This is a genomic window from Paenibacillus sp., from assembly GCF_035645195.1.
GTDB lineage: Bacteria > Bacillota > Bacilli > Paenibacillales > YIM-B00363 > Paenibacillus_AE.
The window spans coordinates 1-55,287 of sequence record NZ_DASQNA010000031.1 but is presented as its reverse complement, the minus strand read 5'-3'; the positions used below and the strand labels follow the sequence as shown (position 1 = coordinate 55,287).

Annotated in this window: 56 protein-coding genes, 1 tRNA gene, 2 rRNA genes, 1 pseudogene and 2 riboswitches (1 of these 62 only partly in view); of the genes and pseudogenes, 19 read left to right on the top strand and 41 right to left on the bottom strand. The window is 60.3% G+C overall.

Annotation, left to right across the window (positions count from 1 at the left end; all coding sequences use genetic code 11):
• Positions 1 to 1,318 carry the 5' portion of a response regulator gene (locus VE009_RS16950; protein WP_325009660.1) on the bottom strand. The gene continues 140 nt to the left of window position 1, outside the view, so the window shows 1,318 of its 1,458 coding nt (coding positions 1-1,318); its start codon is at positions 1,316 to 1,318; its stop codon lies off the left edge, out of view.
• Entirely contained in the window at positions 1,311 to 3,083 is a 1,773-nt protein-coding gene (locus VE009_RS16945) for a sensor histidine kinase (protein WP_325009658.1), read from the bottom strand. Before VE009_RS16945 ends, VE009_RS16950 begins: the two co-directional genes overlap by 8 nt.
• A 183-nt stretch (positions 3,084 to 3,266) precedes the next feature.
• Between VE009_RS16945 and VE009_RS16940 the strand changes: the two genes are divergently transcribed.
• Positions 3,267 to 4,358, top strand: a complete 1,092-nt coding sequence (locus VE009_RS16940; protein WP_325009656.1) for a YheC/YheD family protein — start codon at positions 3,267 to 3,269, stop codon at positions 4,356 to 4,358.
• Between the two features lie 58 nt (positions 4,359 to 4,416).
• Here the strand turns inward: VE009_RS16940 and VE009_RS16935 are convergent, their stop codons facing one another.
• Positions 4,417 to 5,325, bottom strand: a complete 909-nt coding sequence (locus VE009_RS16935) for an ArsR/SmtB family transcription factor (RefSeq protein WP_325009654.1) — start codon at positions 5,323 to 5,325, stop codon at positions 4,417 to 4,419.
• A gap of 171 nt (positions 5,326 to 5,496) precedes the next feature.
• On the opposite strand from VE009_RS16935, the gene VE009_RS16930 reads away from it, so the two are divergent.
• Together VE009_RS16930 and VE009_RS16925 are read left to right on the top strand one after the other, a co-directional pair.
• Complete coding sequence (locus VE009_RS16930; protein ID WP_325009653.1) at positions 5,497 to 7,008, top strand: alpha-N-arabinofuranosidase; 1,512 nt, start codon at positions 5,497 to 5,499, stop codon at positions 7,006 to 7,008.
• Positions 7,009 to 7,230: 222 nt separating this feature from the next.
• The gene (locus tag VE009_RS16925; RefSeq protein WP_325009651.1) at positions 7,231 to 7,602 is read left to right on the top strand and encodes a hypothetical protein; all 372 of its coding nucleotides are present in this window, start codon (positions 7,231 to 7,233) and stop codon (positions 7,600 to 7,602) included.
• 44 nt (positions 7,603 to 7,646) lie between these two features.
• On the opposite strand, the gene VE009_RS16920 is transcribed toward VE009_RS16925, so the two are convergent.
• On the bottom strand, positions 7,647 to 8,426 hold the full coding sequence (locus VE009_RS16920; RefSeq protein ID WP_325009649.1) for an SDR family oxidoreductase: 780 nt from the start codon (positions 8,424 to 8,426) through the stop codon (positions 7,647 to 7,649).
• 104 nt (positions 8,427 to 8,530) lie between these two features.
• Between VE009_RS16920 and VE009_RS16915 the strand changes: the two genes are divergently transcribed.
• On the top strand, positions 8,531 to 9,433 hold the full coding sequence (locus tag VE009_RS16915; protein WP_325009813.1) for an aldo/keto reductase: 903 nt from the start codon (positions 8,531 to 8,533) through the stop codon (positions 9,431 to 9,433).
• A gap of 2 nt (positions 9,434 to 9,435) precedes the next feature.
• On the opposite strand, the gene VE009_RS16910 is transcribed toward VE009_RS16915, so the two are convergent.
• The 4 genes from VE009_RS16910 to wrbA all read right to left on the bottom strand — a co-directional run bounded on the left by VE009_RS16910 (position 9,436) and on the right by wrbA (position 12,556).
• Positions 9,436 to 10,077 (bottom strand): class I SAM-dependent methyltransferase, encoded by a 642-nt coding sequence (locus VE009_RS16910; RefSeq protein ID WP_325009647.1) that lies wholly within the window; start codon positions 10,075 to 10,077, stop codon positions 9,436 to 9,438.
• 64 nt (positions 10,078 to 10,141) lie between these two features.
• On the bottom strand, positions 10,142 to 10,879 hold the full coding sequence (locus VE009_RS16905; protein ID WP_325009645.1) for a CPBP family intramembrane glutamic endopeptidase: 738 nt from the start codon (positions 10,877 to 10,879) through the stop codon (positions 10,142 to 10,144).
• Positions 10,880 to 10,881: 2 nt separating this feature from the next.
• Positions 10,882 to 11,805, bottom strand: a complete 924-nt coding sequence (gene rbsK, locus VE009_RS16900; RefSeq protein ID WP_325009642.1) for a ribokinase — start codon at positions 11,803 to 11,805, stop codon at positions 10,882 to 10,884.
• A 151-nt stretch (positions 11,806 to 11,956) separates the two neighbouring features.
• A complete protein-coding gene (gene wrbA, locus VE009_RS16895) occupies positions 11,957 to 12,556 on the bottom strand; it encodes an NAD(P)H:quinone oxidoreductase (protein ID WP_325009640.1) in 600 nt (199 codons plus the stop codon).
• A gap of 124 nt (positions 12,557 to 12,680) precedes the next feature.
• On the opposite strand from wrbA, the gene VE009_RS16890 reads away from it, so the two are divergent.
• Positions 12,681 to 13,565, top strand: coding sequence for a GNAT family N-acetyltransferase (locus VE009_RS16890; protein WP_325009638.1), 885 nt, complete (start codon positions 12,681 to 12,683; stop codon positions 13,563 to 13,565).
• Positions 13,566 to 13,569: 4 nt separating this feature from the next.
• Here the strand turns inward: VE009_RS16890 and VE009_RS16885 are convergent, their stop codons facing one another.
• Positions 13,570 to 14,022, bottom strand: coding sequence for a GNAT family N-acetyltransferase (locus tag VE009_RS16885; RefSeq protein WP_325009636.1), 453 nt, complete (start codon positions 14,020 to 14,022; stop codon positions 13,570 to 13,572).
• 169 nt (positions 14,023 to 14,191) lie between these two features.
• A riboswitch (TPP riboswitch) is annotated at positions 14,192 to 14,301 on the top strand.
• A 104-nt stretch (positions 14,302 to 14,405) separates the two neighbouring features.
• Between VE009_RS16885 and VE009_RS16880 the strand changes: the two genes are divergently transcribed.
• Genes VE009_RS16880 through VE009_RS16870 form a run of 3 tightly spaced genes read left to right on the top strand, consistent with a single transcriptional unit; the run spans position 14,406 to position 17,228 of the window.
• A complete protein-coding gene (locus VE009_RS16880; RefSeq protein WP_325009634.1) occupies positions 14,406 to 15,002 on the top strand; it encodes an ECF transporter S component in 597 nt (198 codons plus the stop codon).
• Between the two features lie 17 nt (positions 15,003 to 15,019).
• Complete coding sequence (locus VE009_RS16875) at positions 15,020 to 16,459, top strand: ABC transporter ATP-binding protein (RefSeq protein WP_414694887.1); 1,440 nt, start codon at positions 15,020 to 15,022, stop codon at positions 16,457 to 16,459.
• Positions 16,434 to 17,228 (top strand): energy-coupling factor transporter transmembrane component T, encoded by a 795-nt coding sequence (locus VE009_RS16870; protein WP_325009630.1) that lies wholly within the window; start codon positions 16,434 to 16,436, stop codon positions 17,226 to 17,228. The genes VE009_RS16875 and VE009_RS16870 overlap by 26 nt, the downstream gene beginning before the upstream one ends.
• A gap of 54 nt (positions 17,229 to 17,282) precedes the next feature.
• Here VE009_RS16870 and thiE read toward each other — a convergent pair whose 3' ends face one another.
• From thiE to VE009_RS16820, 10 genes are all read right to left on the bottom strand, one after another.
• On the bottom strand, positions 17,283 to 17,966 hold the full coding sequence (thiE, locus tag VE009_RS16865) for a thiamine phosphate synthase (protein ID WP_325009628.1): 684 nt from the start codon (positions 17,964 to 17,966) through the stop codon (positions 17,283 to 17,285).
• On the bottom strand, positions 17,963 to 18,793 hold the full coding sequence (thiD, locus tag VE009_RS16860; RefSeq protein WP_325009627.1) for a bifunctional hydroxymethylpyrimidine kinase/phosphomethylpyrimidine kinase: 831 nt from the start codon (positions 18,791 to 18,793) through the stop codon (positions 17,963 to 17,965). Before thiD ends, thiE begins: the two co-directional genes overlap by 4 nt.
• Positions 18,790 to 19,605: a hydroxyethylthiazole kinase gene (thiM, locus tag VE009_RS16855; protein ID WP_325009811.1), complete on the bottom strand. Its 816-nt coding sequence runs from the start codon at positions 19,603 to 19,605 to the stop codon at positions 18,790 to 18,792. The genes thiD and thiM overlap by 4 nt, the downstream gene beginning before the upstream one ends.
• Positions 19,606 to 19,702: 97 nt before the next feature.
• Positions 19,703 to 19,803, bottom strand: a riboswitch (TPP riboswitch).
• 96 nt (positions 19,804 to 19,899) lie between these two features.
• Positions 19,900 to 20,739: a PRD domain-containing protein gene (locus tag VE009_RS16850; RefSeq protein WP_325009625.1), complete on the bottom strand. Its 840-nt coding sequence runs from the start codon at positions 20,737 to 20,739 to the stop codon at positions 19,900 to 19,902.
• 27 nt (positions 20,740 to 20,766) lie between these two features.
• The gene (locus tag VE009_RS16845; RefSeq protein WP_325009623.1) at positions 20,767 to 21,267 is read right to left on the bottom strand and encodes a PTS glucose transporter subunit IIA; all 501 of its coding nucleotides are present in this window, start codon (positions 21,265 to 21,267) and stop codon (positions 20,767 to 20,769) included.
• Positions 21,268 to 21,299: 32 nt separating this feature from the next.
• Positions 21,300 to 22,691, bottom strand: a complete 1,392-nt coding sequence (locus tag VE009_RS16840) for a PTS transporter subunit EIIC (protein WP_325009809.1) — start codon at positions 22,689 to 22,691, stop codon at positions 21,300 to 21,302.
• An 87-nt stretch (positions 22,692 to 22,778) separates the two neighbouring features.
• Entirely contained in the window at positions 22,779 to 24,098 is a 1,320-nt protein-coding gene (locus VE009_RS16835) for a glycoside hydrolase family 68 protein (RefSeq protein WP_325009621.1), read from the bottom strand.
• A 21-nt stretch (positions 24,099 to 24,119) separates the two neighbouring features.
• A complete protein-coding gene (locus tag VE009_RS16830; protein WP_325009619.1) occupies positions 24,120 to 25,466 on the bottom strand; it encodes a glycoside hydrolase family 68 protein in 1,347 nt (448 codons plus the stop codon).
• 409 nt (positions 25,467 to 25,875) lie between these two features.
• On the bottom strand, positions 25,876 to 26,043 hold the full coding sequence (locus VE009_RS16825; protein WP_325009617.1) for a hypothetical protein: 168 nt from the start codon (positions 26,041 to 26,043) through the stop codon (positions 25,876 to 25,878).
• Between the two features lie 35 nt (positions 26,044 to 26,078).
• On the bottom strand, positions 26,079 to 26,327 hold the full coding sequence (locus VE009_RS16820) for a YozQ family protein (protein ID WP_325009615.1): 249 nt from the start codon (positions 26,325 to 26,327) through the stop codon (positions 26,079 to 26,081).
• A gap of 139 nt (positions 26,328 to 26,466) precedes the next feature.
• On the opposite strand from VE009_RS16820, the gene VE009_RS16815 reads away from it, so the two are divergent.
• Positions 26,467 to 26,688 (top strand): spore coat protein, encoded by a 222-nt coding sequence (locus VE009_RS16815; protein ID WP_325009613.1) that lies wholly within the window; start codon positions 26,467 to 26,469, stop codon positions 26,686 to 26,688.
• Positions 26,689 to 26,715: 27 nt separating this feature from the next.
• Positions 26,716 to 27,012, top strand: coding sequence for a spore coat protein (locus tag VE009_RS16810; RefSeq protein ID WP_325009611.1), 297 nt, complete (start codon positions 26,716 to 26,718; stop codon positions 27,010 to 27,012).
• Between the two features lie 51 nt (positions 27,013 to 27,063).
• Here VE009_RS16810 and VE009_RS16805 read toward each other — a convergent pair whose 3' ends face one another.
• Together VE009_RS16805 and VE009_RS16800 are read right to left on the bottom strand one after the other, a co-directional pair.
• Entirely contained in the window at positions 27,064 to 28,881 is a 1,818-nt protein-coding gene (locus VE009_RS16805; protein ID WP_325009609.1) for a LysM peptidoglycan-binding domain-containing protein, read from the bottom strand.
• A gap of 147 nt (positions 28,882 to 29,028) precedes the next feature.
• Entirely contained in the window at positions 29,029 to 29,223 is a 195-nt protein-coding gene (locus VE009_RS16800) for a hypothetical protein (protein ID WP_325009607.1), read from the bottom strand.
• 220 nt (positions 29,224 to 29,443) lie between these two features.
• On the opposite strand from VE009_RS16800, the gene VE009_RS16795 reads away from it, so the two are divergent.
• The gene (locus VE009_RS16795; RefSeq protein ID WP_325009605.1) at positions 29,444 to 30,568 is read left to right on the top strand and encodes a rhamnogalacturonan acetylesterase; all 1,125 of its coding nucleotides are present in this window, start codon (positions 29,444 to 29,446) and stop codon (positions 30,566 to 30,568) included.
• A 1-nt stretch (position 30,569) separates the two neighbouring features.
• Here the strand turns inward: VE009_RS16795 and VE009_RS16790 are convergent, their stop codons facing one another.
• Both VE009_RS16790 and VE009_RS16785 read right to left on the bottom strand, forming a co-directional pair.
• The gene (locus tag VE009_RS16790) at positions 30,570 to 31,532 is read right to left on the bottom strand and encodes a D-2-hydroxyacid dehydrogenase family protein (protein WP_325009603.1); all 963 of its coding nucleotides are present in this window, start codon (positions 31,530 to 31,532) and stop codon (positions 30,570 to 30,572) included.
• Between the two features lie 254 nt (positions 31,533 to 31,786).
• A complete protein-coding gene (locus VE009_RS16785) occupies positions 31,787 to 32,062 on the bottom strand; it encodes a hypothetical protein (RefSeq protein WP_325009601.1) in 276 nt (91 codons plus the stop codon).
• Positions 32,063 to 32,163: 101 nt separating this feature from the next.
• Between VE009_RS16785 and VE009_RS16780 the strand changes: the two genes are divergently transcribed.
• A complete protein-coding gene (locus tag VE009_RS16780) occupies positions 32,164 to 32,355 on the top strand; it encodes a hypothetical protein (RefSeq protein ID WP_325009599.1) in 192 nt (63 codons plus the stop codon).
• Positions 32,356 to 32,372: 17 nt separating this feature from the next.
• Here the strand turns inward: VE009_RS16780 and VE009_RS16775 are convergent, their stop codons facing one another.
• The 4 genes from VE009_RS16775 to VE009_RS16760 all read right to left on the bottom strand — a co-directional run bounded on the left by VE009_RS16775 (position 32,373) and on the right by VE009_RS16760 (position 35,581).
• Complete coding sequence (locus VE009_RS16775; RefSeq protein WP_325009597.1) at positions 32,373 to 33,446, bottom strand: alpha/beta hydrolase; 1,074 nt, start codon at positions 33,444 to 33,446, stop codon at positions 32,373 to 32,375.
• 15 nt (positions 33,447 to 33,461) lie between these two features.
• On the bottom strand, positions 33,462 to 34,136 hold the full coding sequence (locus tag VE009_RS16770) for a helix-turn-helix domain-containing protein (protein WP_325009595.1): 675 nt from the start codon (positions 34,134 to 34,136) through the stop codon (positions 33,462 to 33,464).
• A 231-nt stretch (positions 34,137 to 34,367) separates the two neighbouring features.
• Positions 34,368 to 34,892, bottom strand: coding sequence for a DUF3231 family protein (locus VE009_RS16765; RefSeq protein WP_325009806.1), 525 nt, complete (start codon positions 34,890 to 34,892; stop codon positions 34,368 to 34,370).
• Positions 34,893 to 35,002: 110 nt separating this feature from the next.
• The gene (locus VE009_RS16760) at positions 35,003 to 35,581 is read right to left on the bottom strand and encodes a TetR/AcrR family transcriptional regulator (protein WP_325009593.1); all 579 of its coding nucleotides are present in this window, start codon (positions 35,579 to 35,581) and stop codon (positions 35,003 to 35,005) included.
• A 148-nt stretch (positions 35,582 to 35,729) separates the two neighbouring features.
• Between VE009_RS16760 and VE009_RS16755 the strand changes: the two genes are divergently transcribed.
• Positions 35,730 to 36,617 (top strand): alpha/beta hydrolase, encoded by an 888-nt coding sequence (locus VE009_RS16755; protein ID WP_325009592.1) that lies wholly within the window; start codon positions 35,730 to 35,732, stop codon positions 36,615 to 36,617.
• A 98-nt stretch (positions 36,618 to 36,715) separates the two neighbouring features.
• Here VE009_RS16755 and VE009_RS16750 read toward each other — a convergent pair whose 3' ends face one another.
• The 7 genes and pseudogenes from VE009_RS16750 to VE009_RS16720 all read right to left on the bottom strand — a co-directional run bounded on the left by VE009_RS16750 (position 36,716) and on the right by VE009_RS16720 (position 44,842).
• A complete protein-coding gene (locus VE009_RS16750; RefSeq protein WP_414694885.1) occupies positions 36,716 to 37,789 on the bottom strand; it encodes a pectate lyase family protein in 1,074 nt (357 codons plus the stop codon).
• A 168-nt stretch (positions 37,790 to 37,957) separates the two neighbouring features.
• A pseudogene (locus VE009_RS16745) lies at positions 37,958 to 38,470 on the bottom strand (LamG domain-containing protein); the annotation flags it as partial.
• Positions 38,471 to 38,742: 272 nt separating this feature from the next.
• Positions 38,743 to 39,543, bottom strand: coding sequence for a response regulator transcription factor (locus VE009_RS16740; RefSeq protein ID WP_325009590.1), 801 nt, complete (start codon positions 39,541 to 39,543; stop codon positions 38,743 to 38,745).
• Positions 39,544 to 39,609: 66 nt separating this feature from the next.
• Entirely contained in the window at positions 39,610 to 40,485 is an 876-nt protein-coding gene (locus VE009_RS16735) for a carbohydrate ABC transporter permease (protein WP_325009588.1), read from the bottom strand.
• Positions 40,486 to 40,512: 27 nt separating this feature from the next.
• Positions 40,513 to 41,463, bottom strand: coding sequence for a sugar ABC transporter permease (locus VE009_RS16730; RefSeq protein ID WP_325009586.1), 951 nt, complete (start codon positions 41,461 to 41,463; stop codon positions 40,513 to 40,515).
• Between the two features lie 81 nt (positions 41,464 to 41,544).
• Positions 41,545 to 43,116, bottom strand: a complete 1,572-nt coding sequence (locus VE009_RS16725) for an extracellular solute-binding protein (protein WP_325009585.1) — start codon at positions 43,114 to 43,116, stop codon at positions 41,545 to 41,547.
• Positions 43,117 to 43,306: 190 nt separating this feature from the next.
• Complete coding sequence (locus VE009_RS16720; RefSeq protein WP_325009583.1) at positions 43,307 to 44,842, bottom strand: extracellular solute-binding protein; 1,536 nt, start codon at positions 44,840 to 44,842, stop codon at positions 43,307 to 43,309.
• Between the two features lie 130 nt (positions 44,843 to 44,972).
• Here VE009_RS16720 and VE009_RS16715 point away from each other — a divergent pair, with 130 nt between their 5' ends.
• The gene (locus VE009_RS16715; protein WP_325009581.1) at positions 44,973 to 47,300 is read left to right on the top strand and encodes a helix-turn-helix domain-containing protein; all 2,328 of its coding nucleotides are present in this window, start codon (positions 44,973 to 44,975) and stop codon (positions 47,298 to 47,300) included.
• 4 nt (positions 47,301 to 47,304) lie between these two features.
• Here VE009_RS16715 and VE009_RS16710 read toward each other — a convergent pair whose 3' ends face one another.
• Entirely contained in the window at positions 47,305 to 47,886 is a 582-nt protein-coding gene (locus VE009_RS16710; protein WP_325009579.1) for a TetR/AcrR family transcriptional regulator, read from the bottom strand.
• Positions 47,887 to 48,044: 158 nt separating this feature from the next.
• On the opposite strand from VE009_RS16710, the gene VE009_RS16705 reads away from it, so the two are divergent.
• The 3 genes from VE009_RS16705 (at position 48,045) to VE009_RS16695 (ending at position 50,365) form a co-directional block, all read left to right on the top strand.
• Positions 48,045 to 48,731 carry an antibiotic biosynthesis monooxygenase gene (locus tag VE009_RS16705; protein WP_325009577.1) on the top strand — a complete coding sequence of 229 codons (687 nt, stop codon included), beginning with the start codon at positions 48,045 to 48,047 and terminating at the stop codon, positions 48,729 to 48,731.
• A 286-nt stretch (positions 48,732 to 49,017) separates the two neighbouring features.
• Positions 49,018 to 49,467: a VOC family protein gene (locus VE009_RS16700; protein ID WP_325009575.1), complete on the top strand. Its 450-nt coding sequence runs from the start codon at positions 49,018 to 49,020 to the stop codon at positions 49,465 to 49,467.
• Between the two features lie 10 nt (positions 49,468 to 49,477).
• Positions 49,478 to 50,365 (top strand): pyridoxamine 5'-phosphate oxidase family protein, encoded by an 888-nt coding sequence (locus tag VE009_RS16695; RefSeq protein ID WP_325009573.1) that lies wholly within the window; start codon positions 49,478 to 49,480, stop codon positions 50,363 to 50,365.
• Between the two features lie 69 nt (positions 50,366 to 50,434).
• Here the strand turns inward: VE009_RS16695 and VE009_RS16690 are convergent, their stop codons facing one another.
• Complete coding sequence (locus VE009_RS16690) at positions 50,435 to 50,797, bottom strand: hypothetical protein (RefSeq protein WP_325009571.1); 363 nt, start codon at positions 50,795 to 50,797, stop codon at positions 50,435 to 50,437.
• A 364-nt stretch (positions 50,798 to 51,161) separates the two neighbouring features.
• On the opposite strand from VE009_RS16690, the gene VE009_RS16685 reads away from it, so the two are divergent.
• Positions 51,162 to 52,133: a GntR family transcriptional regulator gene (locus VE009_RS16685; protein WP_325009569.1), complete on the top strand. Its 972-nt coding sequence runs from the start codon at positions 51,162 to 51,164 to the stop codon at positions 52,131 to 52,133.
• Positions 52,134 to 52,158: 25 nt separating this feature from the next.
• On the opposite strand, the gene VE009_RS16680 is transcribed toward VE009_RS16685, so the two are convergent.
• Both VE009_RS16680 and VE009_RS16675 read right to left on the bottom strand, forming a co-directional pair.
• Entirely contained in the window at positions 52,159 to 52,701 is a 543-nt protein-coding gene (locus VE009_RS16680; RefSeq protein ID WP_414694877.1) for an HPP family protein, read from the bottom strand.
• A gap of 84 nt (positions 52,702 to 52,785) precedes the next feature.
• Positions 52,786 to 53,553 carry a methyltransferase domain-containing protein gene (locus tag VE009_RS16675; RefSeq protein ID WP_325009567.1) on the bottom strand — a complete coding sequence of 256 codons (768 nt, stop codon included), beginning with the start codon at positions 53,551 to 53,553 and terminating at the stop codon, positions 52,786 to 52,788.
• A gap of 391 nt (positions 53,554 to 53,944) precedes the next feature.
• On the opposite strand from VE009_RS16675, the gene VE009_RS16670 reads away from it, so the two are divergent.
• Positions 53,945 to 54,307, top strand: coding sequence for a group 1 truncated hemoglobin (locus tag VE009_RS16670; RefSeq protein WP_325009565.1), 363 nt, complete (start codon positions 53,945 to 53,947; stop codon positions 54,305 to 54,307).
• A gap of 583 nt (positions 54,308 to 54,890) precedes the next feature.
• Here the strand turns inward: VE009_RS16670 and rrf are convergent.
• The 3 genes from rrf to VE009_RS16655 form a co-directional block, all read right to left on the bottom strand.
• Positions 54,891 to 55,007 (bottom strand): 5S ribosomal RNA (gene rrf / locus VE009_RS16665).
• A 7-nt stretch (positions 55,008 to 55,014) separates the two neighbouring features.
• Positions 55,015 to 55,087, bottom strand: a tRNA-Thr gene (locus VE009_RS16660).
• A gap of 60 nt (positions 55,088 to 55,147) precedes the next feature.
• Positions 55,148 to 55,287, bottom strand: a 23S ribosomal RNA gene (locus tag VE009_RS16655); the annotation flags it as partial.

The following is a 55,287-nucleotide window of genomic DNA, read 5'->3' as shown; positions in this document are numbered from 1 at the left end:
TCGTCTTCGCCAGCTCCATCCGGTAGCGCGTCAAGTATTTGATATAGGATTCCCCCATCACTTCCTTGAACAACACGCTCAAATAACTGGAGTTCATGCCGACGTGATCGGCCACTTCCTGCAGCGATACGTCTTTGCCGCAATGCTGCTCCATGTAACGCCGCGCCCGCTCGACGACGGCTTCCTTCGTATGCTCGCGGTGGCGGAACGCGCCCTCGGCGACGCGGTCGACCTGTTTGCGGAACCAGGAGATCAACTCGTCTTTGTTCGCCGTCTCGCGAATTTCCACATGAGCGAGATCCGACTCTCCGGCCGGTTCGTGCCCGTCCTCGCTCGCGGCCCGCTGCATCATATACACGCACCGCAGCATCTCGCGCTCCATCACGTGCGGATCGAGCTTCTCGGCGCGGAGCCACTCGACGAACCGCTCGACCTGCGCGTAGAACGCTTCCCGATTGCCCGAGCGCAGCCCGAGCACGATCGCCTCCTCCCGCTCCGGGAGCCCCTGCGGCGCCGTCATGAGCGCGCCGAGCTCCTCGAAGCGCATCAAGCCGCGATGCTCGAGGAAGCGGGCCGCCCGCAGCGCGCGCTGCGCTTCGCGGTAGCTCGCCGCCGCCGCAGCCGGCGACGCGTGCGTGCCGCCGGCGCCGATCGGCGCCGCCGCCTGCTCCGCCGCGTTCTCGACATGCCCCCAGAACTCGTGCGTCGGCGGCTCGTAATGGAACACGGCGCACAGCCGCTCCTCGCCGCTGCGCAGCGGCACGGCCGCTCGCAGCGGGTCGTCGGGCAGCGCGAAATCGGCCGCAGCGGCGAGCACCGTCGCGCCGACGACCCGCTCGGCGCGCGGCCCGAACTTCTCCCGCCAGCTCGCTTCCGCGGTCCCGCCCGACAGCAGCAGCTCCCACGTCGCCTTCTCCAGCAACTCCTGGCGCTGCTCCTCCCGCTTCGCGAGCCGTCCCGTCATTTTCGCGACCGCCTGCTCGATCGTCTGGATCGTGATCGGCTTCTCCAAATAATCGGCCACGCCGAGGCTGATCGCCCGCTTGACGTACTCGAATTCGTTGAAGCCGCTGAAGACAATCGTGTACGTGTCCGGCGCCTCCTGCATGACCCGCTCGATCAGCTCGAGCCCGTCCATCCCCGGCATGCGGATGTCGGTCAAGATAATATCGGGGCGCTTCTCGCGCACGACGGCGAGGGCGGCCGCCCCGTCGCCCGCCGTGCCTGCGATTTCGATGCCGTGCTTCTTCCAATCGATCATCGCCTGCAGCCCCTGCAGCACGATATATTCGTCGTCGAAAATGACCGCTTTACGCATCGTTCGGTTCCTCCTTGGTCCGCCGCGGATCGAATCGCAGCGTCACTTTCGTGCCCCGGCCGGCGGCGCTCTCGACGGTAAGCGAGCTGCTGTCGCCGTAATACAAGCTCAGCCGTTCGCGCACGTTGCTGAGGCCGTATCCTCGCTCCGTCACGTTCGTGTCTTCCATGCCGACCCCGTCGTCCTCGACCGTGAACACCAGCATCTCCCCGTCCTGCTTGCCGGTCAGCGCGATACGGCCGTTCCCCACTTTCGGCTCGAGGCCGTGGTAAATCGCGTTCTCGACGAGCGGCTGGAGCAGCAGCTTAAGGATGTCCATGCCCATGACGGCGGAGTCCACGTCGCACGCATATTCGAATCGGTTGTTGTACCGGATGTTTTGAATCGTCATGTAGTGCTCGATATGCTTCAGCTCTTTATATACGGGGATCGTCTCCTTGCCTTTGTTCAGGCTCAGCTTGAAGCTTTCGGACAGCGATACGGCCATTTGGGCGACCTGATGGTTGTTTTGCAGCGTCGCCATCCAATAGATCGAGTCGAGCGTGTTGTACAGGAAATGCGGCTTGATCTGCGCCTGCAGCGCCCTGAGCTCCGCCTCGCGCTCCTTCAGCTCCGAGCGGACGAGCCGCTCGGTCAGCGCCTCGTTCTCCACGGCGACGCGCTTGAACGTCTCCGCGATGACCCCGACCTCGTCCTGACGGAACGTCTCGCCGAAGCTGCGCTCCCCTTTCGTCCAGTCGAGCATCATTTTGCGCAGCGTCAGGAGCGGCCGCGTAATGCTGCCGGATACGATGTAAGACGCTAGCACCGCGACCGCGGCGATGATGAGCGCGATGGCGGTGGTCGCCCAGCGAATGCCGTTCGACCGCTTGAGCAGCTCCTCGGATTTCACAAGGTGCAGGAACGTCCACTTCGTCGTCTCGTTGCGAACTTGCGTCACCAGATAGCCCTCGTTCCGAAAGCCGGCGACGACCGCTTCCAGCGGTCCGTCGATCGACGGCGTCGCGCCGGGTGGCAAATTGCTGTATACGAGCCGAGCCGAGGCGCCGGCGGGATCGAGCGCCACGTTCGCACCGAACCGGTCGCTCTCCCGGAAGACGGTGCCGAAGATCGAACGCGACACGTTGACGAGCAGCAGGCCGATCGGCCGCCCGCTGACGTCCTCCGCGTCCCGGAACAGTTTCACGGTCGAGAACGTGTTCGCGGATTCGCCGAGCACGTCTTCGCTGAAATAAACGACTCGCCCTTGCGCCGCGAACGTCGCCTGGTACCACTCGGTCTGCGGAATGATCAGCTCCTTGTCCGAGCCTTCGTACCGCCCCGCGTCGTCCGAACGGTACAAGCAGTACGCCCGAAAATCGAGGTCGAACAAGCAAACCGAGTCGACGAAGCGGGTGTCGAGGAAATTGTCGTTGATCAGCCGCTGCAGCCGCTGCGCCGTCCGGTCGCGGATGTCGGCGTTCGCGTCGTCCTGTTCCGCGACGCTGTCGCGGAGATCGTCGCGCAGCTCGTCGTTCACCACGATCGACCGATGCAGGTTTTCGACGTTGCGGAACAGCAAATCCGCGACCTCGCTCGAGGTGCGCAGATGATCGTAGTTCGTCTGCGCCTGCGCGTCCGTCAGCGTCCGTTTCGCCACGTCGAAGGAGACGTAGCCCAAGATGAACAGCGGCGGCAGCGACAGCGCGATCATGGCCGCGAGGAAGCGGCTTCGTATTTTTTGCAGGCGCAGCGCGACCGCGAGCCATTGCAGCAACCGTTTCATTGCGCGTTTCGCTCCATCTCGAATGATTTCTTAGTATCATAACGCAAGCGGCGCCGGTTGCAAACCGAGCCTTCCGACGCTTCCGCCGCCGTCCGGTAGGCAGATGCACTTCCGCAATCGTCCGCGAGCGGATATGTTATTCCATCCGGGAATTTTGGCAAACTGGGCGCACGGAGGCGAACCATGACGAACTACATCGGCATCCTGATCGATCGGCGGCGTCTCGGCCGCATGAAGCGAGGGACATCCGGGCACGAGCGGCTGAAGTTTTACCATCGCGCGGCCGTTCCGCTCGGCATGCTCCCGATTTATTTCAGTTTGAACCGTCTCGACTTCCCGTCCGGCACCGTGCGGGGGTATCGGTACGCGTCCGGCCGCGTCCGGCCGCTGACCGCCCGCATCCCCGCCGTCGTCCACAACCGGACGATGCCCGCGAACGAGGCGCAGCGCGCCCGCTTGAAGCGGCTCAAAGCGAAAGCGTACGTGTTCAACGGGCAAAATCGGTACTCCAAATACCGCATCCATCGGCTGCTGGTCGGCCGGTTCGCGGCGCATTTGCCGGATACGGCGCCGTTCTCCGAGGGAGCGCTGAAGCGGATGATGGAACAGTACGGCGACGTGTTCGTCAAACCGCGCCGCGGCAGCGTCGGCATCGGCATCGCCAACGCGAAGCGGCTCGAAGGCGGATCGTGGCGCGTCCGGATGCCGGCCGGCGGGAAACCGCTCAAACTGTCGGGTCCGAAGGCGCGCGCCGCGCTAAAGCGGCTTGCGCGGGGCAAGTCGTATTTGGTCCAAAGCGGCATTCCGCTGGCCCGGTGGCGGGGGCGCCCGTTCGACATCCGGGTGTCCGTGCAGCGCGACGGCACGGGCGAATGGCAGGTGACCGGTATGGTCGGCAAAGTCGCCCGCCGAGGCAGCCACGTGACGAACGTCGCGAGAGGCGGCACGGTCGAACGGTGCAGCGTGCTGCTGCGGGACTTTCCGGATCCCGGCGCGGTATCCGAGGCGGTGCGGGAGACGTCGCTGCGCATCGTGCAGGAGCTCGGCCGCAAGCTTCCGCAGCTCGCGGACGTCGGGCTGGACATGGGGGTCGACCGCGGCGGCAAACCGTATTTCATCGAGATGAATTGCCGCGACCAGCGCTACAGCTTTCATAAAGCGGGGCTGTCCAAGACGTTCTTCCGCACGTACGAGAATCCGATGAAGTACGGGAAGTTTTTGATGGATCGTTTGACGGTGAAGGGAAGGAAGAAAAAGAAGAAAAAGAAGAAATGAGGCGGCGGCGAGCCTTGCCGCGGCGGACGGCCGGGCGCATTCGCCCGGCTGCCGCCGCTTATTCGTAGTAGACGCGGAGTTGGATGTCCGAGTCGACGTTGCCGAAACCGGCTCCGTACAGCGTCATCCCCCCGACATGCGCAGCGTCGTCGTCGACGGCGAAACGCAGCGTCCAAAACCGCTCCGAGAGCCGGACGTCGGAAATCGTCACGTCGGACAACCTCTCCTCGTCCATATAGGTGCCGTCCCGCGTCACGCGGATCGTTTTCCATAGCCCGTATTGGTTGATGCCGCTGCTCCACCACTCCGGGGTATATTTGCCGCGCGTGTGGCCGCCGTAGTCGCCAGGGCTCGTCCATACGCCGAGCGTCACCCCGTTCAGCGAAAACCGGATGTCCGACGGCCAATCGTCGCGCACGCCGGGCGCCTCGGAGGCGATCTCCATCGAAATGCGGAGTTCGACCGGCGTCTGCCCCGGCTGCAAATAGTTCGGCGTCTTATACTCCACGTAGCCTCGCCCGAGCCACAGGATCGCCGCGTTCACCCGCTCCGGATCGAGAAAATAGCGCGGATCGTCGTACTGCCCGATCTGCTTCTCCTTCGTCGCGAGCCCGCAGGTCGGATACGCCTCGAACGCGGTGAAATGCCCGACCGGGATCGTCTGCTCCCGATACGACGGCGACGCCTGCGCCGACGGCAGCTCGATTTCGATCGCGGCTTCTTTCAAAGCGCACATCTTATGCGTCCCCCCGTCCCGGCGCACGCGCGACGTCTCGATCAGCTCGGCCTGCTCCAGCTTGCGGACGTGCATCGTCGCGATCGCCGCGCTGAGGCCAAGCCGCTCCGCCAGCTCCTTCACATTATGCGGCCGCTCGGCCAGCAGCTCCAGCGCCCGCAGCCGCACGTCGCTCGCGAGCGCCTCGTAGAGCGGCAGCCATTTCCGGTCCGTATTCGCTTTGATCGGCATTCGCCCGACCCTCCGTTCGCTTCAACGATTTATAAATATATTAATTCAACGCAGACACACTTTTTTTCAAAAAACATGATTGCGAAATGACTGCGTTTGTCGTTTAATATATTTAGAGATTGGTTCTTTGTGGATTTATAATAATATTAATTTATTGGAGGGTCAACTGCTATGACGGTTTCCGCGAAAATGATCGTCGACAAAGATTTTATCATCGGCGCGATCGACGACCGACTGTACGGCTCTTTCATCGAGCATTTGGGCAGAGCGGTATATGGAGGCATTTACGAGCCCGGCCATCCCGAAGCGGACGACATGGGCTTCCGTCAGGACGTCATCCGGCTCATCCAAGCGCTGCGCGTGCCGATCGTCCGGTACCCGGGAGGCAACTTCGTCTCTGGCTACGATTGGAAGGACGGCATCGGTCCGGTGGAAGACCGGCCGAAGCGGCTCGAGCTCGCCTGGCGCACCGTCGAGCCGAACTACGTCGGCATGAACGAGTTCGCCGCATGGGCGAAGCGCGCCGGCACGGACGTCATGTGGGCGATCAACCTCGGCACGCAGGGCGTCGACGACGCGCGCCAAGTCGTGGAATACGCCAACCATCCGTCCGGCAGCTACTGGAGCGACCTGCGCATCAAGCACGGCTACCGCGAGCCGCATAAGATCAAGACGTGGTGCCTCGGCAACGAAATGGACGGCCCGTGGCAAATCGGCCAGAAAACAGCCGCCGAATACGGGCGCGTCGCCCAAGAAGCTGCTAAAGTCATGAAGTGGGTGGACCCGACGATCGAGCTCGTCGCCTGCGGCAGCTCGAACCTCTCGATGAAGACGTTCGCCGATTGGGAAGCGACCGTGCTGGATCATACGTACGAGCACGTGGACTTTTTGTCGCTCCATCAATATTACGGCAACCCGAACAACGACACGCCGACGTTCCTCGCGCGCTCGCTGCAGATGGACGAATTCATCGACAGCGTCACCGCGATCTGCGATTATGTAAAGGCCAAGAAGCGCAGTAAAAAGAAAATGTACCTCAGCTTCGACGAATGGAACGTCTGGTTCCACAGCCGCGAGCAGGATACAAAGCTGGACCCGTGGCAAATCGCGCCGCCGCAGCTCGAGGACATCTATACGATGGAAGACGCGCTCGTCGTCGGCAGCTTGCTGATCAGCCTGCTGAAGCATGCCGACCGCGTGAAGATGGCATGCCTCGCGCAGCTCGTCAACGTCATCGCTCCGATCATGACCGAGAACGGCGGCAGCGCTTGGGCGCAGACGATTTACTACCCGTACCTGCACGCGTCCGTATACGGCCGGGGCCAAGCGCTCGTTCCGCTGATCCAATCCGATAAATACGACACGAAGGAAATTACGGACGTGCCGTATCTCGAGTCGATCGCGGTGCATAACGAGGCGGACGGGGAAGTGACGATTTTCGCCGTCAACCGCCATCTCGAGGAATCGCTCGAGTTCGATGCGGACCTCCGCAGCTTCGGCTCCTGCACCTTGATCGAGCATCTCGTGCTGGAGCATGCCGATCTGAAGGCGCGCAACACCGCGAGTGCGCCGTTCGCCGTGCAGCCGCACGCGAACGGGGGCGCTTCGGTCGACGGCTCCAAGGTGAAGGCGTCGCTCGGCAAAGCGTCGTGGAACGTCATCCGACTGAAAGTGAACGCGTAATTCGCAACTGAATGCTGCATGTCGAAAAAGCCGCCGACGTTCGCCGTCGGCGGCTTTGCGTTGAGCTTGCGCGACACTCCTCTGTCAGTAGACAAAACATAAAATTCGCGCCGCCGCCTTTGCTCCGAATCGTCTATTGCGGGAGATGGGTATAACCCTTGGAACATTTTCGCATTCTACGTATTGTCGATTGTCTCGACACCCATCAAAGTATAGAAAGGTTTGATTCCGCTGACACAGCAAGCACAGCAACAAATCCAGCAGGCGCTCCAAACCGCCCAGCAAGCGCAGCAAACGTTGACGCAAGCGCAGGCGAGCGCCGACCCGAACCAAATTCAGCAAGCCCAACAACAGCTGCAGCAAGCGCAGCAGCAGTTGCAGCAAGCGTCCGATACGTTCAGCAGCCAAATGAGCGCCCAAGAGCAGCAGCAGCTGCAGCAGGCGATCCAACAGGCGCAGCAGCTTTCGCAGCAGTTCCAGCAATCGGCGCAGCAGGCGGCGCAACAAGTGCAGCAGTCCGCGCAGCAAACCGCCCAGCAGGCGCAGCAGCTCGCGCAGCAAGCGCAGCAAAGCTCGCAAAATACGATGCAATAATAGAAAAAAGCCGACGAAAGTCGGCTTTTTTCGTTCTTATGAAGTTATTCCGCCTTCCACTCCCGGATGTCGGCGACGGGTTCCTCGCCGAAGGCGGCGTGCTCGAGGTAGGCGACCAACCGCTCCGCCGCTTCCGCCGGAGGGGTTAGGCCCCCCGTTTCATACAGCTTGACGAATCGCTCCCGGTTCGGGAAGCGCTCCGGGGCGGTCGCGCGCACGACCGCCTGCATCGCCGTGTCGACGACGCCCGGCGCGACGGAGGCAACCTTGGCTCCGTTCGGCAGCGCCGCCTGCTCGAGCGCAACGCACCGCGTGAAATGGTCCAGCCCGGCTTTGGCGGCGCAGTAGGCGCTCCAGCCGGCGTAAGGATTTCTGCCGGCGCCGGACGATATGTGCATAATGCGCTTATCGGCGGCGAGCGCCTCCGTCTGCCGGAGGAACGCCGCGGTCAACGTCATCGGCGCCGTCAAGTTGACGGCGAGATGGCGGCCGACGTCCGCCGGCTCGTTCTCGTGCGCCGCCCCGACCGGCTCGACGACGCCGGCGTTGTTGATCAACCGGATGCGCCGCAGCGCGGCAAGATCGACGCCGGCCAGCAGCTCGCGCATGAAGGCGTCCGCGCCGTTCGCCGCGGCCAGCGCCGCGAGATCGCGCTCGAACCAATCGCACCGCGCCCCGGCCGCCTCGGCTTTACCCGCGAGCGCTTCGTTCCGCGTGCGCGCGACGCACAGCACCCGGTTTCCCGGCGCAAGCAGCCGGGCCGCGATCGCCTCCCCCAGTCCGCGGGATGCGCCGGTTACGATATATACGCTTTCTTCGCTCATATGCTGGTCACTCGCCTTTCGCTTGTATTTGCGGAACCGTTTTTCCATAATAGAAAGCATGTCGGACTAATCTCGAAGTTTTCCAAAGAAAGGATGCGGCGATGATGAAAAAAAATCGGCTCGGCTCTTCCGAGCTGTACGTTAGCGAAATCGGGCTCGGGTGCATGACGATCGGCACCGACGAGCGGAAAGCCGTCGCCATCGTTCACGAAGCGCTCGACCTCGGCGTCAACTTTCTGGACACGGCCGATTTGTACGACGCCGGACGCAACGAGGAGCTCGTCGGCCAAGCGATCGCCGGGCGCCGCGCCGACGTCGTGCTCGCCACGAAGGTCGGCAACCGGCGCGTGCCCGGCGCCGACGGATGGGTATGGGATCCGTCCAAAGCCTATATCCGATCGGCCGTCAAAGAGAGTCTAAGGCGGCTGCGCACCGACTACATTGACCTGTACCAGCTGCACGGCGGCACGATCGAAGACCCCATCGACGAAACGATCGAGGCGTTCGAAGAGCTTCGGCAAGAAGGCGTCATCCGGTACTACGGCATCTCGTCCATCCGCCCGAACGTCGTGCGCGAATATGCGAAGCGGTCGAATATCGTCAGCGTGATGAACCAGTACAGCATCGTCGACCGGAGAGCCGAAGAGGAAATTCTTCCGCTGCTTAAGGAACGCGGCATCAGCGTAATCGCGCGCGGCCCGCTCGCCGGCGGCGCCCTCGCGGAGGCGAAACGGCCGGAGAAGCCGTACTTGGACTACAGCGCAGACGAGCTGCTCGCGCTTCGGGAAGAGCTGCGGCGCATCGCCGGAGAGGAGCGGCGCCTGTCGCATTTGGCTATCCGCTACTCGCTCGCGCATCCCGCCGTCGCGACCGCCATTCCCGGCGCCAGCTCGGTCGAACAGCTGCGCAGCAACCTAGAGGCGGCGCAAGCGCGGCCGCTCGCCCCGGAGGAGATCGAAGCGATCCGGGCCGTTAGCAAAGCAGGCCGTTACGCCCAGCATCGCTGACGTTATTTCCGGCACACCGCCACCCCGACGAAGTACCGAACGCCTTCGCGCGGCGCCGGCTCGAACGTCGGTCCCCGCTGGTAATAAAACTGCACGTCGCCGTACCGCGCGAACAGCTCCCGAAATTGTTCGGGCGTCAATTGATGCTTATGGAACGGTTCGCTCGTCGGCTGGCCGCGCCCCCTTCCGAACGGGCTCGACAGCACGAGCGTGCCGCCGGGGCGGAGCATCCGGTCCAGCTGTTCGACGAAAAAGCGGTCGTCCTCCACGTGCTCGACGGTTTCGAAGCTGAGAATCGTATCGAACGTGCCGAGCCGCTCCGGCAGCGCCGGATCCATCGCGTCGCCGCGCACGAAGGCGATTTTCTGATGATGATATTCCCGCTCCGCGTACTGAATGGCGTCCGCGTCGTTGTCGACCGCGACGATTTCCGTCACTTCCCGCTTGCGTTCCTTCGCCGTCATATGGCTGCCGTACCCGACGCCGCAGGCGATGTCCAGCACCCTGCCCTTGACGTACGGCGCCGCGAAATAATAGCGCGCGAGATGCTCGAGCAGCATCCCGTTCATCGATTTCATCAGCTTCGGAATTATGCGTTCTCCGGTATCTTCCAGCAATTCAGTTCCCCGCCATTCTCGATGCATTTCCTCCATCATACACGACGGGGAGCCGCATCCCAAAACGAGGGAGCGGCGCACAGTCTCGCAGTTATGAAAAAATGATGCCGCTAAAGACGAAAATGAGGTTCATGAACAAATGCATCGCAATGGCCGGGGCGATCCCGCCCGCGCGCAGCGCCGCGCCGCCCATGAAGAAGCCGCCGGCGGCGAACGCGAGACATACCCCGAGCGGGAAGCCCAAATCGTAATGCGAAAGACCGAACAGCAAGCTGTTGACGAGGAGCGCCCGCACGTCCCCGATCCAAGCGGCCTGCCGGCTTAACGCGACGCCCCGCCACGCGAATTCCTCGATCGCGGAATTGAGCAGCGCGAACGCCGCGCCGTATCCGATGAGCGCGGGCAGCGCGCCCGGCTCGAGTCCGCCGAGATGCCGCGCGACGAAGTAGCCGGAGCCGGCCGACGATACGGCGGCGAAAATGACGAGCGCCCGCCACGTCGGATCGATTCTGCCCCGCCAAATGAACGGGAACGCGACCGGCGCTCTGAAATCGCCGGCGCGCAGCAGCGGGAACGCTTCCCGCCGAAGCGGTGCCGCCAGCAAATAAGGCAACGCGTACGCGAGCGCGCTGAACCTCGATAAGACGACGCGCATGCCGTCCTCGACGTCCAAGGCCGCGCACGCCGCGGCGATGCCCGCCTTGGCGTAATGCGACAACGCGTAGCCGACCGCGAACAACATCAATATGCGCAGATATATCGGGAATTCGTTCTTCCTCGGCGTCGGAGAGACGCGCGTCCTTTTCGCCGCGGCAGCGTTTTCCCGCATCGTTACGCGTTCTCCCGGTCGGTTAAGAACCGCTCGACCTCCGCCAGCGTCGGCAGCGACGGAATCGCGCCCTGCTTCGTCACGGCGAGTGCGCCGACGGCGTTGGCGAATTTCGCCGCATCATGCAGCGACGCCCCTTCGGCCAGCTTCACGGCGAGGGCGCCGTTGAACGAGTCGCCCGCGGCGACCGTATCGACCGGCGTCACCGGGAAGCCTTCCACATGCTCGCACCCTTCCGCGGAGCATACGAGCGCGCCTCGTTCCGCGAGCGTCACGACGACGTGCTTCACGCCGAGATCGATCAGCGTCCGCGCAGCCCGCTGCGCCGCCTCGATTCCGTCCGCCTTCATCCCCGTCAGCAGCTCGAGCTCGGTTTCGTTCGGCGTCAGCACCGCGACGCGCGACAGCAGCTCCGCGGGCAGCGGGCGCGCCGGCGCCGGATTGAGCAGCACCGGCACGCCGTGCTTCTGTGCGATCGCCGCCGCGCGCTCGACGACGGCGAGATCGATCTCTAGCTGCATGACGAGCATGTCGGCCCCTCGGATCGCCTCTTCCAACGCGTCCGCTTCGTCCGTCGTATATCGCATGTTCGCGCCGGGCGCGATGATGATCCGATTTTGGCCGGATCGTTCGACCACGATCAACGCGATGCCCGTCGCCTCGACGTCATCCCTTCGCATGTGCGCCGTATCGACGCCGTTGTCCGCCAGCACCGCCATCCCTTCGTCGCCGAACGCGTCGCGCCCGACTTTGCCCGCCATCGCGACGACGCCGCCGAGCCGCGCGGCCGCGACCGCTTGATTGGCGCCTTTCCCGCCCGGAAATCTGCCGAAGCCGTCGCCCATCAACGTTTCGCCCGCGGCCGGCGCGCGCTCGGTGCGTACGACCAAATCCATCATGAAGCTTCCCAATACCAAAATGCCCATCCTTGCACCCCCGCCCCTAGAATGCGTACTCCGCTCACTGTCATTATAGGGGTACAACCGAGCCTATACCATATGTGTGTGACATCTTTCCTGGAAACGAACGAAGCCGCCCCGTCGTCCGGGCGGCTTCTCGTTACAGGTGACGCTTTTTTTATCCGTTGATTTTGGCCGCGATCTCAAGCATCCGTTTCACTTGATGCGCGACCGCCGGCTGGACGTCCCTCGTCATGTTGCCTTCTTGGTCGACCGTGACGCTCGTTCCGTACGGATTGCCTCCCGTCGTGAAGAGCACCGGATCGGTGTACCCCGGAGCCGCGATGATGGCGCCCCAATGATACATCGTCGTATACAGCGACAAAATCGTCGCCTCTTGTCCGCCATGGTCGTTCTGCGCCGACGTCATCGCGCTGACGACTTTGTTGATCAGCTTGCCTTGGAACCAGAGACCGCCGGTCGTGTCCAAAAACTGCTTCATCTGCGCCGGCACGTTGCCGAAACGGGTCGGCATGCTGAATAAGACGGCGTCTGCCCACTGCAGATCGTCCAGCGTGACGACCGGAACGTCTTTCGTCGCTTCGACATGGGCCTTCCAGAGCGGGTTGCCGTTGATCGCCGACTCCGGCGCCAGCTCCTGCACCTTCATGACCTTCACTTCGGCGCCGTTCGCCTTCCCGGCTTCCTCCGCCATCTTCGCAAGCTTATAGTTCGTCCCCGTCGAGCTGTAGTAAACGATCGCCAACTTTAAAGCCACTTTCATCGCTCCTGACCGAAGGTTTTGTCGAACGCATTAAGAAATATCTCCCATCGGCGGAAACTTATTCGTGCTATACTGAGCGGGAGCTTTATGAGATAACGAAACGCGCGGAGGATGAACGATGGCTCTTGCGAACGACGCGATGGAATTTACGCTGGAACCCGCCGAGCACGGCGAGTTTTCCGTTTTCTGCTCCGTATATTGGGACCCCGTGCGGTTCCGGCGCGACTGGACGACGCCGCTGACGACCGTGCCGCCCGCAGCTCCGTGCTACTGGATAATGCAAGCGGGGCGGCGCGTCGGCGGAGCCGTGATCGACGCGGGGCGGATCGGCCCCGTCTTCGCCGCGCCCCCGTCGAAGCTTGCGCCGGAGACGGTCGAGGCGCTGCTGCGATTCGCCGCGGCGCGCACGCCGCCGGGCGGCTCGATCGAAGCGCGGGGCGTGCTCGACAGCCAGCTGGAGGCGTTCGAGCGCTGCGGCTTCCGGCGCACGCAGACGAGGCGCTGCATGATGCGCCCGACCGAATCGACGTCCGCCGCGTTCCCGGACGGATGGATCGCGCGTCCTCTCGCGCGCGAAGATATCGACGAGCTTGCGGCGATGCTGCACGCGTCGTTCGCGGACGGTACCGGGGATGCCGGCCCGGATCCGGTGGAGGAATACGCGGCGTACCTCGCGGAACACTTCGGGCAGGCGGAGCGCGACGAAGCGATGCGCGGCGCGTCGGCCGTCGCCGTCGACAAGCGGACCGGCGCGATCGCCGGCGTTTGCTTGATCGGACGTGTGGAAGGCTGGCCGTTCGTCGCCTTCGCCGCCGTGCTGCCGCACTGCCGGGGCCGAGGGCTCGCGTCGGCGCTCATCCGACGGGCGATCGGCGCGCTGCACGGCTTCACGGAGCCGCTGCTGTTCGTGACGGTCGGCAACGGCGCCGAAGCGGTGTACGAGAAGCTGGGCTTTCGGCCGGCGCCGGCCGTGACGCGTTTGGCGTGGGAGCCCCGGTCTTAAAGACTCAAAGCGTCCACTCGAAGATGCACTTTTGGCGCTCGCCCCTTAGATACATATCGTTGTCCGGGGGGAGGTCGACGATGCCCGCGAGGCGCGCCCCGAGCGACTCGCACGTCTTGCGGGACGGCGCGTTGTCCGGGTTGCACGTGATGTACAGCTTCTCCATGCCGTGGGCGAGCGCGAGCGGCCGCAGCAGCCGGCACGCCTGCGCGGCGAACCGCCGTCCGCGGTACGCCGGCAGGACGGAGTAGCCGATATTGCCGCCATAATACAAGCTTTCCGAATACCCCACGCGAAGATCGATCACGCCGACTCTCTCGTACGTGCCGTGCAGCACCATGCCGTAATGATACGCCGGCACGATGCCGAGCCGCTCGTCGCCGGGCGCTTTGAAATCGATAACCAGATCGATGTCGTCGCCGGAGATTCGGTCATAATCCAAAAACGTAAACGACATGTCCGCCTTCCTCCCTCGTCCGCCTTCGCCGCAACGCCGAAGCTCGGCGCGGGCGGCGTTTTCCCTTATTGTACTACGGCTTGCGAGGCTCTAGAGGCCAAGGCTCGCCGCCGCCTCGAAAAAAAGTTATTGTCAATTGGAAACGGATGTAATACAGTAGAACCAGTTGAATAGCATGTGCGGGGGCTTGATGAAGTCAGGCTGAGATTGCGGCCGTATGCCGCTGACCGTGAATCTGATCTGGGTAATGCCAGCGTAGAGAACATTGGTGCAGCTTTTTTTGATGCGCACTTTTCGAGCCTGCCGGTATACCCGGCAGGCTTTTTCGGCGTTCCGCGTATGCTATTGGACTCATCATCTTATTTCGAAAGGGCGTTGGTGTCATGGAAAAAGGGATCGGGCAGTCGAAGCGGTTGAAGTTGACGGACATTTTGGTGACGGTCGTCATCGCGGCGGTATTCGGGGTCGTCTACAAAGTTTGGGGGCCGATGTACAACATCGTCCAGCCGCTCGGGCTGCACGCCGAACAGCTGATTTACGGCATGTGGTTCATCGCGGCGACGTTCGCGTTCGTCCTCATCCGCAAGCCGGGGGTCGCCGTCCTCGCCGAAGTGGCCGCCGCCAGCGTCGAAACGTTTTTCGGCGGCGAATGGGGCGTCACGACGCTCGTATACGGCTTGATGCAGGGTCTCGGCGCCGAGCTCGTCTTCGCGATGTTCCGCTACCGTCTCGCGAACGTCTGGGTCGTCTCGCTCGCCGCGATCGGCTCCGGCGTCGCCTCGCTGCTCGTGGATTCGTACTACGGCTATATCGAATCGCTGACGTTCTGGAACTACTGCCTGTTCATCGGCTTGCGGCTCCTCGGCAGCGTCGTGATCGCCGGCTTGTTCGCGTCGCTGCTCGCCGGCGCGCTCGAGAAAACCGGCGTCACGAGCTTGCTCCGGCCGGCGTCGCGCGCAGATTACGACGCCTTGACGTGACTTTGCCGGCGATGGATATGCACACGCTGCTTGGCGTCACCAATTTGAAGCTGAAGTATCCGGGCGACGCGCCGCTCGTGTTCGACGGACTCTCCCTTTCGTTCCGCCAAGGGGAGAAGGCGCTGCTCCTCGGCCCGAGCGGCTGCGGCAAATCGACGCTCCTGCAAGTGCTGACGGGCATCGTTCCCCATTCCGTCGAGCTGCCGATGAAATGCGACGCTGTCCATCGGCCCGAGCGCTGGGGCTACGTGTTCCAAGATCCGGACGCGCAGTTTTGCATGCCGTACGTCGACGAAGAGCTGGCGTTCGTGCTCGAAAACCGCGCGGTGCCGCGCGATGCGATGCCGGAGCTCATTCGCCGATACCTGGCGCTCGTCGGCCTTAATCTCGACGATCCGCATACGCCGATCCAGCGGCTGTCGCAGGGCATGAAGCAGCGGCTCGCGCTGGCGAGCGCGCTGGCGCTCGAGCCGGAGGCGCTGCTGCTCGACGAGCCGACCGCGCTGCTCGACCCCGAAGGAACCGAGCAGGTGTGGGAGGCGGTGCGGCGAACGGCGGCGGACAAAACCGTGCTGATCGTCGAGCATAAGATCGACGGCATTTTGGATTTTGTCGACCGGGTCGTCGTCTTCACGCCCGAAGGGCGCATTCTCGCCGACGGCGCCCCGGCCGACGTCTTCGCGGCGCATCGCGCCGCTCTGGACGAATACGGCATTTGGCATCCCGGCGCATGGGAGGCGTTCCCGCGCTTCGGGGGGGCGCGCAGCCTCGTCGAAGCCGGAGGCGCGCCGCGGCTTGCGCTGCGCGATTTCGCGGGATACCGCGCCGGCGGGCGCACGGTGATCGCCGCCCCGCTCGCGGAAGCGGCGCCGGGCGATTGGATCGCCGTCACGGGGAAGAACGGCGCGGGCAAGAGCTCGCTCCTGCTCTCGATCATGCGGTTGCTGCGCACGTCCGGAGAATGCGTCGTGGACGGCGCCTTCGGGCGCCGCCCGGAGGACGTCGCGGCGCGCGCGGCGTTCGTGTTCCAAAACCCGGAGTTCCAATTCGTCGCCGATTCGGTGGAGGACGAAATCGCTTATTCGCTCGAGCGGCCCGACCCGGCCGCCGTGGAATCGCTGCTCGCCTTCTTCGATCTAACGCCGCTGCGGCGGCGCCATCCGTACCAGCTGTCGACGGGCCAGAAGCGGCGGCTCAGCGTCGCCGGCGCGCTCGCCCGGGGCCAGCGGCTGCTGCTGCTCGACGAGCCGACGTTCGGGCTGGACGCGCGCAGCACGATGCGGCTGCTGGAGATGCTGGAGCGGCTCCGCGGCGAAGGGGCGGCGATCGTCATGGTGACGCACGACCCGGAAATCGTGCGCCGCTGCTGCAACAAAGTATGGCATGTCGAGGACGGGCGCGTCACGGTCGCGGAGAAGGAGGCGTTAGGGCATGGAATGGTCGTTCCCGCATCGTAAAACATGGGTCCACCGCGTCAACCCGGGCGTCAAGCTGATCGTCTCGACGCTGCTATTCGTCGCCGTCGTGTCGATTCATAACGTCAACGTCATGGCGAACGTCGCCGCCGGCGTCGTGCTGCTGCTGGCCGTCTGCTCCGGACATCCGTGGCGGCGCCTCCTGCTGTACGCTTCGCCGTTCCTGCTCATCTTCGTCTCGTCCGTGTCCGGCATGGCGATGTTCGGCGAAGGGACGACGACGTGGTTCCGGTTCGGCCTCGTGCACGTGACGGAGGAAAGCTTCGTCCGCGGCGTCCACTTGGGTCTACGCTCCGTCTCCGTCGCGGCGGCCGGCTTGTTGTTCGCGCTCACTACCAAGCCGGCGGATCTGTTTTACGGCTTGATGCAGCAGTGGAAACTGCCGCCGAAGTACGCGTACAGCTTCCTGGCCGCCCTGCGCATGGTGCCCGCGATCATCGAGGAGTTCCAGATTCGCCGCCACGCGCTGAAGATTCGCGGCCGCCTCCGCCGGCGCGGCGTCGCCGGCTGGTACGACACGCTGCGGCAGTACGCGATCCCGCTGCTCGCCCAAAGCATCCGCCGGGCGCACCGGATCGCCGTCGCCATGGAGGCGAAGCGATTCCACGGGAACGGTCCGAGAACGTACTACTACCGCATTTCGTATTCCGCTTGGGACGCCGCATACGTCGCGGCGATGGCAGCGCTGATCGCCCTCGCTTGGTACGCGGGCGCCGCATGGCCGTACGTCGGCTCCGTCGACGTTCGATAATGGATGAGACGCAAGAAGGGGCGCCCCGATCGGGGCGCCCCTTCTTGCGTCCGCCTATTCGCCGAAACGCCCGGCCGGCTGCGCGGACGCGACCGCCCGCAGCAGCTCGCGCGCGCTTCGTTCGATCGAGTCGGCGCGGCTGATCGCCGTAATGACGGCGACGCCGTCCGCGCCCGCGCGAATGACGTCGCCTGCGTTGGACGCGTCGATGCCGCCGATGCCGACGACCGGCGTCGTCCACCCTTCCGCGCGCAGTCGCTCGATCAGCGCCGTTCCCGCGGCCGGCTTCGCGTCCGCCTTCGTCGACGTCGGATAAATCGGTCCGATGCCGAAATAATCGGCCCCATCCGCCGCCGCCCGGCGCGCTTCCTCCATCGTATGGACCGAGACGCCGAGCAGCTTGCCGCCGATGCGCCGCCGAACGGAAGCGACGCTCTCGTCGTCCTGGCCGACGTGAACCCCGTCCGCCTCGACGGCGAGCGCCAGCTCCACGTCGTCGTTGACGAGGAACGGGACGCCCTTCGCCCGGCACAGCGCCCGCAGCCGTCCCGCGAGGCGCAGCTTCGCTTCGCCCTCGAGCGAACCGGTTCCTTTCTCCCGAAACTGGAACATCGTCACGCCGCTCTCGATCGCCTTCGCCGCCGCCTCGAACGGGTCGCCGGCGCAGTTAACGCTCCCCATCACGAAGTACAGCCGCAGCTGCGCCCGCAGCCGCTCGACGTCCGCGCTCCCGATCATCGGAGGACGCCTCCTTCGGTCCGCCGGCGCTCCCGGTCCATGTACGCCCAGTGGTTCGTCGGCCCGTGGCCGCCGCCGATGCCGAGCTCCTCCTCCACGGCCGCTTGGATGAACGCTTTCGCCGTCCGCACCGCTCCTTCCGCGTCGCTGCCTTTGGCGAGCTCCGCCGCGATCGCCGCCGCGAACGTGCAGCCGGTGCCGTGCGTCTGCGACGTCGCCGCCCGCCGGCCCGTCAGCTCGACGAACCGCTCCCCGTCGTACAGCAAATCGACGACCGCGTCCGGCTCTTCGCCGTGGCCGCCTTTGACGACGACGTGCCGCGCCCCCATCGCCGCCAGCTCGCGCGCCGCCCGTTTGCGCCCTTCCGTCGTGCGCACGTCGACCCCGGTCAGCGCCTCGGCTTCCGGGAGATTCGGCGTCACGACTTCCGCGAGCGGGAGCAGCGCGCGGCGCAGCGCGTCGATCGCTTCCTCGCGGAGCAGCGATGCGCCGCCCTTCGCGATCATGACCGGATCGACGACGACGTTCCGCCAGCCGAACCGGCGAATTTGTTCGGCGGCGGCTTCGATAATGTCGCAGTCGAACAGCATGCCCGTCTTCACGGCGTCCGTCCCCATATCTTCGCCGATCGCGCGAATTTGCGCCGCGACCGCCTCGGCGGAGAGCGGGTATACGCCGTGCACGCCGAGCGTATTTTGCGCCGTGACGGCCGTAATGGCGGACATGCCGAATACGCGCAGCTCCTGGAACGTCTTCAAATCGGCTTGAATGCCCGCGCCGCCGCCGCTGTCGGACCCCGCGATCGTTAACGCCTTGCGCATGCTCATGACAGCTTCACCTCCGTCAGCGCGCCGCGAGCCAAGACGTCCTCCGGCCCGATGCCGGCGAGCCGGTTCAGCAGCTCGATTTGGAAGCTGCCCGGCCGCGATTCCCCGGCGAGCTCCGCAGCCTGTTCCGCCGCCACGCCGTACACCGTGAGCGCCGCCGCGGCCGCTTGGACGGCGTCGGGCTCGACGGCGTGGAACGCCCCGATGACGGACGTCAGCAGACAGCCTGCCCCCGTCACCTTGGTCAGCAGCGGGTGGCCGTTGCGCACGACGAACAAGCGGCGGCCGTCGGCGACGACGTCCTCTTTCCCCGTAATGACGACCGTCGTCCGCAGCCGCTGCGCGGCCGTATGCGCGAGCGCCCGCACATCCCCGCCGCCTTCGCCGGCGTCGACGCCCTTGATCGCCCACGTTTCGCCGATGACGTTGGCCACCTCGGCCGCGTTGCCCCGGAGCAGCGAAACGCGCGCCTCGCGCATGAGGCTGCGCGCGGTGTCGGTCCGGTACGGCGTCGCGCCCGCGCCGACCGGATCGAGCACGACCGGCACGCCGGCCTCGTTCGCCGCCTCGGCGGCGATCTTCATCGCCTCCACCTCGGGCGCGGTCAGCGTGCCGATGTTCAGCACGAGCGCACCGGCGATGCGGGCCATGTCGGCGGCCTCTTCTTTCGCGTACGCCATGACGGGCGACGCGCCTAACGCCAGCAATCCGTTCGCCGTGAAATTCGTTACGACGACGTTCGTAATGTTATGCACGAGCGGGCTCGTGCCGCGCACGCGCGACAACAGCTCGGCGGCAGCTTCCAAATGCATGTTCATCCGTCCTCTCTCCCTATGCAGACAAAATAAAAAGCCGCTTTTCCGGAGAAAAGCGGCCTGATTTCGCCCGGGAACCAGCGTTCCGCGCTACGAAGTTGCGGCATCACTTCCCTCCGCCGGTACGACCCGGATCAGGTTCCAAGGGTTCGGCTCGCAGCCGTCTCAGCCTATTCGGCACCCCTAGTGATGTCTATGATTATACCATTGTTTGCCTCTGGACGGAACCTATTTCATGCAGGCGACGACGATGCCCGGGCGAATTGGCCCGGCTGCGGATACTCGGGATGACTAGAGAATCGTTCGGGTTCGAATTCTCTGGATTTGCATGGCGATATAAGCTAATTCCGTATCCAAGAATTCAACACCGTACTCCGACTTGACGAACTGCCCGGCCCTTTCCGCGCATTGATACGATTCCGGAAAATTTTCTTTCATGATCGGCACCATCTCGGGCGCCAATTCGCGAAACGGTTCAGCGGATTCTCCCTGCTGCACGGCGTACCTCAAATGGGTGACCAGCCGTTCATAGGCGATGCTGTCTTCGGCGATTTCGGTATTCAAGCAACCTTCGATGATGTCTACGATATCTCGGATCATGGCGGTAATATTTAACGTCCTCGCCATTTCTCCGGCATTGATTTTTGCCGTATGGATATGCAAAGCGATATAACCGACCTCGTCGTCGGGAATCTCGATCCCCAGCTTTTCTTGGATCAACGTTTTCGCAAACAGGCCGATTTGAAATTCTTTCGGATACAACACCTTGATTTCGTTCAACAGTGTATTTTGAATGACCATGCCGTTGGCAAGACGATCCAGGGCGAACGATAGATGATCCGTAAGCGCGATATGAATATGCTCGTTGATGACGACGCCCAGCTCCTTCTCCGCGCGGGAGATGATTTGTTCGGATACTTCGATATGCTCCTCCGGCAAGGTCGATAAGATTTCCTCCAGCTTTCGATGCTTGGACTCGTCTTTCATCACGAATACTTTTTCGATTCGGGAAGGATCGACGGGATCGTTCTTTTTCTTTTGAAAAGCGATGCCGGAGCCCATGACGATCTTTTCTTCCCCCTGATCCTTGACGACGATCGCATTGTTATTCAAGATCTTGTCGATTTTCATAGTTTCCCCCTGCGCGGAGCTTCGATCTTAAGATTTAAATCTCACCCTGAGGAGAGGCGTAATTCCCATTTCGGCATAAGCCGGGGATTCGATGTCCACCCGCGCGATCCGGTCCGGATTCGCGATCAACATCGGCGTTATCGGACTCGTCGCTTTCCGCCGAACGAGCTCAAGCGAAAAATCGATGATCGGTTGACCCGCGCCGACCCGATCCCCCATCTCCACGCAGGTGTGAAATCCCTCCCCGTCCATGTACACCGTGTCCAAACCGATGTGAATCAGGAGGTCCACCCCGCTTCCGGAACGAATCCATACGGCATGTTTCGTTCTGGAGATATGAACCACCTCTCCGTCCACCGGAGATACGACTCGTCCTTCCGACGGATCGACGGCGATCCCCCATCCTGCCATCTTCTTCGAAAAGGCAGGGTCGGGCACGTCCTCCATTCGCAAAACTTTTCCGCTTAAGGGAGAAAAAATAACTTCTTGGGGTTTGCGTTCGCGCCGGATCTTCCATATGTTAAACATACCGTCCTCCTTAAGAGGATGTACTTCCGCCTCTATTCTTCCTGAACATCGTCGAATCCCACAATCCAGGTAGCCAGAAATCCGAAGACGGCGGATACCGCGAACCCGATGAGATAATGAAGTAAGTTGGGTACCCCTAAGGGCGCTGCGATCGCAATCATCGGAATGCCGCTTAATCCGATCGAATTCGCCGCCACATGGTTCGAAACCACATAAGCGCCGCCGGCCGCCCCGCCGATCGACGCTCCGATAAACGGCGTTCTTAATCGTAAATTCATGCCGTAGATGACAGGCTCTACCACGCCTAGGAAAGCTGTAATCGAAGCGGGGATCGCGATGTTCTTCAGCTTTTGGTTTCGGGTCTTGACAAATACGGCTAGTCCAGCGCCGCCTTGGGCGACATTCGCCATCGCCCAGATCGGAAGCAATAAATTCATTCCTACTTGGGGGTCCGCGAGCAGCCCGACCTCAACCGTAAGAAAAACATGGTGCAGTCCTGTAAATACAATGGATGAATAGAGCCCTCCAAGCAAAATGCCTGCGACGACCCCGCCATGCTTGTAAATAAAATCAACGCCGTTCGTCATCCAACGACCGATCCATTCGCCCAACGGCCCAATCGCCAAAATCGACACGATCCCTGTAACAATAACGATAACAAACGGGATAAGGAGCAAATCGAAGGAGCGAGGCACCAGTCGCCGCAACCCCTTCTCCGCCTTACTCATCAGATACACGGACAAAATGGCGGGAATAACAGTCCCTTGATAGCCGATCAACGGAACTGGCATTCCGAATACATTGAGATAATCAGGCATCGGGTCGATGAGCATCCAACGGTTTAATAAGTCCGGATGCGTTAATATGCCGCCGATGACGGCGCCCAAATACGGATTGCTTCCGAATTGCTTCGCGGCGCTGAACCCGATGATGATCGGCAATATAATGAAGGCGGAGGTCGAGAAAATGTCTAGCAACCGGATCCACGCGCTTCCGTCAACCGTCCAACGAAAGGACTTGATCATTCCGCTCAATCCCATCAGCAATCCGCTCGCTACCATAACCGGAATGATGGGAATGAAAATATTGGATACCGTCTTCGTGATTTCAACGAAGGGATGAAGTTTTTCCCGTTCGGCCGCCGTCGGCTGCTCAGGTGTCTCGGTCCCCCGCGCGATCGCTTCTTCCAGCGCTTGATACACTTTGTTGACGATGCCGATTCCGAAGATGATTTGATGCTGTCCGAATCTTACATATACTCCCTGTACATGATCTAACTTTTCTATTTCTGCGATGTCGGCTTTTCCTTCGTCATGAAGGGTTAAGCGAAGCCTTGTCGTACAACAGGTCATGCTTTCAATATTTCGTCCCCCGCCCAACAACGGCAGAAGCTTATTTACAATCTTGTCCGCATCGGCCCGAATCGCGGTTTCCTCCTTTTTAAGGGGAAATACGCCCAGCGGGCTGCTGGGCGCATCATTGACATATGAGTTAGTTTCCGCAGGTTCTGTTTACTTTATCCAACCCTGCGGCAATTCCTTCTCGATCTTCGTCCGGTCTCCGTCGATGGAAAGCTTCACGGTAGGCGCGAGCGTTCCGCCCCAGTGCGCGAATTGGAATTCCGGAGATTGGTTGCCGACATCCCCGATCGCCATGCCGCCCAAATCGCCGAAATGGGCGAAACCGACGACGTTCAACTCCGGCGTAACGAGCCAGGAATAAGCCTGGTACGGGTTTTCCGGCGGGTTGGCCAGCACGAGGCCGCTCCCGTTCAGCGGCTTGTAGCCGCCGATCAGCGTATCCGAGACGAAGCCGTACAATCCTTCAGGGCCTGACAATCCAGGCGCATATTTATTGATGTGCGTGTCGGTGAACAAATAATACTTCTTATCTTTGACGACGATATGCGGTCGTTCCAACTCTTCGTTCACGCAGTTCGCTTCGAGCAGCGGAGGAAGCATCGTGACGCGGTCCACGTCTCCCGTCACTTCGGCGATGCCGATATTCCCGTTCTGATGAACGGCCTCCGGAGGCGCCGCAAACTCGGGGCTGCCGGCATGCTCGGGTTTGCAGGCGCGTTCGGTGACGACGCCGCCGGACATGCCTTCGAACAACAGGTATTCCTTGCCCGATTGCGGATCTTGGAACCACATCGGATCGCGGAACGCATAGCCGCCGCCCTCTCCCTGCTTCGCTTGCTCGTAGGTTTCGTACCATTTGCCGTCCGGTTCGAGAATGATGCGATGCTTGTCCCATTGTTCGAAACGGACGCCGTTCTGGTCGGCGACGATTTTGCCTGTGCCTAGGGCAAGCCGCTGCTCGTACGTCAGCCGTTCTTCGCCTTCCCGGCCGGTAGCGGTGTAGAAGGCGTAGATGTCGTCCCCGTCCGCCATGGCCGAACCTGCCCATTGCCGGGAACCGAGCGGCGTTCCTTTCGGGAACAAGTCGCCGCCGAACGTCCAATTTTTGCCGTTCTTCGAATAGAAATAACGAATCGTAGCGATATCATGAACTTTGCCCGGCAGAACGTCGTTCGGGGCGGATAGCGCGAACAGCACTTTCCAGCCCTTGATGCTGGCGGTGGAGCCGTCGCGGTTCATGAGCGGCCAAGTATCCCAAATATGATATCCGGGCGCCAGTTTCTCCAGCTTGTCGATTTCGAAATACGGCAGCGTGTTGTCTTGGTTCAATTCGATTCTTGACGCTTGTTCGCGGGTCCAATTCACGGTCGTTTCCGCGCCTTGCGACGTGACCGGCATCATCGCGGTGACGGAGAAGCAGACCGCCATGGCGAGCATCGTCCATGCTTTCTTGCGTTTTCGAAGAATCATATCCGTGCTCCTCTCCTGTAATTAGCGGTTTGCGCCGAACGGCGTAATTTCACCCGGCTGCATTTCTTTCACGATTTCCGTCTTGTCGCCGTCCACGTTCAGCTTCAACGTCGGCGCGAACGTACCTGCGTAATGCACTTGGCCGTTCTCGTCGCGCGGTTCGTTGATGAAGCTGATGACGGTTTCGTCCGGAAGCACCATCCAGGAATACGCTTGGTAAGGATTGTCCGACGGGTTGCCGATGACGAGACCGGAGCCGTTCAGCGGCTTGTAGTCGCTGCGGATTCCGCCTTTCCCGACAAAACCGTAGACGCCGTCCGGACCGGTCAAGCCGGATGCATACGTGAACGTATGGCTGATCGTGTACAGGTAATAATTGTCTCCGTTGACGACGACGTGCGGACGCTCCAACTGATGGTTCGTCCCGACCGACTCGAGCAGCGGCGGCAGAAGCTTCAGCTTCGTGACGTCTTGGTCGAGAACTTCCGCGATCCCGATGTTACCGCTGTACTTTTCCGCGCCTGCAGGAACGGAATGCGTCTGACGGTATTCTTCGTCGCCGATATTTTCAGGCTTCAATTGAGCTCTGTTGCTGCCGGCTTGTCCTTCGAAAATAATATATTCTTTGCCGGTGTTCGGATCTTGGAAGAAAAACGGATCGCGGAATGCGGGAATGATATTTCCGTTCCAGTTTTCAACCGTCTCGTAATGGTATCCGTCCGCTTCTAGAATGATCTGGTGTTTGCCTTCGTTCGTGAGATGTACGCCGTCTCTGTCCGCGCCGATGTCGAAGGTCGTCTTGGCGATCCGCTGCTCGGCCCGCTGCGTCCAATTCGTTTCATCCCACGCTTTCCCGCCGTTCGCGTTCATATCCGTGGTTGCGGTGTAAAAGAGATGAACTTTCCCTTTTTCGTCCAGCATCGCCGTTCCGGCCCATTGCATGTGACCTAACGCTTTATCATAGTCGTAAGGAATGCCGGCATACGTCCAGTCTTTGCCGTTCTTGGAATAGAACATGCCGATTCTTGCATGCGTATGACGCTCGTGCCAAGTATACGTATGAGGGGCGACCAGCGCGAATGCGACCCGGTAGCCTTTCACGGTTGCAAGGGAGCCGTCTCGATTTTGCAGCGGCCATGTGTCCCAGACCCACATGTCCGGAGCGACCAACTCATAGTTCAAGTCGATATTCGGAGCCGTCGTTTCTTTCGTCAGGGCGACTTGCTCCGCTTGTTGACGCGACCAGACGGCCGTAAAATCTTCCGATACTTTCGCGAATCCGGTTGCGCCGACCGTCGCCAGACTGCCTGCGAGCACCGACGTGCACAGCGCCACCTTAACGAATTTCGAGCGAATTCCTTGATGCATTACTTTTCCTCCTCAAGATGTGTTGGACAGCATGCGGCGGGGATAAAAAAAGACCCAAAACGCTTCAAGAAAGCGCGCCGCGATGGCACGTTCATTCTTAAAACATTTTGGGTCTTGCCTGGCAAACCAGTAACAATCCCGCCGTATGCTGTTCTCGCCACTTATCATAGCGTGATCGTTCATTTGGAATCAATAGTACTGTATTCCCGAATAAAAGGGAGTTTCGGCACGGACACAAAATCCAAGGGGGATGCGAATATACGGATTTCGGAATGAATGCATCACGAATTTCACGAATTCCGGAGCTTTCGGCCCGATTCGCCTCGAATCGATGAATTCCTTCAACTTCCAAAAGGAAAAGCAAAAAAATCCCCTCTTTGCGCCGAAGCGCTTAAGGGGATTCTGCCGTTCATTTCGTTCGTTCGCCGCTGGCCTGATTCGTGAACTCCTCCGCTTTCGTCATGCCGTCCGCTTTGTTGGGGAGCTCCGTATAGGCTGCGCCGGTCAGCTCCGGTTTCGCTGTGTTCGTTTCCGGCTTGTCGCGTTCGCCGCCCTGCGTCTCGCGTTCGCGGTTCATCGCCGTCCCTCCCGTCGTTTCGATCTAGGCCGCCGTTATCGCGGCTCGTACCCGTCGGTTTTGCCCAAATCTTCGCCGTCCCGCAGAAAGGTGCGCTCGTTGCCGCCGGCGAAGTAATCGTCTTGAATTTGCTCATACGTTTCCGTAAGCCCTTGCTGCAGCTGCGAATCCGCCGCAGGCTCCGATCCTTCGTACTTCGCTTCGGCCACTTCGCCGTAGCTGTTCAGCAGCGCGCGGTCCGCCAATTCGTCGTTCGCGGTCGATCCGCCGTTTTCTCGTTCCATGCCTCGAACCTCCTCGTAGCTCTCCCGTATACGGTTGCCTGAACGACCCCGGGTTATGAAAAATTTTACGGTCCGGCGCCCGCCATCGGCAGGATATTCGTGCGGCGCGAAGGGGAAACCATAGGAGGATTTTAAGGAGGTGAACGTACCGATGACGACGACGACGAAACAAACGCTGGCGCCGCACGAAATGCTCGAGGTGCTGGAAGTGCTGACGCTGAAAAACGTCTGCCTGACCAAATCGAAAACGATGCAAGCCCTCGCCCAAGACGAAGAGCTGAAAACGATTCTGCAAGCCGACGTCAAAAACTCCGCTAAAGACATTATGGAACTTCGGGATTTGCTGCAGCGGGTTCATTAAAACAAGGGACAAGGAGGGACATTCGAGATGAACGCCATTATGGAAAATATTACGGGACTGAAGTCTATGACGGACCAAATGATCGCGACCGATTTTCTGGTTGCGTCGAAAACCGGGCTCAAAACGTATGCCGTGGCGATCGGGGAAGCGACGCATCCGGAGGTGCGGGCGATTTTGAAAAAACAGCTGGACGAAGCGACGCTGACGCACGAAGCCATTACGGCGTACATGGTAAAAAAGGGCTACTACCATCCGTTCGACCCGAAAGAGCAGATGCGCGTCGATCTGCAAGCCGCGGAAGTCGCGCTGAAGCTGGCCGATTGATGCATCGCAAAAAGCCAAACCTTCGCGGTTTGGCTTTTTCTTCGGCAAGTTTTATATAAACCTCAACCCGTTCGCCATCGTCTGCAAATGGTTTTGGTCGGCCCACAAAATAAAGTACGGGTACTCGTTCCCGTTAATGACGACCGGCTCCGGATACACGACCAGCAGCGCCGCCTGCCCGCGGAACTCGGGCGCCTGATCCGCAGACGGGAAAATGTAACAAGCTTCTTGGCCTTGAACGCGTCCTGGAACGACCCGCGGGGATGTGCCGTACGGCTTCAAGCGGTGATTCGCCTCCGCCTGACACAGCTCGTGGAACGGAAGATCGCTCGCCAGTGCGGAAATTTCGAAGAAGCCGGTATCCCCTTCGTAGCGGGTTTCGCTCACTTGCCGCCACGAGGCGGGATACGGGAATGACACCCGATAAGTAGCGTTGCGGTATACGGCGTACTGTTCGTCGGGCACCGCGCCGGGCGACCAGCTGACGGAGGTGATCGTGCCCGCTCCGACGAGCGCCCGCACCGGGGCGGGACGAGCGGCGTCGACGATCCACAGCTCCCCTGCGGTTTGCTCCCCTCGGCACCCCGAGACGTACGCGATTCGCCGCCCCCCCGGCGACCACGTCACAGGCGTCGCGAAGCAGTCGGACACCGCGAGGACGCGCTGACCTCCGCCTTGCGCCGGCTGCGTTCGTATCGTGGAAAAATAGCCCTTGCGTTCGACGAACTCGGTCGAGCTGTACGCGATCGTCGCGCCGTCGGGCGACCATACGGGGAAATAGTTTTTCGCGAGCGGTCCGCTCTCGAGCTCCCGAATGGCGCCGGTGCGAAGATCGACGACGAACAACAGCGATATGCTCGCGCCGGGCGACGTAAATAAAGCCCGATCCCCTTGCGGCGACAGCCGAACGTCGTTCATCGGCCCCATGGTATTGCGGGTGATCTGCCTGCGTCCGGTTCCGTCCGTCCGCACCTCGTACAGCTGGTCGTTCCCGGACGCATCCTGAGCCGCGTACAGCAGCCTGTCGCCGCTCGGGAACCATTGGACGTGCTTAGCGCCGGGGGCGGAAAGCGAACGAGCGCGGAACGCGAGCAATTCGTACATCACGATTTGGCCAGCTTTCGTATACGCGAGCCTCGTGCCGTCGGGCGACCAGCTCAGCGTCGTATACGGCTCCAATTGGTCGATGCGGGTCAGCGTGCGGCGTGCGACGTCCAGCACGATCAGGACGTTCTCCTTCCCGATGAACGCGATCCGGCGGCTGTCCGGCGACCAATACGGCACGGAATGGCGGTCCGCCTCCCGGCTGCCGGCCGGGGTGGGCCGCCCCGTCGCGGGGTCGTACAGCCACAAGTCGAAATCGCCGCCGAAATCGGCGACGTACGCGACCATGCCGCTGCCGCCCGGCGGCGCGTACGGGATGACGAGCCGCATGCCCGGCACGATCGTATCGGACGGCAGCCGGTTGATCGCGCGAATCAGCTCCGGCCGCGGGGCGTCGTTCGTCCGCACGTTGTACCTCGACGCCAGCGCGAACAGCGTATCTCCGGGCTGCACGACGTAGTACGGGACGCCCGGCGGGATCGTCAGCGCCTGGCCGATAAAAATCGTATACGGCGGCGACAGCCGGTTCGCTTCGATGATCGCTTCCGTCGGAACGCCGTACGCTTGGGCGAGGCCGTACACCGTGTCCCCCTGCCGCACGACGACGGTCGTCACGCCGCCCGGCAGCGACAGCTGCTGGCCCGGGAAAATCCGGTCCGGCTGCTCCAACCGGTTCGCCGCGACGACGGCCGCCGTCGGCAGCTCCCACCGCTTCGCGATGGCCGACACGGTGTCGCCGGCCCTCACGGTATAGAACGTTTGCACGCGATCAACTCCTTGTTATTCCGTTTGTTCCCAGTGTATTCGGGAAAACGGAGGCAAAGAAGCTGACGTGCCCCGAACATTTCGTCGCCATGGCGGCGCGGCGCGAAAAAGCCGACCGGAAGCCGGTCGGCAGGCGTTGCCATCCCTTTACATTACCGAATCTTCGTCCACCGCGCGCAGATTGTCCGGATCTTGGCCCTGCGCCAAGTTGTCGATCTGGTCGGCGATTTCGGCCGGCAGCCGCGTGCGAAAATAGCCGACGATCGTTTCGACCGCCTCGTCCGCAACTATTTCCGACATGCCTGTCCGCTCTTGCACGAGCTTTACCAATTGATGCTTCATTGCGCCTCACTCCGTTTGTCGTTTTTTACCGCTATAGGTTGCTCGATAACGTCCGCATTATGCAGTCGCCGCGGCAGGCGGAACGGTTGGCGCGGGAAGCGGCGCGGGAAGACGGCACGGGAAAATTGCGAGCGTACAAGTCGGAATTTTGCATTCCCCTCGGGACGCTTCGGATTTATAATGGAATGGTTGAAAAAGGAAACGATCAGGGGGATGAGTCGTGGCAGCAAAATGGAAATTCGATTTCGGACCGCATGCCGGCGGCGAAGACGCGTCGACGGATTACATACGGGTGACGGAGCGGTCGGCGTACGATCCGGAGACGGGGTACGGATTCTTGGACGCGAGCGCCGTCGCCGCGAAGGATCGGGGAACCGGCGGAGCGCTGCGGCGCGATTTCTGCATCCCGTGCGGAACGGCGTTCCGAGTCGACGTGCCGAACGGCCAATACCATGTGACGATGACGATCGGCGACGACATCGCGCCGATCCGGATGAACGTGCGAGCGAACCATAAACCGGCACTGAGTGTTTCCTCGCCGGCAGGGCTGTTCCGCGAGGAGCGGTTCTCGGCCCACGTGCGGGACGGCTCGCTGCGCCTCGCGTTCGGCGGACCGACGCCGCGCGTGAACGCGCTGGAGATCGCGGAGGTCCCTTCCGCCCTGACACTGTTCCTCGCCGGCGACTCGACGGTGACGGACGAGAGCGAGGACAACTTCCCGTACGCGGGGTGGGGCATGATGCTGCAGCGGCGGTTTAAGCATGACGTCGTTGTCGCGAACTACGCGAAATCGGGACGCAGCTCCAAGAGCTTCCTCCACGAAGGCCGCTTCGACCCGATCGTTCAGCAAATGAAGCCGAACGATTTTCTGTTCATCCAGTTCGGTCACAACGATCAGAAGGCGGACGAATCGCGTCATACCGACCCGGAAACGACGTACCCGGAATATTTGTCGCGATACATCGACGCCGCGCTGGAGAAGGGGGCGCACCCCGTCCTCGTCACATCGGTGCACCGCCGGTACTTCGAGCCGGACGGGACGCTGACGAACACGCACGGCGCGTACCTCGACGCCGTCCGGGCGCTCGCCGCCGAGCGGAACGTGCCGCTGATCGACCTCGCCGAGCGCAGCCGCGAGCTGTTCGAACGGCTCGGGCCGGAAGGGACGAAGGACATCTTCATGTGGGCGGCGCCCGGCGAATACGAAGCGTTCCCTGGCGGCGTTCAGGACAACACCCATTTCCACGAGCAGGGCGCCGACCGCATCGCCGATTTGGTCGCCGAAGAAATTCGCTCGCTCGGCATTTGGCCGCTGCGCATGTATTTGCGGGAGACGCCGGCGTAGTTTACGGCGTCAGCGTCCGAATCGGCGCGCCGGCCAAGAACGCTTCGATATCCTCGACCGCCTCTCGGAAGTACGTCCGGTAATTCGCCTCGGTGACGTACCCGAGATGCGGCAGCGCCAGCACGTTCGGCAGCGTGCGGAACGGATGATCGCCCGGCAGCGGCTCTTGCTCGAACACGTCCAAGGCCGCGCCGGCGATCCATCCGTCCGTCAGCGCCCGCAGCAGCGCCGGCTCGTCGACGATGGCCGCGCGGGACGTGTTGACCAGGATCGCCCCGGGCCGCATGCGGCGCAGCTCGGCTTCTCCGAGCAGCCCTCTCGTCCGATCGCTTAAAACCAGATGGATCGTGACGACGTCGCTAGCCTCCAGCAGCTCTTCCATAGATGACGCGAGCCGGACCCCTTCGGCCTCCGCTCTCTCCTTCGTTAAATTGCGGCTCCACGCGACGACGTCCATGCCGAACGCTCTGCCGACGGCGGCGACCTTCGTTCCGATTTTCCCGAGCCCGAGTACGCCGAGCGTTTTCCCGTGCACGTCGCCCCCGACGGTCGACTGCCACGGGCCGTTCCCGCGCAAGGACGCATGCTCCTGCGGCACGTGCCGCAGCAAGCCGAGAATGAGCGCCCACGTCAGCTCAGCCGGCGGCTCGGAGCGGCTGCCCGTTCCGCAAACGGCGATCCCGAGCTCCGCCGCGGCCGCGACGTCGACCGACGCGTTCCGCATGCCCGAGGTGACGAGCAGCTTTAGCTTCGGCAGCCGGCGCAGCAGCGTGCCTCGGAACGGCGTTCGCTCGCGCATGATGACGACGATGTCGCAATCGGATACCGCGGCCGCAACCTCGTCTTCGCTGCCGAAATGGCCGCGGTACGTCCGCACGTCGACCCGATCCGCGAGTTTGCCCCAATCCGCCATGCGCAGCGCGGCGCCTTGATAATCGTCCAGAATGGCGCAGGTCAGTTTCATATCCCGTTCCTCCCCGTTATCCGTAGGTACTTCGTCGTCTTCATCATACATCACACTGCCAAGCCTTTCCACGCATCGGAGCCGGAGGCTCGATCAGGATCCTGCGAATCATCGCAAATTCTTCGCCGTTCCTGCACAGCGCCCCTATATAATGAAAAACATATTCGCGAACGTAACGGAGGAATGGCGATGCGCAGACTCTTTCCCGCCGCTTTGATCATCGGCGGCTCGCTTTGGATATTGTTCTGGACGTTTCATACGATCGCCCACGGTCCTATGAACCCGGCGCCGACGACGGGGCGGTTCCTCGGGTTGTCGTCGATGGACCACGGCATGCTGATGGCCTTGTCGTCGGGGCCGTTCCTCGCCTTCGGCTGGCTCGGGCTCGCCCGCTCCATGCCCGGCCGCGGCTTCCTGCTGCGGTGGACGGGAGCCGCCGTCGGCGCGGGGGGCATCGCCGCGTTTTTCGCCGCGGCGTTCGCCTCGTTCCGCTTTCCCGCATCGGTTTGGCCGCTCGCTTCCGGCGGCATGCTCGCGCTCCTAATCGGGGCGCCGCACGCCCGGCGAAGCGCGATGGATCGCGTTCCCCGGGGCGGTCTTCTGCCTGGCCGGGTTCGAGATCGTCTCGCACTTGATGACGTTCCCGACCTGCGCCGTCGCCCCTGGAATGTGCGTCGAGCTGGAAGAGTACGGCCTCAACATTACGGACCGATGGCATACGTTCCATCATACGTTGTTTTCCGTCGTCACGACGTCGTTGTTCGTCATCGCCTTGCGGAAGCTGCACCCGCGCATCGCGCCGCGGTTTCTCCGCCGCGCGTAGACGCGAAGAAGCGGCCCTCAGTTGGCGGCCGCTTCTTCGGTTTCGCGTCGATGCTGCGCCGGACGCGCCGCTCGATGCGCTTCGAGAATCAAGTGCGATTCAATGAGTTTGGCGTCGTCCGGGTGAAAAATATGGGAGGAGCGCTCGACCCACAGCAGCCGTTTGCCTCGCTTCGCTTCCAACCGTTCATAATATCTCTCTAGCAGCGTCCCGTGAACATGCACATCCTTCCGCCCGTGGATGAACGTAACCGGCACTTCCACGGCCGGTATGTTCGCTTCCAAATCGATAGCAGGCAGCGATTGGATGAAGGCATTCGTATATACAAGCTTAAATCCATGAACGAACGTATGAACGATATCCATGAAAGAATACGTTTCCGACCGCAGAACGTCCATCATAATGCTCTTCATACCGGGATGGCGCGTCTCCGCATCCGCGTATACCATGGCATCGAATCGCATCATCCATTTGCGCAGCACGCCCCACTGCTCGAAGCTTTCCACATACGGCGGAGGCCCGACGGCTTCCAGCTCCGCCAGCGCCCGGCGGTTTCCCCTCCGTTTCGCCTCGTCCAGCGCCCAACGGTAGCTGAGCTTATCGTTCTCCGTCCAGTTCACGATTTGAGAAAGTCCGACGTAGGAGTGGAATTTTTCGGGGTGGCGTCGGATCAGCAGCATCCCGAGCAGCGATCCCCACGAATGGCCGACGAGAAAGATTTTATCCTGCTCGAACCGATGCCTGAGCGCATCCGTCAATTCGTTCGCGTCGCGGACGAACTGCTCCACGGTCATACTGTCCTGCGGAATCCGTTTCGAATACGACCGCCCCGTCCCCCGTTGATCCCAGAAAACTACGACGAAATGCTTGACGAGCTCCTTCGTCGCCGTCGCGACGGTATAATCCTGCCCCTTCGAGGATACGCCGGGAAGCGGCATCGACGGACCTCCGTGAAGGAACAGCAGCACCGGATTCGCCGGATTGACGCCTTGAATTAATACCGTTTGCTCGCACCCGCCGATCGTTAGCGTCTCCACCGAGCTTATGCCGCCCGGGGGAATGACGAAATCCGGCTTTCTCGAAAACAACATGACCGCCACATCCTTCTATGTTAATGAAATGCCTTTCGGTCGAACCGTTTCGCAAAAATACCGGATATGTTCGGCGACCTGCCGTTCGAGATCGTCGACGCTCTCCCCGTCGGACAGCCTTACGCTGTATTCCATAATGACGGCGAACAGCGGATACTGATATTCCGAAGCGAGCAGCCTCGGATCGAGGGCGGCGATTTTGCCGCGCTTCGCCATGCCCGCGAAGACGAGCGCCAGCCGATCGATCGTGCGCGCGACGATGCCGTTCATGTAAATGTCTTTCGCCATCGGATGACGGAACAGCTCGCTGTACACGATGCTCCAGACGTGCAAATGCAGCGGATCCCCGTGGATGTGCGCTTTGTAATTCGCCCAGCCCCGTTCCAAAAAATCGCGCAAGCTCATCGCTTCGACAATGCGGTCGATGGATTCGAGCGGAGGCAGGATCGCCTCGACGTCCCTGCGGAAGTTGACGAAGATCGTCTCCAGCATTTCGTCCTTGCTCTGAAAATGTTTATACAGCGAGCTTTCTTTAATCCCGACGCGCTTCGTGATGTCGCGCACGGACGCCGCGCTGTAGCCGCGTTGAGCAAACAGCTCGACCGCCGCCCGGAGTAAATTGATTTTCGTCGGCGTGCGGATGGGATGGCCCTCGATGTCGTAAAACGTTTTTTCGGCATGTTGTTCCATATCCAGCGCATTCTCCCGTTCTTGCGACTTTGACCGTCTCGAATTGGAAAGCTAACGTTCGTTATCCCAAATAATAAGCTAACAATCGTTAGCCGTCAAGCATCTCTTTCCCGCTCGGCCAAGTGGAATCGAAGCCGTATTGACGGGACTAGACGAAAACGGCCCGGTATCCGAACTCCTGGAAGGACTCGAATGCCGGGCCGATGCCATGTATAAAGAGCGGCTGCCTGTTCAAGCTTTCGCCATGTAGGCCGGCGGTTCCTTCAGCCAGCCTTTGCGCTGCAGCAGCTCTTTCAGCGACAAGGCGTACATCAGCTTTTTTAGTTGGAATTTGCCGAAGAGGGCAGCCACGTCCGGTCGAACCGCTTCCGTCAGCCCTCTCGTCGCGTACGTGATTCCCAGTACGATGTTGAAGCTGAGCAGGCTCGCCACTTCCTGATCGGACAGCTTGGCGCCCTCCGGCAGGCTGCGGAAATCGCCGACCGGCTTGTTCGGAGACATCTCCGGCAGCGGGACGCCCTCCGCCTGTAAAAATTGCTTTAAATCGTTGTAGATCGGCGTGTGGACGTCGGTAATCGCCTCTTTCAGCTTCTCCTTGAGATCCGGATCCTCGACGATGTTGAAGGACACTTCCTCTCCTCTCATCGTTTGCTCCGTCGCCGCCAAATAAAACCAGAGATTCATGACTTCGCCGACGTTCAGCGGCGGCTTGTCCGCGTCCAGGAACGGTTTGATCGCGTCGGAAAACAGCTCCACGATATTCAATTGTCGCACTTCCTTTTTTGAATATCAGGTTGCCAAGTTTTTCTTTTTTTATGTACCGTCGTTATATCTTTTTCTTTTCCCTGTCGAGAGCCCCGTAGACGTCAGTGCCGACCGGGGACATATCGGCGATACAACCTTTCGACGTACGCTTCTCTCTCCTCCGCTTTCGCATAATCGATGCCGTACAAATCGGGCAGCTGCTTATGAAGCAGCACCGGATACAGCACGCCCGACATGAGCTGCAGCGCGGCCGCACGCAATTCCGCCGGCTCGGTCCGGCCCGTCGCGATGGCAAGCGCCCCCGTCAGCCTTTCGATCCCCTTCCGTTGGGCGGCGGCCAGCGCCGGGTCGCCCGCTTCCGCCCACATCATACGGTCGACGAGACTTTTCGTCACGCCGGGGTAACGGACGGAGAACGCCGCGAATTGCTGCAGGAACGAAAGCAGCCGCTCCTCCATCGGCAGCTCCTCCCGCTCGAGCTCTGCGTACGTGCCGGCCAGCTCGCGAATGAAGACGCCCATCGCTTGCTCGACCAACCGGTCTTTCGTGCCGAAATGGTAGTTCAACGCGGCCGTATTCACGTTCGCCCGCTTCGCGATTTCGCGCGTCGTGATTTTATGGACCCCTTCTTGCCCGATAATGTCCAGCGCCGTCTGAATTATGACGTCCTTCGGTCCCACTCGTGATCGCCCCTCCTTCGATAGGAAAAATTTACTTGTATTTTGCGAGATTTAATCATATGATTGAATCCGTTGATTACAATGATATGCCGCCTGCCGGGCTTACGTCAAATGTTCCCGCCAAGGCAGGCGATTCGGAGGGTTTCTCATGACGAAGCAGCGGCGCCAGCCGACCATTTTCAAAACGGAAGCAGGCCGCGAACGGTTCCTTGCCGCTTACGACGAGACGATGAAGTTGTGGAACGTTCCGTACGAAACGTTCGAGATCGAGACGGAATACGGCGACTGTCATATCATCGCGAGCGGTCCCCATGACGCGCCGCCCGTCGTCCTGTTTCACGGCATGACCGGCAATTCGTCGCTCTGGTACGAAACGGTCGCAGCGCTGCAATCGTTCCGCACGTATTGCATCGACGCGCCCGGCGATCTCGGCAAAAGCCGCGTCAAGCGTCTCATCAAGACGCCTCAGGACGCCGTCGCTTGGATCGATCAAGTGCTCGACCGGCTGGGCCTTGCGTCCGCGCATTTCATCGGCCATTCGATGGGCGGCTGGCTGAGCGCCACTTACGTTCTAGCGCGGCCGGAGCGCGTCCGTCGGCTCGCGCTCGTCGCGCCGGTCGCGACGTTCCTGCCGGTGCCGTTCTGGAAGCTGCTCCGCTATATTTACCCGGCGCTGCTGCGCCCGAGTCCGGAACGCATCCGGAAGGCGTGGTCGATATTCGCTGCAAGCGGCTACGTCTACCCGGCTGCCGTCATGGATATGATCATCTGCGCGTACACGCACTGCCGGCCGCTCCTCCCCGTCATTCCGCGCGTCTACCCGGCGTCGGCGTGGAACGCCGTTCGCCATCCGGTGCTGTTCCTCGTCGGGGACGAGGAGTCGATCTACGACGCGAAGCGCGCCGCCGCGAGGATTTCCGCCGCCCTGCCGCAGGCGATCGTGTCGATCGTGCCCGGCGCGGGGCACGTGCTGACGGTCGAACGGCCGGAGACGGTCGGCCGGGAGCTCACCGCGTTCTTAGGCGCGGCGGATTAAGAGCGGCGGCGAGCTGGTTCCTGCGCTCTCGCCCCTGACCCGCTCACGCCCGACCGCCCGCGCAAAAAAGAAGGACGCCCGAAGGCGCCCTTCTTTCGTTACGGTTGAATTTTGCCGACGCCGGCATTCGCCAACACGATCGATTTCGTATTCTCGACCGGATCAAGCGTATAGCTGTACGGCGGAGTATACGTCGTCGTGTCCGTCGTCGGCTGGTTGCCGGTGCTGTTGATGAACAGATTGTTTTCTACATCCCAGTAGCCCGGCTCCGAGCTGTACAACGAGACGATCGGGTCTTTCGAGTTCTCGAAGACATTGTGCTCGATGCGCAGCTTCGCGCCCATCCGCGAGTTGATGCCCGTGTCGATAATATTGTAGTAATAGTTGTTGAACAAGTGCCCTTGCCCGAAACGGAACAACGGGCCGCGGGAGTTGACGTTTTCCCAATAGTTGTGATGATACGTGACTTTCCGGTCAAAGTTGTCGCTGTCGGAGGAACCGATCAACGACGTTTTCCAGCTGTCATGCAAATAGTTGTACGAAATCGTGATGTACTCGGACGTGCCTTTGGCGTCGATCAAACCGTCGTAGTAGTCCTTGTCGACATCGAGCGTGTTGTAAATTTCGTTATGATCGATCCAAATGTTGCTTGCCGGACCTTCGATGCTGATGCCGTCCTTATCCCCGATATCCACATGATGGATCTTCAGGTTCCGGATAATGACGTTCTTCGCTCGGGTAATTTTGATGCCGATGCCGTTGAATTCGCCGTACGGAGCCGCGCCCAAAATCGAGACGTTGTTCGTGTCTTTAATGTCGATCTTCGTCAGTCCCGGCGAGTTCGCCGGCGTAATGACGCCTTCGACGTAAATCGTAAGCGGCGCGTTTGGATCTTTGCTGTTGATAGCGTTCTGCAAAGCAGTACCCGTGCTGACCGTGACGACCGCGCCGCCGGCGCCGCCCGTCGTGCCGCCGTTCAGCGACGCGAAGCCGATCGGAACGTCCGTATTGCCGCCGCCACCACCGCCTCCGCCGCTCGCCTGCGGCGTTGCGCTCGCTTGCGCCGAGTCAGCGCTTTCGCCGACGGAGTTGACCGCGGAGACGACGTAGTAGTACGTCGTGCCGTTCGCGACGGAACCGTCCGTATAGCTCGGGCTCGCGACGGTAGCGATCGTCGCGTAGCCGCTGCCGGACGTCGTCGAACGCTTCACATTGTAAGAATCAGCGCCCGTTACCGCGTTCCACTGGAGCGCTACCGTTCCGTCGCCCGCCGACGCCGTTACGCCCGTCGGAGCGGAAGGAGGCGTCGCCGCGCTGCCGTCGGATACGACGATGTCGTCGTATTTCGTAACCGTCTTGAGCGCGACCAAGCCGATGCGCCCCGAGGAGAGGCTGCTGTCCGTCGCTTGGAGCTCGAGTGCGCCGTTGACGTACATTTTAATCGACGAGCCGGACATTTCCAGCTTCACCGTATACCACGTCCCCGTCGCAAGCGGATAACTCTTCGAAACGAGCGTCGTCGTGGAACCGCCGACCTTCTTGCGCAGTTCCAGTTTGTTGCCGCCTGTTAACGACGCCGCATAGTAGTTGTTGCCGTCTTTGTAGCGGCCTGCCACATACGCGCGATTCGAGCCGTTGAAATTTTCGACTTTCACTTTCGCTTCGACCGCATAGTCCGTCCAGGCGTCGCTTCCCGCCGACGTTCTGGCTTCGCTTAAGCTTGACGAGTAGTACACATAATTGCCGTTGTCTTGGACGACCGACCAGTCGTCGTAGTTGCTCTGCGGCGTCCAGCCGTCCGCCGCGCCGTCCGAGAAATTGTCGCTGAACAGCGTCGCGGCGCTAGCCGGCATGACGGAGAGCAGCGACAGCAGCATGGCGATGACCAACAGGATGGCTGCGTTCCTTCGCACGAAAACCGAACCCGTATTCATTACAATTGGCCTCCTTAAAATGGTTTGATACGCTTACGTCAACTTCCTGCTGTCAGCTCAGCGCACGTCCCCTGCTCACCTCCCTTTTCGCATTCTCATTGTAAAAACCGGCCCGCTTCGTGAACATTCAAAAATCCGATAACCGCAGCTACAAAAATCCGAACGATTCGCCCCGACGCGAATGCCGAGGGCTATCCCGAAGCGCCGACGGCGAAGCTCGGTTCCGCGATCGCTTTGTACTCGGTCGGGGAACAGCCCATCGTCTTTTTGAACGTCAGGCTGAAGTAATGCGGATGAGCGCCGAAGCCGACGAGCTCCGCGACGTCCGCGACCTTCAGATCCTCGCGCTCCGCAAGCAGCTTCGCGGCGAGCGCCATCCGCGCTTTGGTCACGTATTGCGAAAACTTTTCCCCGGTCTGCTGCTTGAACAGCCGGCCTAAATATTCGCTGTTGAGAAAAAACACTTCTTTGGACAACCGGGTGAGCGAGAGCGACTCGTCGGTAAGATGCTCCTGCACGTACCGGACGAGCTCCGCGCCGACGCTTTGCCCTTCGTCGGCATGTTCCGGCCGGAGCGGCTCGCACGGCTCGGTCCGGCCGCAGCGCGCGCACCGTTCGCAGAATCGGATATCGTCCGCCGCGTCGCGAAGCGCCCGCGCGATCGCCGCTTCGCCGCACGGCTTTACCAAATAATGGCGAACGCCGAACCGCATCGCCCCGCGGGCGGCGTCGAACGCGGCATACCCGGTGAGCACGACGAACTGCGTGCTAGGCAGCAGCTCCTTCGTCCGCCGAATGAGCTCCAAACCGTCCATGTCCGGGAGCGCCAGGTCGGTGATGACGATCTGCGGCGCCTCCCGCTCGATTCGATGCAGCGCATCGCGCCCGGTGCCCGCCACGCCGATGCACCGGGCACGATGCGCGCTCCAATCGACGAGCGGGGCCCCACCCTCCCGAGCTCGCTCCGGATCCACCACCAAGACGGTATACATCGTACGCGATCCCTCCTTCGAAGAAGTTCGCCTGAACGAAGCCCGCCGCCGCTTCCCGCCGTTCGGCTAGCCTTTGATCGAACCGAGCAGCGCGCCCTTGGCGAAATGCTTTTGCAGGAACGGGTATACGAGCAAAATCGGCAGCGTCGCGACGACGATGACCGCCATCTTCACCGCTTGGTCCGGCGGCGGCACTTCGCTGTCGAGCGAGGCATCGCTGTCGAGACCGCTCGCCAAAATGACGATTTGGCGCAGCAGCACCTGAATCGGCCATTTGCCGGGGTCGTTCAAATATAAAATCGCGTTCAAATACGTGTTCCAATACGTGACCGCGTAGAATAGCGAAATCGTCGCGATCGCGGGCAGCGACAGCGGCAGCACGACGCGAAACAAAATGCCGAAGTCGTTGCAGCCGTCGATTTTCGCCGATTCTTCCAGCCCCTCGGGAATGTTCTGAAAGAAATTTTTCAATATAATCAAATTGAACGCGTTGACGGCGATCGGAACGACGAGCGAGGCGTACGTGTCAATCAGCCCCAGCTCGCGGACGACGAGGAACGTCGGAATGAGGCCCCCGTTGAACAGCATTGTGAACACGACCAAAAACATGATGATCCGGCGCCCGTCCAAATCGCGGCGAGCGAGCGCGTACCCGAGCAGCGCCGTCAACAGCATGCTGAACGCGGTGCCCAGCACCGTAACGCCGGTCGACGTCGCCATGGCGATAAAAATTTTGTTCGTCGAGAAGATGTATTTGTACGCATCCAAACTGTAAATCGTCGGAATGAGAATGAACTTCTTGACGGCCATTTCCGCGGACGTCGTGAACGAGCCCGCGATCACGTGCACGAACGGAAGCACCGTGACGATGCCGATTACGGCCAGCATCGCGTAATTTACGATATCGAACAGCCTGCTGGGCAATGTTTTGTCTTGCACCATGATTCTCTTCCCTCCTCCGCCGGCGGTTCAGTACACGCCGTCCTCGCCCATCCGCTTGGCCAGCCAATTGGCGATGACGACCGCCACGAGGCCGATGAACGACTTGAAGAAACCGATCGCCGTGCTGTAGCTGAATTGCCCTTGCTGCAAGCCGGCCGTGTAGACGTACGTGTCGATGATTTCGCCGACGCTGCGGTTCATGGCGTTCAGCAGCAAATACACATGTTCGAAGCCGAGCTCCAGCACGTCGCCGATTTTCAAAATGAGCAGCACGACGATGACACCGCGAATCGAGGGAAGCGTAATGTGCCACATTTGCCGGAACCGCCCGGCGCCGTCCATTCGGGCCGCTTCGTACAAGCCGGGGTCGATCGCCGCGATGGCGGCCAAGTAAATGATCGTGCCCCAGCCCGCCTCCCGCCATATGATCTGCATTAAATACATCGGTCGAAACCAATCGGGACTCAGCAGAAAATTGATCTTTTGCCCGCCGAGAAAGACGATGAGCTCGTTGACGATGCCGCCGTCCATCGTCAGCATGACGTAGCTGATCGACACGATGATGACCCACGACATGAAGTGCGGAATATACACCATCGTCTGCACCGTTCGCTTGTACAGCGAATGCCGCACCTCGTTCAGCATAAGCGCCAGGATGATCGGAATCGGAAAATAAAACAGCAAATTCAATCCGAATAAAACGAGCGTATTCGATAAAATCATCAGAAAGTCAGGCTCGGTAAACAAGCGCTCGAAATGCTTCAGTCCGACCCATTCGCTGCCGGCGATGCCGAGATACGGCTTGAAGTCTTTGAACGAAATCGTCAGCCCGTACATCGGGATATATTTAAAGATGAGAAAATACAAAATGCCCGGCAGCGCCATCACATACAACAGCTTATTGCGCCAAACCCGCCTGCGCAGCTCGCTGTTCGCTCGCGGGCGCGCCGCGGCGTCGGGCAGCGCCGTTCGCTGCATGTCAGCCACATCCTTTCCGTCGGTCGACCGCGGCCGCCGCCGCGACGCGGAAGCGGCCACCGCCTTCGTAAGCTAGCGAAATTATTTGTTCGCCTTCCACGCCGCGTTGAACTCGTCGATTATGTTTTGGCCGCCGCGGCTTTTCCAGTCCTCGATCGCCTTCTGAAAACCGGCTTGATCGATTTCGCCGTACATGTACTGGTACGTCGCGTCCGTTATGATTTTCTGAAGCTCTTGGCCGATTTCCGTATACGCCGCGGAGTCGAGCGGCGCCGTCGGATCATGGATAGCGTAAGATTCGTTCTCGATGATGAACTTCTCCGCTTCGATGCGCGCCTGCAGCTCGTGATAGCCCTCGTACATGCCGTTCGTTTCCGGCTCGCCGATTACGCTGTCCTTGTAGCCCTTCACTTCGCGTTCCACCATATCTTTGTCGTCGGCCGGCTTCGCCTTGCCGTCTACGACGGTGTAATGCTTCCCTTCGATGCCCCAGTACATTAAGTTCGCCACGTCCGGCGTCATCATCTTGTCGAAGAACGCCAGCACCCGCTTCAGCTCGGCTTCGTCCTGGATCGCCGATTTCGGGAACAGCACGAGGTTGTTGTAGCCCGGAATCGCCCACATGCCGTATTTGCCGCCCGGCTTCGTAATTTTGTTATGTGTCGCGACTTCCGCCGTCGGCACGTTCTTGACCAAGTTGTTGTACAGGCTGTTCACGTCCTGCATGGAACCGATGTACAGGCCTGCCGTTCCGGCCTGGAATAAATTGACTTGATCCGTCTTGCTCGTCGCCGCGAAATCTTGGTTCATGTACCCCGCATCGCGCAGCCGCTTCATGAAGTCCATCGTCTCCACGTATTCCGGGAACATGAATTCCGGCAGCAGCTGGCCGTCCTTCTCGCCCCAGTTGTTCGGGGTGCCGAAGTACGAAGATACCGTCTTGAACGCGCCGTAGATCAGGTCGTTCCGGTCCGCGAGACCGATTGTGTTGTTTTGCCCGTTGCCGTCTGGATCGTTCTCCGTGAACGCCTTCGCCATCGCGAACAGATCCTCCGTCGTCTGCGGCGCCGACAAGCCGAGCCGAGCCGCCCAGTCCTTCCGGTAAATGAGACCCTGGCGCGCCAGCGGGCGTCCGATATACAGCGAATACAACTTGCCGTCCACCTTCGTGTTGTTCAAAACCGCTTCTTTGAGCTTGCTCAAGTTTTCGAACTCTCCGAGGAACGGTCCGATTTCCCAAAATTGATTGTCGCGGATCGCTTCTTTAAACCGCACGAACGTCGCCTGGTTTTTCAAATAGACAACTTCCGGCAGCCCCCCCGTCGCGAACGTGGCGCTGAGCTTTTCTTCATACGTGTCCGCCGGGAAAAATTGATACGTCAGCTTCGTGTTCGTCAGCTTCTCCAGCTCGGTCTTGATCGTGTCCGGCGGCGTCTCCGCGATGTTGAGCGGCAGCATGATCGTAATTTCCGCCGGTTTCTCCTCCAACGGCTGCGCCGGCCGTTCCTTCGCCGTCTCGCCCGCGGCCGAGCCGTCGCCTCCGGCCGTGCTCGGCGCCGGTTCGCCTCCTCCGGCTTGAGAGCATGCGGACAACGCCGCGCCCGCCGCCAACGCAAGGCTTACCAGCGTCAAGACCGACTTCCGTTTCCTCATCGTCGCTTTCCCTCCATCAATGGTCGATTGGTTTCGGTTCCGCCCTCATCATAAAAGCGCTTGCAGCGGTACGTATACAATCATCTCCACAGATCGACCCCCGCGGCGCGGGAATGTGAGACGATGATTACGAGCGGGTCTCCTGACACGACGAAGCCCGCGGCTGCCGTCGCCGCGGGCTTCCTGATTGTTATTGCGCGAAGTACGCTTCGCTGTATTCGCGGATAATATCGTTGCCTCCATTCTCTCTCCACCGCCGGATTTGCTCCCGGAACTGCGCTTCGTCCATATGACCCAAGATATAATTATAGGTAGCGTCCGAAATGATTTTGTACAGCGACGCGCCCTTTTCGTCGTACGTCGGCGATTCCAGCCGGGCCGTCGGATCCCGGACGATAAATTTCTCGTTGTCTTGACTCAGCCGCTCGGCGAACTCCATCAGCGGCTCGCCCTCGCCCACGCGCATCAAATTCGGATTGTTGAGATCCGCGATCATAAGCGAATGGAGCGCGTTCACTTCGGCCACCCGCGCCGAGGACATCTCCTCGGGCAGCGCGACCATCCCGTCCTTCACGAGATGATGCCGCCCTTCGAAGCCGTACCGCATGAGATTCGCGACGTCGCTGTCCATCGTCTCGTCGAAAAAACGAAGAATGCGCCGCAGCTCGTCTTCCGTCGGAATCGACTTTTTCGAAAACAAATACAGCCCGTTATAATTCGGAATCGACCATACCCGAATGCCGTAGGGTCCTTCGATTCGATTCGACAGCGTCAACTCGGCCTTCGGGTTGACCTTCTTCGCTTCGTCGGACAGCCGCTGCACGTCGGTCATGCTGCCGATGTAGACGCCCGCTTGGCCGCGAATCAGCATATCCCGCTGCCGCTGCTTGCTTGTGACGGCGAAATCTTGATTGATGAGTCCTTCTTTGTACAGCTTCCTCATAAAATTCATAGCATCCATATAAGGCTGGGTTTCGAATTCGGGCACAAGCGTATCGCCTTCGACGCCCCAATGGTTCGGGGCCCCGAAATACGAAGCAAGCGTCTTGAACGCCCCGTACGTCAAATCGTTCCGGTCCGCAAGTCCGATCGTGTCCGCCATTCCGTTGCCGTCCGGGTCGTCCGTCGTGAACCGCCGCATGACTTCGTACAGCTCGTCGATCGTTCGGGGCGTTTCCAGCTGCAGCGCGTCGAGCCAATCTTTGCGCAGGATGACGCCCTGTCTTGAGGAGGGGCGCTCCGTGTACAGCCCGTAAATGTTCCCTTCGACCGCGGCTTGCTGCAGAATGTCGGCGTTCAAATGTTTTAAATTCGGGAATTCCTGCAAATACGGTCCGATTTCCCAAAACGCGCCCATCCGGATCGACGGCTTCATATAAATGTAGTCCGTGCTTTTCACGAACGTCACCTTTTTCAGGGAATTGGTCGTCAGCGCCGTATTCATTTTGTCCGTATAAATTTCGTTCGGCACCCACTCGATATCCAGTTCGACTTCCGTCAGCCGCTCGATTTCGCGCACGACGTCCTCGTGCGGCGGATGCGGGAAGTGAAGCGGCGCCATGATCGTCACCGTCGGCGCCGCCTGCGTTCCGCCCGCCGCCGGCTCGCCGGCGACGCCGCACGCGTTCAGCAGCGGCAGCGCCAGCATAACCGACGACGACGCCGCCGCGAAGGCATGCGCCGGTCGACGCTTCGATTGCTCATTGCGATCCGAGTGTGCTACCATGATGTTCCCCCTAGATACAGCATGATTTTCCGCGTATCTGATATGCGGATTATCGCATGATGAGATGATTATTTCCCGCGCGAGCGAGGACGGATATGATGAAACTATCTATGCTGAGAGGTGCGAGACGATGCTGCGATTGCGTTCCTTGAGTTTCTTATACAAGCTGACCATCTTCGGTGTCTTGCTCAGCACGCTGCCCGTCATTTTCATCGGTGTATTCGCTTACATTACTTCCGCCAACGAAATCGAAGCCCGCGTGAACAACGGCAAGATGCAATTGCTTATGCAAACCAGCGCCAATGTAGAACAAATTTTAACGACTGTCAACCACACGTTGAATCAGGTGATTAACTCCTCGGTCATGCGAAAAGCGATGCATTCGCCATTATCTGTAAGCGATTTCGCAACGTACAACGACCTTACCACGGAACTCAGACACATGCAATCGTTCGATACGCGCGTCGAGGACGTCATTCTAATCAACGTTCAGCAAAATTGGATGGTCAAAAATTCCGGTTTGTACCGGTTCGACGAATACCCTTTCCGCGGCGAACTGGCCGCCCTGCTCCAGTCGGACGAAGATTCGCGGTGGATGCTGAATCCGACGGAGTGGTTTTACAGCGAAGAAAGCGCCGGCTACGTCGGATGTCCGTACACGATGTCGCTCGTCAAGAAGCTGCCCGCCGCCGGATTGGACAAATACGCCCTCGCGATCGCGAACATTCCGACGTGCGCGCTGAACGACTTTCTGCAATACGAGCAGGAGGAGTTCGCCGAGACGATGATCCTGGACGACTCGCACCGCATCCTCCTTCATCCGGACGATACGCTTATCGGCCTTCCGGTTCAGGAAACGGGCTTCGCCGCGGTCGATTCTTTGGCGGACGCGGACGCTGCGGTGCCGTTCACGGCCGCGATCGGCGGCGAGCGGCATTCCGTCAGCGTATACCGGTCCGGCGCCAACGGCTGGGCGTACGTATCCGCCGTCTCGGTGGACAGCCTGACGAGAGAATCGCGCAAAATCGGCATGTATACCCTGTATGTATGCATGCTCATGCTGCTGCTCTCCGCCCTGCTCGCATGGGTCGGTTCGCGCCGCATGTACTCGCCGATTCAGGCGCTGCTCGGGCAAATTCGACTATCCTTGTCCGCTTCGGACCCAAAGCCGGCGAATGAATTCCAGATGATCGGCGAGCAGATGCAGCGCCTCTTCCAGTCCAACACGAAGCTGGAGCAGGAGGTGAACCGTCATCTGCAGCAGGTGCGCGCGTTCGCGCTCACTCGGGCGTACCAAGGCGAGATGAAGCCGAGCGACGTCGCGGTGATGCTCGAGCAATACGGCTACGGCCCCCAGCTTCGCGCGTGGCGGTCGATGGCGGTCGTGACGCTCCAGATCGACGCGCTCGACCCGTCCCGCTTCGGCCGCGGCGACCTCGACCTGCTGCTGTTCGCCGTCCGCAACATGGTCGAGGAGCTGATCGCCCCCGACGGCCGGCTTATGCCGGTGACGGTCGATCAGACGGTCGCGACGCTCGTAGGCGGCAGCGAGTCGGACGGCAAGCGGTTCACCGAGACGGTGTACGCCCTGACGGAGCGGCTGCAGAACAGCGTGCGCCATTATTTGGGGCTGCAGGTCAGCATCGGCATTTCGCTGCCGTTCCACGAGCCGGAGCATCTGTCGGTCGCCTTCCGCGAAGGGCTCGAGGCGTTGAAGCATCGCATCAAGCTCGGAGAAGGCATTATCATCCAGTACGAGAACGTAAACTCGGGCAAACCCGTCCTGCTGCTCAACTATCCAAACCAAACGGAGCGCGAGCTGCTGGACGCCGTGAAGCTGGCCGACGAAGGACGCTCTCGGGAGCTGCTCGGCCAGCTGCTGCAGACGATCCTCGCCGCGGAACTGCCGCCGCAGGATTATCAAATTCCGCTCGCCCGCCTGCTGAACAATCTCGTTATCGCCGCTCAAGAGTCCGGAATCGGGTTGAGCCACATGCAGCAATCGAACGAATCGCTCTATGAGGAGCTGTTCGAGCTCCAAATCGCGCACGACATCGAAGCGTGGTTTTGGCGCAAGCTCGTCGAGCCGATGATCCGCATCTTCCGGGATCGTCAGAACGCGCAATACCAGAACGTGTCCGAGAAAGTGATCGATCTCATTCAGCGGCACTACGACACCGACTTGACGCTGGAGGAATGCGCCAAGCGGCTCCATTACAACGCGAACTATTTGAGCGGCGTATTCCGCAAAGAGACGAACTGCTCGTTCAGCGAATATTTGACGACGTATCGGTTCCAGATGGCGAAACGGTGGCTCGCGGAAACCGACATGTCCGTCAAGGACATCGCGGCGCGTTTAAGATACAACAACCCGCAAAACTTCATTCGTTCGTTCCGCAAAGTGGAAGGTATGACGCCGGGACAGTACCGGAACAAGTACGGCGCCGGCAGCGCATAGACGGTTACTCCCGAGCGAGAAGACCGCCGAACGCGAGACGGTGGAACAACCGGTCGCACGCCTCCGCCGAGCACGGCGTCCCTCGCTCCATCCACCACGACAAGACGGTGAAAAACGTCGTCAGTACGAACTCCGCGGCCAGCTCGGACGGCAATCCCGCCGTTCCGAGCTGGTCCGCGCGTTTCCCGATCTCCTCCTCGACCATCCGCAGCAGCATCTCCCGCATCCGATGAATGACGACGGCGCCGTCCGGCTTGCCGACGATCGCGCGGTACAAGCTCTTGTGCCCCTGCACATGTTGCAGCATCGCGAAGCTGAACCCGAACCGGACGCCGCCTTCCTCCGGGGAGGACGTGCGGCGCTGCGCGATTTGCTCCTGCAAAAATGCATGCAGCCGCTCCATGTTCGCGAGCAGCAGCTGCTCCTTCCCCTCGTAATGGGCGTAAAACGTCGACCTCCCGATGTTAGCCCGGTCGATAATATCCTGCACGGTGACCGCCTCGTACCCCTTCTCGATCATTAGGTCGATGAAAGCCTCTTGCAGCGCGAGCCGCGTCCGTTGGACGCGGCGATCTTCTTTTTTCAATTGTCGTCTCCCTTCTTGTTCCTGAACGATTTCGACCCCTTTGTTCGGAAACGAACATCGGCGCCGCTCTTGCTCGTTGTGCTTTTCTTTATCAGACATTATAGTCGTTATCGAACATAGTGTTCAATAACTTGTTTCTGGTTTGGAGGAGATTGTCGATGTATGTATACGTGACGAAAATTCGCAGGACGTCCTGGATGCAGCTGCTGTTCTTGCGCGCCGCCGCGGCGATACTCCGGCTGCACGGCGCTCCCGGTTTGCGCTCCGTGGCGACGCGGACAGAATCCGATTCGTTCTGGTGCATGGAAATATGGGAGTCGAAGCAGGCGATGCTTGCCTTTCGACGGAGCCCGAATCACCGCAAGCTGTTTCGACGGTGGAAGCGCCTCATCGGCGACGTGAAGCAGTTGGGGCTCGAGTCGCCGCCGTCGGCACCGACTTGGGAAGAAGCCGCGGCGCTGATGGACGAGGGCCGGGCTTCGACCCAGTCTCTTCGGTTGGGCGAGTCGGGCGCATTCAGCCGGGTTCGTTCGAAATCGCCAGTTATTATACTCGGGCTGATGGCCGCAATGATGGCCGTCAAGGCGATCACCCCGTCGCCGATCGATGCCGTTGGTTGGAAGCCGGAGCCGCCCGAAGCGGATCACCCCGCTTTACGGCCGAACGCCTTGCTCGCGAATGCCGAGCTGCTGACGGAAGGACCCCGCGCTCCGGAAGACAACGCGTTCTACGACGGCTACCTGTATGCGGGCACGAAGGACGGGGTCATCGTTCACCTCGATCCGGAACGCCCCGGCAGCCTCGAGTCGTTCGCGGCGCCGGGCGATGAGACCGGAGATGTCTAAGTCGGCGGCACCAAACGAGTCCCTTTCACCATGCTGCGGTACGGCTATGCGTGCAGCTCGGTCCCGACGGCGAGTTCAAACAGTCACTCCACGATCCTTGAGGTCGCGTTTATGCAATCAGCTCCGTCGTCCGCCAAGGAGACGCGCTCTACTTCGGCACGCTATTTTGGAATATCATCGCCAAACTCGGCCTGGTGGATATCAATAAGCAGGTACCATTTGACATCACCATAAATATATATTACTATTTCACTAGTTATTTATTTGTTTTCTTTAGGTGATGATCATGTCAACGTTTCAAATCGGTCATGTCGCGCTTAATGTTTCGAATTTGGAAAGGTCCGTGGCGTTCTATGCAGATGTGTTCGGTCTCGAGGTCCGCGGCCGATCGACGGAAGATAACCGGAAGTTCGCCTTCTTGGGCAACGAGCGCGGCGTGGTGCTGACGCTTTGGGAGCAAAGCGAAGGCGCGTTCCAACCGGCGTCTCCCGGCCTGCACCATTTGGCGATCCAAGCTTCGAGCATCGACGAAGTGGAAGCGTTCGAGCGGAAGCTGAACGGGCTCGGGGCGAAATTTCTGTATGGCGGCATCGTAACGCACCGAGAGGGCAGCCCGTCGGGCGGCATTTATTTCGAAGATCCCGACGGCATCCGGTTGGAAATTTTCTCGCCGACCGGCGCCGCCGAACGCGGCCATGCGGTCGAAGGCGGCGGTCCTTCGTGCGGCTTTTTCTAAGGTGGACGATATGAGCGTATACCATCTTGGCGAGTTGACGGTGCAACGTATGGCCGGCGTCTCCAAAGTCGCGGAGCAGAACGGGAAATCCGTGCGCAGCGAAATTCCGCAGGTCGCGGCCGACTTCCTGCGGCAGCAAACGATGATCGTCGCCGGTACGACGGACGGCGCGGGGGACGTGTGGGCATCGATGTTAACCGGTCCGGCCGGGTTTATCCGCGTCGCGGACCCCGTTACCGTCGAACTGCATCCTTTCGAGCGAGACGACGCGGCGTACAGCAACATCCAAGGCAACCCGGAAATCGGGCTGCTCGCCATCGAACTCGTCAAGCGGCGGCGCATGCGGATGAACGGCCAAGCCGCTCTGCGGCCGGACGGCGGCATAACGGTGCTGCTCGAGCAGGTGTATTCCAACTGCCCGAAGTACATCCAGGCTAGGGAGCAGCCGGCGAGGGAAGCGGCGCTGTTCGAAACCGTCGCGCGGGATGAATTGACCGCCTCCCAAGAGCGGTGGATCCGGCAAGCGGACACCTTCTTTATCGCGACGTCCGCCGCGGACGGCAAAACCGACGCCTCGCATCGCGGGGGGACGCCCGGCTTCGTGCGCCTCGCAGGCGGCGAACTGCGGTTTCCCGATTACTTCGGCAACTCTATGTTCAATACGTTGGGGAACATTTATTCCAACCCCCGGTGCGGCTTAATTTTCATCGATTTCGAAACGGGCGGCACCCTGCAGTTGACCGGGGACGCGGCCATCGACTGGAATCCGGCGTCGGCGGCCGAATTCCCGGGCGCGGAGCGAGTCGTCGTCTTCCGCCCGAGACGAGCCGTTGAACGCATTGCGTTAACCCCCGCCCCTTGGAGCTTCCTTAGCGCCTCGCCGTTCAATCCGAAATAAAACAGCAAATCAGCGATACGCAAACAGCCGCCCAAGCCGGGCGGCTGCATTGTATGATCGTTCACGCGGTTACAGGATGATCGGGAAGTACCCGTCCTTGATATACTGCGCGAACGGGATGTGTCCGCCGGAACCTTCCGCGCCGACGAGCGGCAGTCCCGCGTTTTGCACTTCGTCCGCTACTTCGAAGAAGCCGGAGCAAGCTTGGCAGCCGCCTTTGAGGATGCCGAGCTTCATTGTTTGCTTGAACACCGGGTGGAACGGATGCTCCGGCGTTTCGAATTCCTTCACCCATGCGGTGCCCGCGCCATCAAACAGTACATCTACTTCGTAACCCGCTTCGTGCAGTTCTTGCCCGTACAACAACCCGTGCACCGCTCGACCTGCGTCTTGCTGTCCTGCTTGAATGATAATGAGATATTTGTTTGCCATTGTTTTGTTCACCCTCCAAGGGAATATGTAGGTCCTAACTGTATTCATGAGTGATTTGCCGATCGAACGTTACGTCGTCAATGCCTTCAACGCCATACTCCCGCACCCCCTACCCCAACTTTATTTACATATTTGTCTAGTTCTTTATTTATATATTATATCTGGGCGGACATTATGTCAATGCCTACTTTATTGTACATATGGAGTGTACATCCCTTCCGTCCCGGCGATTAAAAGCGGAGGCATCCGAGGCGAAACTGTGCAAACATACCAGAAAGAAATAGTTCTTTAGAGTTTTGATTTCACGGAAATATAGGTATAATAAGCGTATAGCTTTAGAATTTTTACTAGGGGATGGAAGTTCATGGACAAAGAGTTGTTTCTGAAAGCGGATCCTCTCCTCACATTTTCGATAAATACACAGCTCAAAGAGCAAATCAAATGGTTGATCGGTATCGGGAAAATCAAACCCGGGGACATGCTCCCGCCCGCCCAGCAGCTTGCCGACACGCTGAACGTCAACCGCAACACGGTCAACCTCGTCTACACGCAGCTGCGCGACGAAGGCATCGTCAGTATGCAAAAGGGGCGCGGGACGCAGGTTTTGAACAATGCGAAGATCGAGGAACTCATAAGCAAACGGAAGCCGATGGCGGCCATTATGGGAAAGGTCGTCCAGGAAGCCGAGGAGCATCACTTCGATCTGGAGCAATTGATGATGGCGGGGATTGCGTACGTGCAGTTATTCGGTCGGAAGGGCGCCGCAAAAGCAAAGCTGTTGTTCTTGGAGTGCAGAGAGCACGACCATATTTTCTACCGGCACGAGATCGAGAAGCATACGGGCGCTCAAGTGTCCTCAGCGTTCTTGGAGGACATTCACGCGAACAAGGTGAAGCTTGACGAGCTTCTGAACGGCGTCGACGCAGTCGTTACAACATTGAACCACGACGATGAAGTGAAACAGATGGTCGGCGCGAAAAAGAGCGTCATTACGATCGGCGCGACGGTCGACTTCTCCCTTCTGCTCGAAATCGCGAAGCTGTCCCCCGGGACGAAAGTCGGTTTCGTCTGCCTCGGCCAAAAGGGCGGGCAATGGATGGCGCGGCGCGCAATGGACGCAGGCATCGGACATATCGAAGCGGTCCCGGCCGGCACGAACGATATGGAAACGCTGCAGGAGGTTATCCGGTCCGCAGACAAACTTTTCGCCTCCACGGCCGTATTCGATGAGTTGAAACGGATCGCGCCCGAGAAAGTCGTCCATTTCCCGCTGACGCTGGAAAAGAGCAGCGAGAAGCTGCTGATTGAATACAGCCATGCCAACGGGTACAAATAAAGTCATCCCTCGCGGGATGACTTTTTTAATACCAAAAGGTCGGGTACTTCCGGTTTTTGTCCGCGTTGTTGATCAGTACCGCCAGCGCGGCGATGATGCATGCCCCGACAAGTACCGGAAATACCAAGAACGACCAGGCGGCGCTTTCCAAAATGACGACGATCGGGTCGGCTCCCGCCGGGGGATGCGTCGTTCGCGTCAAGATCATGGCGGAGATCGCTGTACCTACCGCCGCGGCGATGACCCAGACGCCGTCCCCGAACAGATGGGAAAACAGCAGACCCACGAACGTCGAAACCAGGTGGCCTCCGACGATGTTCCGCGGCTGAGATAAGGGAGCGTCCCATACCCCGAACGCGAGCACGCAACTCGCGCCGAACGGGGCCATCAGCCACGGGGTACCCGTCGACGCCGTCAGCCAAGCCAGCAGCCCGATGGCGACGAATCCGCCGACAAAGCCGTAAAACGCGTTTTTGGGCAAAGCCTTCAGCGGACTGCGGCCGTTCCCGGTCATCTTTTTCAAATACCGAGATGCATTCAACTCCACCAACCCCTTATACAAACACATAGTTGAATATGTATTTATATATTAGGTCGTTTTGCGCCTAATGTCAACCTTTGGATGCCCTCGTTCCCCGTGTACTTTGAACTGCTATGTTTTTTTAACGCAAACCGCATACAGCCGAGCGACCGCGAAAAAGTAGCGTCCCCCCGCATGCATCGCCTCAAGGTCGGCGAACCATGCGTCGAGCTCTTCCTTCGGCACGGCCCGTTTCGAAGCGAGCCAATCCGTGATCATTCTCGCCAATTTGTACGAATACTTCGCCGGGTCGAACGCGTCGTTGGTCAGCATGTACGCGCCCGGCGTCACGACCGCGAAGCCCGCCTCCCTGCAGAGCGCGGGCAGCTTTCTTCCGATCGTGCCGTCGGGGCCCGAATCGCAGAACGCTTGCACGATGCGCCGCGTACGGGGGAGGTCGGACGAAGCGAACAGCGTGCCGTCCCAATCCGTATGCTGGATGATGGCGACGCCTCCGGACTTTAACACCCGCTCGATTTCCATCAGCGCTCGTACGGGCTCCTCGATCCATTCCAGCGTCTCCGCGCAGATCGCTTTGTCGAACGTCCCGTCGGCGAATGGCAGCCGGGTGCCGTCCCCATGCATAAACTCGATCTTCTCAGGCCTTCCCCTCGCCGCCCATCGTTCGTTAGCCGACCGAATCCGGGCTTCGCCGGCATCAATGCCGACCGCTCGGCCAATGTAAGGATACAGGTTCGATAGGAAAAATTCGGCATCCCCCGTATTGCACCCGACATCCAACACCGTATCGCCCGGTTTCAAGTCCAGCTGCTGCAAATAATGCCTCCATTGCTCGATGACGTCCGGCATCGGCGGATCCAAAAACAACTCCTGCGCCATACGAATACCTCCCTGAAAATAAAATCCCGCCTCGAAGAGACGGGGTCAGCCCGCGGTACCACTCTTGTTCGGCCGCACGTCGGCCCGCTGCGTTGATAACGGGGCGGAACCCCGATCCACCCTACTTTCGTTTCGGGCACACTTCTCGGAAGTGCGTTTCACGTTCGCCGGCCGCATCGGGCTCTCACCGTCCCCGACTCGCTGCGCCGCCTTGCGCCGCTACTCTCTTCGTCATCGAATCGTTTTTTGAATTATATGAACTATTAACGGAATTTTCAATTTATTTATTTGAAAACCCATATTTCTCCTTTCATTTTAAGCATTGGGCTGGTAATATAAGGACTGTGTTCATATTCATCTTTCATCTTACCGCGAAACGAAAGGGGGGTTCATGGTGACCCAAGTTACGCTTTATGAAAAGTTGGGCGGCGCGCAGGCGGTTTCGGCCGTCGTGGACATTTTTTACGAAAAGGTGCTCGCCGACGAACGCATTCGTTCATTTTTTGCCGGCACGAACATGGACAACCTCCGGAAGCATCAAACCGCGTTCATCTCCTACGCGCTCGGCGGTCCGCAGTACACCGGACGGTCGATGGAGACGGCGCATGCGGGATTGAACTTGCAGCAGGAGCATTGGGATGCGGTCGTTGAGCTGTTGGTCGCTTCCTTGCAGGAAGCAGGCGTCGGCAGCGAAGACATCGACACGATCGCGTCGGCGTTGACGCCGTTGAAGCCGCACATTCTCGGGAAATAACCGACACGCCTTCGATCGCACCTTTTACGCCCCAATCATGGGGCGGTTTTCTTTGCGGTAATCTACGCTCGCTGGAAGGTACATGCCCAACGCACGCCGCCATCCCACTTAACTGCCTAAGCTTACCGACCCCCGTTCCGGGAATAGTCCGCGGCTTGGAGGCCGAGAAGCAGACCGGAATGGGCCCTGGCATCGGTTTGTCCGTCATCCGGTTGACCCACCGCTTCGCCCGGCACAGTTATTATGATCGCCGCTTGCGCGTCGGCAACTCGGGCCGGCGATGACTTCATAGTCGCGGCGCAGTTCCTCGCTGATCGGGCCGCGCTCGAGCCTCAACTATGCGTATTCCCCGATCCGGAAGATATGAATCCGGCCTCTCTCACGAGGTGCGCGTCCGCGGTTAGCGGTCCTCCGGCCAATGCTGGGAGAGAACGGAACCGGCGGAAAACGGAGGTACCGGATACGATGACCGGAGGAGCGAGACAAAAAAATCGCCCGGCAAGGAGCATGTCCCTTCCGGACGCATCGTCGTTGGAATAGAAAAAAGCCCCGATCGATTGTATCGATCGAGGCTTTATTGTCGGCTTGGCGGCGTCCTACTCTCCCGGGACCCTGCGGTCCAAGTACCATCGGCGCTGGAAGGCTTAACGTTCGTGTTCGGGATGGGTACGCGTGGTTCCCTTCCGCCATTACCACCAAACCTGAAATGCTGATGAAGGGATTCGAACCCCCGACCTACGCATTACGAATGCGTTGCTCTACCAGCTGAGCTACATCAGCATGTTGTTGCAGAGAGTGGTTGCTCCCTGAAAACTGGATGCGAAATCGAACGAACATCATTTGGATAAGTCCTCGACCGATTAGTATTCGTCAGCTCCACGCATTGCTGCGCTTCCACCTCGAACCTATCAACCATGTCGTCTACATGGGGTCTTCAAGCAGGGAAATCTCATCTTGAGGGGGGCTTCACGCTTAGATGC

Excerpts from the sequence above, each read along its gene's own strand:
- VE009_RS16720 (WP_325009583.1), bottom strand. The coding sequence starts at position 44,842 with ATGGTAGCACACTCGGATCGCAATGAGCAATCGAAGCGTCGACCGGCG.
- VE009_RS16825 (WP_325009617.1), bottom strand. The coding sequence starts at position 26,043 with ATGAACCGCGAACGCGAGACGCAGGGCGGCGAACGCGACAAGCCGGAA.
- VE009_RS16830 (WP_325009619.1), bottom strand. The coding sequence starts at position 25,466 with ATGCATCAAGGAATTCGCTCGAAATTCGTTAAGGTGGCGCTGTGCACG.
- VE009_RS16680 (WP_414694877.1), bottom strand. The coding sequence starts at position 52,701 with ATGTGTTTGTATAAGGGGTTGGTGGAGTTGAATGCATCTCGGTATTTG.
- VE009_RS16730 (WP_325009586.1), bottom strand. The coding sequence starts at position 41,463 with ATGCAGCGAACGGCGCTGCCCGACGCCGCGGCGCGCCCGCGAGCGAAC.
- VE009_RS16880 (WP_325009634.1), top strand. The coding sequence starts at position 14,406 with ATGGAAAAAGGGATCGGGCAGTCGAAGCGGTTGAAGTTGACGGACATT.
- VE009_RS16735 (WP_325009588.1), bottom strand. The coding sequence starts at position 40,485 with ATGGTGCAAGACAAAACATTGCCCAGCAGGCTGTTCGATATCGTAAAT.
- thiM (WP_325009811.1), bottom strand. The coding sequence starts at position 19,605 with ATGCATTTGGAAGCTGCCGCCGAGCTGTTGTCGCGCGTGCGCGGCACG.
- VE009_RS16820 (WP_325009615.1), bottom strand. The coding sequence starts at position 26,327 with ATGGAACGAGAAAACGGCGGATCGACCGCGAACGACGAATTGGCGGAC.
- VE009_RS16715 (WP_325009581.1), top strand. The coding sequence starts at position 44,973 with ATGCTGCGATTGCGTTCCTTGAGTTTCTTATACAAGCTGACCATCTTC.
- VE009_RS16845 (WP_325009623.1), bottom strand. The coding sequence starts at position 21,267 with ATGTTTAACATATGGAAGATCCGGCGCGAACGCAAACCCCAAGAAGTT.
- VE009_RS16755 (WP_325009592.1), top strand. The coding sequence starts at position 35,730 with ATGACGAAGCAGCGGCGCCAGCCGACCATTTTCAAAACGGAAGCAGGC.
- VE009_RS16725 (WP_325009585.1), bottom strand. The coding sequence starts at position 43,116 with ATGAGGAAACGGAAGTCGGTCTTGACGCTGGTAAGCCTTGCGTTGGCG.
- VE009_RS16690 (WP_325009571.1), bottom strand. The coding sequence starts at position 50,797 with ATGGCAAACAAATATCTCATTATCATTCAAGCAGGACAGCAAGACGCA.
- VE009_RS16935 (WP_325009654.1), bottom strand. The coding sequence starts at position 5,325 with ATGCCGATCAAAGCGAATACGGACCGGAAATGGCTGCCGCTCTACGAG.
- VE009_RS16740 (WP_325009590.1), bottom strand. The coding sequence starts at position 39,543 with ATGTATACCGTCTTGGTGGTGGATCCGGAGCGAGCTCGGGAGGGTGGG.
- VE009_RS16675 (WP_325009567.1), bottom strand. The coding sequence starts at position 53,553 with ATGGCGCAGGAGTTGTTTTTGGATCCGCCGATGCCGGACGTCATCGAG.
- VE009_RS16915 (WP_325009813.1), top strand. The coding sequence starts at position 8,531 with ATGAAAAAAAATCGGCTCGGCTCTTCCGAGCTGTACGTTAGCGAAATC.
- VE009_RS16790 (WP_325009603.1), bottom strand. The coding sequence starts at position 31,532 with ATGAAACTGACCTGCGCCATTCTGGACGATTATCAAGGCGCCGCGCTG.
- VE009_RS16835 (WP_325009621.1), bottom strand. The coding sequence starts at position 24,098 with ATGATTCTTCGAAAACGCAAGAAAGCATGGACGATGCTCGCCATGGCG.
- VE009_RS16905 (WP_325009645.1), bottom strand. The coding sequence starts at position 10,879 with ATGCGGGAAAACGCTGCCGCGGCGAAAAGGACGCGCGTCTCTCCGACG.
- VE009_RS16875 (WP_414694887.1), top strand. The coding sequence starts at position 15,020 with ATGCACACGCTGCTTGGCGTCACCAATTTGAAGCTGAAGTATCCGGGC.
- VE009_RS16945 (WP_325009658.1), bottom strand. The coding sequence starts at position 3,083 with ATGAAACGGTTGCTGCAATGGCTCGCGGTCGCGCTGCGCCTGCAAAAA.
- VE009_RS16800 (WP_325009607.1), bottom strand. The coding sequence starts at position 29,223 with ATGAAGCATCAATTGGTAAAGCTCGTGCAAGAGCGGACAGGCATGTCG.
- VE009_RS16890 (WP_325009638.1), top strand. The coding sequence starts at position 12,681 with ATGGCTCTTGCGAACGACGCGATGGAATTTACGCTGGAACCCGCCGAG.
- thiE (WP_325009628.1), bottom strand. The coding sequence starts at position 17,966 with ATGATCGGGAGCGCGGACGTCGAGCGGCTGCGGGCGCAGCTGCGGCTG.
- rbsK (WP_325009642.1), bottom strand. The coding sequence starts at position 11,805 with ATGGGCATTTTGGTATTGGGAAGCTTCATGATGGATTTGGTCGTACGC.
- VE009_RS16910 (WP_325009647.1), bottom strand. The coding sequence starts at position 10,077 with ATGCATCGAGAATGGCGGGGAACTGAATTGCTGGAAGATACCGGAGAA.
- VE009_RS16705 (WP_325009577.1), top strand. The coding sequence starts at position 48,045 with ATGTATGTATACGTGACGAAAATTCGCAGGACGTCCTGGATGCAGCTG.
- VE009_RS16920 (WP_325009649.1), bottom strand. The coding sequence starts at position 8,426 with ATGAGCGAAGAAAGCGTATATATCGTAACCGGCGCATCCCGCGGACTG.
- VE009_RS16885 (WP_325009636.1), bottom strand. The coding sequence starts at position 14,022 with ATGTCGTTTACGTTTTTGGATTATGACCGAATCTCCGGCGACGACATC.
- VE009_RS16940 (WP_325009656.1), top strand. The coding sequence starts at position 3,267 with ATGACGAACTACATCGGCATCCTGATCGATCGGCGGCGTCTCGGCCGC.
- VE009_RS16685 (WP_325009569.1), top strand. The coding sequence starts at position 51,162 with ATGGACAAAGAGTTGTTTCTGAAAGCGGATCCTCTCCTCACATTTTCG.
- VE009_RS16870 (WP_325009630.1), top strand. The coding sequence starts at position 16,434 with ATGGAATGGTCGTTCCCGCATCGTAAAACATGGGTCCACCGCGTCAAC.
- VE009_RS16695 (WP_325009573.1), top strand. The coding sequence starts at position 49,478 with ATGAGCGTATACCATCTTGGCGAGTTGACGGTGCAACGTATGGCCGGC.
- VE009_RS16810 (WP_325009611.1), top strand. The coding sequence starts at position 26,716 with ATGAACGCCATTATGGAAAATATTACGGGACTGAAGTCTATGACGGAC.
- VE009_RS16700 (WP_325009575.1), top strand. The coding sequence starts at position 49,018 with ATGTCAACGTTTCAAATCGGTCATGTCGCGCTTAATGTTTCGAATTTG.
- VE009_RS16930 (WP_325009653.1), top strand. The coding sequence starts at position 5,497 with ATGACGGTTTCCGCGAAAATGATCGTCGACAAAGATTTTATCATCGGC.
- VE009_RS16785 (WP_325009601.1), bottom strand. The coding sequence starts at position 32,062 with ATGCCGCCGGAAGCGAGCGGCCAAACCGATGCGGGAAAGCGGAACGAG.
- thiD (WP_325009627.1), bottom strand. The coding sequence starts at position 18,793 with ATGAGCATGCGCAAGGCGTTAACGATCGCGGGGTCCGACAGCGGCGGC.
- VE009_RS16850 (WP_325009625.1), bottom strand. The coding sequence starts at position 20,739 with ATGAAAATCGACAAGATCTTGAATAACAATGCGATCGTCGTCAAGGAT.
- VE009_RS16775 (WP_325009597.1), bottom strand. The coding sequence starts at position 33,446 with ATGTTGTTTTCGAGAAAGCCGGATTTCGTCATTCCCCCGGGCGGCATA.
- VE009_RS16670 (WP_325009565.1), top strand. The coding sequence starts at position 53,945 with ATGGTGACCCAAGTTACGCTTTATGAAAAGTTGGGCGGCGCGCAGGCG.
- VE009_RS16770 (WP_325009595.1), bottom strand. The coding sequence starts at position 34,136 with ATGGAACAACATGCCGAAAAAACGTTTTACGACATCGAGGGCCATCCC.